This window comes from Glycomyces sp. L485, assembly GCF_022548875.1.
In the GTDB taxonomy this organism is placed as follows: domain Bacteria; phylum Actinomycetota; class Actinomycetes; order Mycobacteriales; family Micromonosporaceae; genus Glycomyces.
This window is the reverse complement of sequence record NZ_JAKZEW010000003.1, coordinates 1-57,671: the sequence shown is the minus strand read 5'-3', so window position 1 is coordinate 57,671 and position 57,671 is coordinate 1. Positions and strand designations below refer to the sequence as shown.

Sequence of the window (57,671 nt, the reverse complement as noted above, 5' to 3'; positions counted from 1 at the left end):
GCGCACCATCTCCGAGCCGCCGGCCAAGCCCGCCGAGGGCGAAGCGCCGAAGGCCGAGAAGGGCGCGAAGAAGCAGCCCGCCGAGAAGAAGGCGGCCCCGGCCGAGCCTTCGGGAACGCTGGCCACCGACGAGGCCCTCGCCGCACTGCGCGAGAAGCTCGCCGGAAGCTAGTCACTCCTTAAGCTGACAGACCACTACCCGTCCCAGGTTGTTCGCCTGGGGCGGGTAGTGTTTTACATGTGCTAAAAGTCGCATTGACCGGTGGCATCGGAGCCGGTAAGAGCACGGTCGCGGCAAAGCTGGCGCAGCTGGGCGCATACGTCATCGACGCAGACGCCCTCGCCAGGGAAGTGGTCGCACCCGACACCGACGGCCTCGCAGCCGTGGTCTCCCGTTTCGGCGCGGAGATCCTCGACGCCGAAGGCGCCCTCGACCGTGCCCGACTCGCCAAGCTCGTCTTCGACGACGCGCACGCCCGCGCCGAACTCGAAGCGATCATCCACCCGCGAGTCCGCCGAAGAGCCCGAGAGCTCACCGCCGCCCAAAGTGACGACGCGATCGTCGTCCAAGACATCCCTCTGCTGGCCGAGACCGGCCAAGCACCGAGTTTCCACCTCGCCATCGACGTGGAAGCGCCGCGACAGCTCCGGCTCGAACGGCTCGTAGAACGCGGCATGGACCGCGAAGACGCCGCCCGGCGCATCGACGCCCAAGCCAGCGACGCCGAACGGCGCGAAGCCTGCGACGTCGTGCTCCACAACCGCGACGGCATCACCGAGATCGAGCGCCGCGTCATGATGCTGTGGGACGAACGCATCGTCCCATTCGCCGAGAACGTCCGTCTCGGTCGCAAGGAACAGCGGCCTGAGAAACTCCAGTTCGTCGAATCCGACTCGGCCTGGCCCCGGCGCTTCGAACACCTCGCGGCGCGCCTGCGGCGCGTCATGGGACCCGGCGCCGTGCGCATCGACCACGTCGGCTCCTCGGCCGTCGCCGGCCTCCCCGCCAAGGACGTCATCGACATCCAGATCACGGTCGTCACCCTCAGAGCCGTGGACATGCTCGAGGACGCACTGGGCGAAGCCGGATTCTTCGGCCGCAGAGCCTTCGACGAACCCAAACCCGACCGGCCCGACGTCGCCGAATGGGAGAAGCGCCTCTACGGCTACGCCGACCCCGGCAACCTCGCGCAGCTGCACTTCCGCCCGATCGACAGCCCCGGCCAGCGTTTCGCGCTGCTGTTCCGCGACTGGCTGCGCTCCGACGCCCAGGCCAGAGCCGACTACGCCCAAGCCAAGGGCGAACTCGCCGCCAGAGTCGATTCGGCCACGGCCTACAGCGAAGCCAAGGAACCGTGGTTCCTGCGCGAAGGCTGGCCCCGCGCCAACAAATGGGCGGAGTCCACGAACTGGCGTCCCCCGGTCTGCTAGCGGAGGTGATGGATGATGGATCTGGCCGAACGGCCAGATCCATCGGTAATGCCCTCAACCGATCTTGTCGCTGATGGTCCACGGGATCGCGACCATCGGATAGTCCTCGTAGGCCAATTCCGCGCTCGCCGCCCCGAAGAACGTCATCATCTCGACCTCGCCGAGCCGTCCCCCGGTCAAGTGGTACCGGAACGCCGACTCGCCCGCCGCCGCGTTGGCGTCCCCGGTCACCGGGAACTCCACGACGTGCGTCGCCTCGCCGCCGGACTCCTCGACGCGCAGCAGCCTCGCCTCCTCAGCCACCCGCTCAGGGTCCTCCGCCTGCTCGGCGCTCATCTCCAACAGTCGATACGTCAACTTCTCGACCGGACCGAACTGCTCTGAGATCTCCTCGTCCGACAGCGCATGCGCCTCCCAGCCCTCGGCGGGCAGCGGCTGCGGAAGCTCGGCCGAATCCGTGCCGATGCTCGCCAGTCCCCCCGGTCGGGCCAGCAGCAGCCGAAAACCATCGGTGTCGGTGATGTTCAGGTACGCCGTCATCGTCCGCCAGTCGATGTATCCGTGTCCGCTCGCCACCTGGCCGTCCGCGATCGGTACCGACATCTCGACCGTCGCCGACCGCGCCCAGTTCGCCGACCGGGTCTCGGCGATCGTCTCGGCCAGATCCGCATCGACTTCGCTCGGTTCGATCGAAGGACCGCCGAGCAGGTCCACCGGTTGCAGCCCCGAGGCGTCGAAGTCGACATCGTGCAGGAAATCGACCGTGGCCAGCTCCGATCCGCCCGTGTTCACCTGGAACCGGCGGATGTCCCCGTCACGGTCCAGCGAGTACAGCGCCTCGGGACTCACCGCCGCCGGATCGCTCGACTCGACCATGATCGGCGCCTGGAACATGTCCACCGGCACGCCGTCGATGACGCCGTCCTCCCGCCACGTCGCATGCTCTGCCAGGAACGCCGCGTCATCGTCCCGCTCGGCCGTCAACGTGAACAGCGAGGAGACCACGATGTCGAACATCGTCTCCGCCGGCAGCGCGCCGCCGCCGAGCATCTGACGCGGCACCCAGTCCGAGGCAGGAGCCTTCACCTCCTCGAACTCCCTCTCGTAGTCGTGCGTCGCCACCAGGCCGGGGATGGCCTGGACCAGGCGGCGGGGGCCGTCGGCGCCCGCCGTGCGCGCATACAGCAGCGGGTTCTTCCAGTCGAGGTAGCCGTCGACGGTGACCTCCTCGCCCTCCACCTGGAATCTCATCCGCACGGCCACCGGAACCGAGGTGTGGTTGCGAAAGCGCAGCGCGGCCAGCCGCTCGGCCTCTTCATCGGTGACCGGGCGCTCGGCGCCGGCGCGGTCGGACCCGCAGGAGACGGCGAACCATCCGGCGGCGCCGATCGCGAGGATGACGGCGAGGGACCAGAGCAGGGCGGATTTCAAAGGCGTTGCAGTAGTGGTGCTCACGGAGGGTCCAACGAGCCAGTGCCTGAAAAGTCACCGGCGCGGCGGATCAATGTCGGTGGCCCGGGCTACCGTTGGCTCGTGGCATTCGATATTCCCCGCGCCGACGGGCGCTTTGAAGTCGTCAGCGAGTACGAGCCGGCCGGCGACCAGCCGACGGCGATCGCGGAACTGGCTGGGCGCATCGACCAGGGCGAGCGTGACGTGGTGCTGCTCGGCGCCACGGGCACCGGTAAGTCCGCCACATCCGCGTGGCTGATCGAGAAGCTCCAGCGGCCGGCGCTGGTCATGGCGCACAACAAGACCCTGGCGGCGCAGCTGGCCAAGGAGTTCCGCGAGCTGCTGCCGAACAACGCCGTCGAGTACTACGTCTCGTATTACGACTACTACCAGCCCGAAGCGTATGTGGCGCAGACGGACACGTACATCGAGAAGGACGCCTCGATCAATGAGGAGGTCGAGCGGCTGCGCCACCGCGCCACCTATTCGCTGCTGACGCGCCGCGACGTGGTGGTCGTCGCCACGGTCTCGGCGATCTACGGCCTGGCAACGCCCGCCGAGTACCTCGAGCAGGCCACCGAGGTCGCCGTCGGCCAGGAGTGGGATCGCGACAAGCTGCTGCGGCGTCTGGTCGACGTCCAATACTCGCGCAACGACATCGCGTTCACCCGCGGCACCTTCCGGGTGCGGGGCGACACGATCGAGATCATCCCGGCCTACGAGGAGCTGGCGATCCGCATCGAGATGTTCGGCGAGGAGATCGACCGGCTCTACTACCTGCACCCGATCACCGGCGAGGCCATCCGGGAGGTCGACCGGGTCCTCATCTTCCCCGGATCGCACTACGCCACCGGCGACGAACGCATGGCCCGCGCGATCCGCGACATCGAGGCAGAGCTCGAGGAGCGCCTGAATGAGCTGGAGTCCCAGGGCAAGCTGCTGGAGGCTCAGCGCCTGCGCATGCGCACGGTCTTCGATCTGGAGAACATGAAGCAGACCGGCACGTGCAACGGCATCGAGAACTACTCGCGGCACATCGACGGCCGCCCGGCCGGGTCGCCGCCGCACACGCTGCTCGACTATTTCCCGCCGGACTTCGTGACGATCCTCGACGAATCGCACCAGACCGTCCCGCAGATCGGCGCGATGTCCGAGGGTGACGCTTCGCGCAAGCGCAACCTGGTCGAGCACGGCTTCAGACTGCCCAGCGCCCAGGACAACCGGCCGCTGCGCTTCGACGAGTTCCGCGAGCGCGTCGGCCAGACGGTCTACCTGTCGGCCACTCCAGGCCCGTGGGAGCTGCGGCAGGCGGACGGCGAGTTCGTCGAGCAGGTCATCCGCCCGACCGGCCTGGTCGACCCGCATGTGGAGGTGCGGCCCACGAAGGGCCAGATCGACGACCTGATGCACGAGATCGGTGAGCGCGCCTCTAAGAACGAGCGGGTCCTGGTGACGACCTTGACGAAGAAGATGGCCGAGGACCTCACCGACTACTTCCTGGACAACGGCATCCGGGTGCAGTACCTGCACTCGGAGGTGGAGACGCTCCGGCGCGTGGAGCTGCTCGGCGAACTGCGGCGAGGGGACTTCGACGTCCTGGTGGGCATCAATCTGCTCCGGGAGGGCCTGGACCTGCCCGAGGTGTCGCTGGTGGCGATTCTGGACGCCGACAAGGAGGGCTTCCTCCGCTCGTCGACCTCGCTGATTCAGACGATCGGGCGCGCGGCCCGAAACGTGTCGGGAACGGTGCTCATGTACGCCGACAATCTGACCGATTCGATGAAGGCGGCCCTGGATGAGACGGACCGGCGCCGCGAGAAGCAGATCGCGTACAACACCGAGCGCGGGCTCGACCCGCAGCCGCTGCGCAAGCGCATAGCGGACATCATGGAAGACCTGTACGACACCGCGGCCGAGACGGAGGACTTCGTCAAGGAGGCCAGGCCCGAGCGCGGGAGGTCGAAGCGGGAGCAGGGGGTGGCGAAGGTCCGCTCGGAGATCGTTCAGCAGATCGACGAGCGCAACGAGCAGATGCTCGCCGCCGCGAGGGAGCTGCGCTTCGAGCTGGCAGCCGCTTACCGGGACGAGATCGCCGATCTCAAACGCGAGCTGCGCCAGATGGACGAGGCGGGCGCCTGAAGTCGTCCACAGGGCAGAACCTTTGTCCTGAGGTCATCGACCTCTTGTGGGACGCCGACCCGGTCTTGGCGTCACGAACAGAAATCAATCTCGAGTCGCCAATTCACGGCGCCGAGCCGCTACCGGACTTCGCTGAAGTGCTCGACGACCGGCGGCTTCGCGAAGTACGGGCCGATGGCTTCGCGCCACTTCGGGAAGCGGTCGGTCTCGCGGAAGCCCTGCTCGTGGGCCTCGACCGAGTCCCATTCGATGAGCAGTACGAATCGGCTCGGCGACTCCACGCCCTGGGTCATGCGCATCGAGCGCAGACCCGGGGAGACGGCGACGAGTTCCTTCGCGGCGCGGTACGCCTCGGCGAAAGCGGCTTCCTGGCCGGGGGCGATGCTGATTTCTGCGACTTCGAGTACCACGACCGGAGCCTCGCACAGGTGCCCGACCACCACGAGGTTCCGACAGGCGGTCGAGAGTCAAGTCACATACCCGACTGGTGACATGTCGGATTGCCGCAGGCATAATGGGGCTCGGCGAACCAGAATTGGTATATGGGGAGTATCCCGCAACGTTCAGCAGCGTTGTAAGCGTCGTCGTCAATGCACGAGACCGCAGTCGGTTTCCGGTGGCGCTGATCCTGGCGGATTGGGAGAGACCATGTGACCCTCCAGATTCAAGGAAGGCAACACATTGGAACTCCCAGCATGGGTCTGGGTCCTCACCATCGCGGCCCTGGCCGCTGTGGTGATCGTGGATCTGACGCTCGCGATCCGGAATCCCCACCGACCCGGCATGAAGGAAGCGGCCCTCTGGTCCAGCGTTTACATAGCCTCCGCGCTCGTCTTCGCGGGCGTCATGTTCTGGACTCAGGGGGCGGCGTTCGGCGGGCAGTTCCTCGCCGGATACCTGACCGAGAAGGCGCTGTCGGTAGACAACCTGTTCGTCTTCCTCCTCATCATCCAGGCGTTCCGCGTCCCCGATTCGCTCCAGTCCCGCGTGCTGCTGGTCGGTATCGTCTTGTCGATCGCGTTGCGCAGCATCTTCATCGCACTCGGATCGGTCCTCATCGAGCGGTTCAGCTGGGTGTTCCTCATCTTCGGCGCGATCCTCATCTGGACCGCCTGGGGCCTCCTGCGCGGCGGCGGGGAGGACGAGGAGTACGAACCCAATCGGTTCATGCGCTGGGCCCAGTCCAGACTCCGTGTCACGCCCGACTACCACGGCGGCCACCTGCTCACCAACGTCGACGGCCGTCGCTTCGCGACGCCGCTGCTGCTGGCGATGCTCGCCATCGGCTCCACCGACATCCTGTTCGCGCTCGACTCGATCCCGGCGATCTTCGGGCTCACGCAGGAGCCGTACCTGGTGTGGACAGCCACGATCTTCGCGCTGTTCGGCCTGCGCCAGCTCTACTTCCTTCTGGCGGCGCTGCTGCGCCACCTGCACTTCCTGGCCCTGGGCCTGGCCACCATCCTCGGCTGGATCGGCGTCAAACTCATCATCAACGGCCTGGCCGCGAACCAGCTGTCGTTCATCAACGGCGGCGAACCACTCCACATCCCGCACATCCCGACGTGGCTGTCGCTGGGCTTCATCGCCGCCGTCCTGACCGCGGTCGTGCTCGCCAACTGGGTCATCTTGCGCCGTCAGGGGCGCACGTGGGCCGAGCTGTTCGCCGAGTCGACGGCTACGCCCGCCGCCGCGACGGCAACCGCCGGCAAGCAGTGATCTGACCGAGTTCGGAGTCCTTGATGGCCTCGAGCACGACCTTGCCGTAGATCGGCGAGGAGAAGATCACCTCGGGAAGGCCGGTCTGCCCGCGATCGGCCACGATGGCGGGCAGCCGAGGATCGCCCCCGTGGTCGAGGAATATCAGGTCTCCGGGCATGACGTCCTCGAACTCGATCCGCTCACCGGTCTCGATGAGGCTCTCGTTGAATCGGGGTGTTTCGATACCCAACTGCCGGTAGACGATCCACACCAGCCCCGGGGCGTCGATACCGTAAGCGCTGACGCCGCCGTGCAGGTGCGGGGTCTCCAGCAGCTGCTGCGCGAGCTTCACCGCGTCCAGTCCGCCGGCGATCATCGTGGTGGCCGGCGGCTCGCCCGCGGCCCTGCGAACCGGCTCGGTGCTGAGGTCGCGCTGCGGCACCCAGCCGGGCTGCTGAGGTCCGGGCAGCGCCACCGGCACCCAACCGCGGTAGCCGGGACCCACGACGCGCAGAGGCGTCCCGAGTGTCACGCCCGGTACGGCGACGTCGCCGCCGGGCTCGTCCCGGATGGCGGTGGCCGTGGCGCAGACGAGGTACTCAGTGCCCTCCGCGTCGCTCTCCGCCGGATTGGTCAGCTGGTCGAGCGGCACCCACCCGGTGGTCTCCTGCGCCGGGCACCGCACCTCGGCCCATCGGTGCTCGACATCGAGGACTTCGACTTCGGTGCCCAGCAGGCACTGGGTGCGGACCCGCCCCTTGAGGCCGTGGGCGCGCATGCCACTGGTGAGTCGCGCGACCCACTCTCGGATGGCCGACGGGACACCCAGCGCCAGCCGGTCGTCGGGGTCGGGCGCCGAAGGCTGGGCCCAGAGGGTGGCGACTGCCACGGCGATCAAGGCCGGCTGTCCTGGTGCGATCGGCACGGTTGGTTCTCTCCGGAAGGTCGGGCGGTTCACGAATCAAGACGCGAGCAGGGATCTCCACCAGCCCGCCGCGTTCTCTGCAGCACCGACTACCCAATGTAGCAAGGGCATCCCGAGCCGGACGGTGCGGCCCAAGTGTGACCTGACCCGGCTATTTCACTCCCAGGCCGACGAAGTAACCGAAAAATCACCGCCGGCGCGGATGTGGCAGGATCTTGCCATGCCAGCAGTCACCGACGCCCTCGACCGCCTCTCCGCAGCCGCCGACGCCGGGCGCGCACCTGACGCCGCCGACCTCGAATCCGTCCTTGCGAGCACCGACGCAGAGCTCATGGACGTCGTGGCCGCCGCAGCGCGACTCCGCTTCCGCCACTTCGGGAACCGAGTCAAGCTCAACTACCTCGTGAACCTCAAGAGCGGACTGTGCCCCGAGGACTGCAACTACTGCTCCCAGCGGCTCGGGTCGAAGGCCGACGTCCTCAAGTACACCTGGTTGTCCCCCGAGGAGGCCGCCGACCAGGCCGCCGCCGGGGTCGCCGGGGGCGCCTCGCGCGTATGCCTCGTCGCGAGTGGGCGCGGACCGACCGACATGGACGTCGAGCGCGTCGGCAAGACCATCGCCGCGGTCAAGAACGCCAGCCCCGGCGTCGAGGTCTGCGCCTGCCTGGGCCTGCTGGGCGACGGCCAGGCGTCGCGCCTGGCCGATCTCGGCGCCGACGCCTACAACCACAACCTGAACACCTCCGAGGACGCCTACGCCGAGATCTGCTCGACGCACACCTTCGCCGACCGCGTCGACACGGTCGAGGCGGCGCGCGCGGCGGGGATGTCGCCTTGCTCGGGGCTCATCGCCGGCATGGGAGAAAGCGACGGCGATCTGGTCGCCGTGGCGTTGGGCCTGCGGGAGATCGGCTCCGACTCGATCCCGGTGAACTTCCTGCTGCCGTTCGAGGGGACGCCCCTCGAAGGCACCTGGGAACTCGACCCGCGCCGGTGCCTGAGGATCCTCGCCATGGTGCGGCTGGCCAATCCCGCCGCCGAGGTCCGGCTCGCCGCCGGCCGCGAGGTCCACCTCCGGCACATGCAGGGCGTGGCGCTGCAGATCGTCAACTCGATCTTCTTGGGCGACTACCTCACCAGTGAAGGCCAGGCGGCCAAGGACGACCTGGCGCTGATCGCCGACGCCGGCATGGTCCCGCTCGGCCTCGACGAGGCGCCCGAAACGGTGCGAGAGGCGGTCAAGGTGCGGCGCCGCGGCGCGGGCACCGACCAGTCCCCGAACGCCTAGGTTCTGCCGGGAGTCGCCGTGGACTCCCGGACCACCATCTCGGTGGCCAGCTCCAACCGCGGCGAGTCCACGGCGTTCCCGGCCGCCATGTCGAGCACCGTCCTCGCGGCCAGCGAGCCCATCTCCGACAGCGGCTGGCGCACCGTCGTCAGCGGTGGCGAGGTCCAGCGCGACTCGGGAAGGTCGTCGAAGCCGACGACGCTCACGTGCTCGGGGATCCGCAGCCCGCGCTGGCGGATCGCCTCGTAGGCGCCGAACGCCATCTGGTCGGAGGAGGCGAAGATCGCCGTGGGCGCGTCGTCCAGCCCGAGCAGCTCCTTCGCCGCGTCGAAACCGGACTGGTGGTAGAAGTCGCCGTCGCACACCAGCGCCGGGTCGAACGGAATCCCCGCGGCCTCCAGCGCCGCGCGGTAGCCGTCGAACCTGGCCCGTGAGCACAGGACCTGCTTGGGACCGTGGATGAACCCGATGCGGCGGTGCCCCAGCTCGATGAGGTGTTCGGTGGCGGTCAGGCCCCCCGCCCAGTTGGTGGCGCCGATCGTGGGAGCGTCCATGGTGGGCCCGCCCGCAGGGTCGAGCACGACCATGGGCACTCGCAGGTGCCGCAGCTGCTCGAGGATGGGGGAGGACAGCTGTGAGACCACCAGGATCACGCCGTCGGAGGCGCGGGTGCGGAGGTTGTCGAGCCACTGCTCGGTGGAGGCGCGCCGGCGGTGGACGGCCGAGACGACGGTGCCGACCCCCGCCGAGTGGGCCGCGTCCTCGACTCCGCGGAGGATCTCCACGGCCCAAGGGCTGTCGAGTTCGTTGAAGACGAGGTCGACCAGGCGCGCGTTGGGGCTCTGCGCCCGCGTGGAGCGGCGGCGCTGGTAGCCGCGTTCGGTCAGCAGCTCCTCGACGCGCTTGCGCGTCTCGGGCGCGACGTCCGAGCGGCCGTTGATGACCCGGGAGACCGTGGGCACGCTGACGCCGGCCTCGTCGGCAATGACGCGGATCGTGACACGCCCGTGTTCGGCTTCGGTCAAGGGTCCTCCATCGTTCGGTGGATTCCACGGTAGTCGCCGACATCCTATAGCGAGTGGCAGGCTGTCTCGGCGAGCGTCCGAAACTTTCGGCAACAGACTGATCGAATCGGTGTCAGATGGACGGATTTCGCCGAGTGTCGGATGCTGGAAGTGCCGAATAATCAATGTTATGGTGTGCAAACCTGTTTCGAAATCGATCAGAAAATTTTCAGAAACTATCGGCCCGGCGCGGTCTCCGAAGGTGGCGCCATGCGGGTCGTTGAGTGGAGTGGCATGGACACCGACACCTCCGCAGAGGCGGCCGAGCGCGCCGCCGGGCTGCTCAAGCGGATGACCCTTGAGGAGAAATGCGCGCAGCTGTCGAGCCTGTGGCGCGGCGTCCACGCCGACGCGGGGGACATGGCGCCGCACCAGAGCGAGCAGGCCACCGGAGTATCCGAAGAGGACGCCATGGCCCATGGACTGGGCCAGCTGACACGCCCCTTCGGATCGGCGCCGGTCGAGCCGACCGAGGGCGCGGCCCGACTCGCGGCACTGCAGCGGCTCCTCCGGAGCTCGAGCCGCTTCGGCATCGCCGCGCTCGTCCATGAGGAGTGCCTCACCGGGCTCATGGCCCACGGCGCCACCATCTTCCCCACGGCGCTGGCCTGGGGCGCCACGTTCGACCCCGACCTCGTCCGGGCGATGGCCCGCCAGATCGGCGCGACCATGCGCGGCGTCGGCGTCCACCAGGGGCTCGCGCCGGTCCTCGACGTCGTGGCCGACTCCCGCTGGGGACGCACCGAGGAGACCATCGGCGAGGACCCCTATCTCATCGGCACCGTTGGCACCGCCTACGTCAGCGGCCTCCAGGAGTCCGGCGTCCTGGCCACCCTCAAGCACTTCGCCGGCTACTCCGCCTCGCAGGCGGCCCGCAACTTCGGCCCGGTCTACATGGGCCCCAGACAGGTCGCCGAGACCTACCTGACGCCGTTCGAGATGGCGGTGCGCATCGGCCGCGCCGGGTCGGTCATGCAGTCCTACGCCGCCGTCGACGGTGTGCCCGCGGCGGCCGACCACCGGTTGCTCACCGGGGTCCTGCGCGACGAGTGGGGCTTCGAGGGCACCGTCGTCAGCGACTACTTCGGCGTCAACTTCCTCCAGTCGCAGCAGCACGTCGCCGCCGACCGTTCCGGCGCGGCGGCGCTCGCGCTCGCCGCGGGCGTCGACGTCGAACTGCCCAGCGTGGACTGCTACGGCGAGCCGCTGCTGAAGGCGGTGCGCTCCGGCGTGATCGAGGAGGACGTCGTCGACCGGGCAGCCGAGCGCGTCCTGACCCAGAAGATCGAATTGGGCCTGCTCGACGAGCTGCCCGAGCCTCCCGGAGAGGTAGACCTCGACCCGCCGGAGGGCCGAGCGCTCGCCGCCGAGGTCGCGCGGCGGTCGATCGTGCTGCTGGCCAACGACGGCGTCCTGCCGCTGCCGGTCCCGAAACGGATGGCCGTCGTGGGGCCGGCGGCAGACGACAAGGCCGTCATGCTCGGGTGCTACGCCTTCCCGAACCATCACGGCCGCAACGACGCCGAGTCCCAAGACCCCGACGACCGGTACCCGCACGTCGACATGGGCGTGCCGATCCCGACGCTCGTCGAACGGCTCGCCTCCGACCTGTCAGGCGCCGAGATCGAGCACATCGCCGCAGGCACCGTCCTGGACGCCGAAGACGCCGACATCGAGGCCGCGGCGCACGCCGCCGCCCGCGCCGAAGTCGCGGTCGTCGCAGTCGGCGACCGCTCGGGCCTGTTCGGGCGCGGCACCTCCGGCGAGGGCTGCGACGCACCCACGCACGCGCTGCCGGGCCGCCAGGCGGAGCTGCTCGACGCGGTCGTCGCCACCGGCACGCCGACCGTGATCGTGGTGATCTCCGGTCGCCCTTACGCGCTCGGCGCCGCTGGGGATCGGGCTGCGGCGATCGTGCAGGCGTTCCTGCCCGGCCAGGAGGGAGCCGTCGCCATCAGCGACGTGCTCACCGGTGCGGCCGAGCCCGAGGGCCGGCTCCCGGTAGGCGTCCCCGCGCGGGCGGACTCGCCGCCCGCGACGTACCTGGGCCCGGAGTTGGCACGCCGCAGCCAGGTCTCCACGGTCGACCCGACGCCGAGGTTCCATTTCGGGCACGGCCTGTCCTACACCGAGTTCGCGTGGGGCGCCCCTAGGCTGCTCTCGGACGATGTCGTCGCCCCCGAGAGCGTCGTCGAGGTCGCCGTCGAAGTGCGCAACGCGGGCGATCGCGCCGGGGTCGAAGTGGTGCAGCTGTACCTCCACGACCCGGTGGCCTCCACTGTCAGGCCCGTGCAGCGGCTGGTGGGGTTCGCGAAGCTCCGGCTCGACGCCGGGGAGGCCGCCGAGGCGCGGTTCGCGATGCCGGTCGATCTCGCCGCGTTCGTCGGCGTCGACGGCGAGTGGATCGTCGAGTCCGGGACGCTGGAACTGCGGCTCGGCCGCTCCGCGGCCGACATAGCCGGGGCCGTCTCGGTCGAGGTCACCGAGCCTCGGCGCCTGGAGCCCGGGACCCGCCGTCTGGAGACTGGGACCATCGTCGGTTAGTATTCAGTGAAACGGAAAGAAAACGCTTACACGAGTTTCTCAGAGGAGCCCCCCTGTGTCCTCCACCTACCGCCTCGCCGTCGTCGGCACCGGTGGCATCGCCCACCTCCACGCTCAGAGCCTCCAGTCGAACCTCGCCGGTCGCATCGAAGTGGTCGCCGCCGTCGACCCCGACGCCGAGCGCCTCGAAGCGTTCAAGGCAGCCTTCGGCGTCGAACGCGGTTACGCGTCCCAAGAGGAGCTGCTCGCGGCGGAGGAGCTCGACCTGGTCGACCTGTGCACCCCGCCCGGCGTCCACGCCGACGGCGCGGTGGCCGCGCTGGAGGCCGGAGTCGGCGTCGTCTGCGAGAAGCCCCCGGCCTTGAGTCTGTCCGAGTTCGACCGGATCGCCGCCGCCTCGGCCGCCTCCAGCGCCGACTTCTCCGTGATCTCCCAGCACCGGTTCGGATCGGCCGCCCAGCGCGTGCGCAACATGATGGCCTCCGGCGTGCTCGGATCCCTCGCCGTCGCCAAATGCGACACCCTCTGGTACCGCCCCGAGGAGTACTTCGCGGTCGAATGGCGAGGCCGGTGGGAGACCGAGGGCGGCGGCCCGACGATGGGCCACGGCATCCACCAGATCGACACGCTCCTGTCGATGGTCGGCCCCTGGACCGAGGTCGTAGCCACCGCGCACCGGCACCGCCGCGCCACCAACACCGAGGACGTCTCGCACGCCATCGTCACACTCGCGAACGGCGCGAGCGTCGCGATCACCAACTCGCTGCTGAGTCCCCGCGAGACCTCGCAGATCCGCCTCGACTTCGACTGCGCCACGGTCGAACTCGACCACCTCTACGGCTACGGCGAGGAGAACTGGACCGTCACACCGCTCGAAGCGCACGTCGAGGAGGTCATGCAGGCCTGGTACTCGAAGCCGCGCGGCCAGGCCTCCGGCCACGGCGCCCAGTTCGCAGCGGTCGCCGACGCGCTCGACAAGGGCACCGCGCCGCCGGTCACCGCGGCAGACGCCCGCCACACCCTCGAACTCATCACCGCGATCTACGCCTCCGCGTTCTCCGGCAAGCCCGTTCGAGCCGGGGACGTCGACCCGACCTCGCCCTACTATCTACGCATGGACGGCGCCGGCACCCCCTGGCCGGACCGCAAATGACGACCCCGAGCTTCCGAACAACAGACCAACCGGAGTAAACGCCGATGACGCTGAAACTCAATGACGTCCAGGACAGGGAACTCACGATCACCCACGGTGATCTGGAACTCCTGCGCTACGTCTACCGCCCGGACAACGACCAGTTCGAGTCCCCCCGGCCGTACTTCGAGCCGATCCGCGACCTCGCCGGCCACCAGGTGAGCCTCTATCGGCCGCACGACCACGTGTGGCACAAGGGCATCGCGCTCTCACTGCCGAACGCCGGACCCGAGAACTTCTGGGGCGGGCGCACCTACAGGCGCGGCAAGGGCTACGTCCACGAGAACAACGACGGCTCGATGGAGCACCGCGCCTTCACCCGGTGCGAGGCGGGCGAAGACGGCGTTCGCGTCGCCGAGGACCTCGAATGGGTCACGGAGGACGGCCGCCACTTCTTCACCGAGAAGCGCGCCTTCGCCGTCGCCGTCCTGTCCGACGACACGTGGGTCCTGTCGTTCTCGACCTCGTTCACCAACGACACCGACGATGTGGTCGTCATGGGCAGCCCCACCACCGAGGGCCGAGAGAACGCCGGCTACGGCGGCTTCTTCTGGCGGGGCCCCCGCTCCTTCACCGAGGGTCGCGTCTACACTTCGGCGGGTGAGGGCGGAGACGAGCTCATGGGCGTCAGGGGCGACTGGATGGCCTTCCGAGGCAAGCACGACTCCAACGACGCGGTCTCCACGCTGGTCTTCACCGACCATCCCGAGAACCCCGGCGCGCCCGTCAAGTGGTTCGTCCGCTCGACGCCGTTCGCCGCGGTCTGCCCCGCCCCGTTCTTCGACACCGAACTGCCGATGCGGCCGGGCCAGACCGTGACACTGCGTCACGCCGTCGCCGTCTGCAACGGAGACATCGGTGTCGAGGGCGCCGCGAAGGCCGCCGAGGCGGCGAGCACCGAACTCAACGAACTGGAGCAGAAATGAGTGGATTCCCAGGCGGCACCGCCGTCTCCATCGTCACCGTCTACGACTGGCCGACCATCGACGACCAGGCCGGCGGCTCCCCGCACCTCCACACCGCCTCCACCGAGGGCTACGTGGTCACGCGCGGCACCGGCGCGGTCGAGACGCTGTCGGGCGACGGCTTCGAACGCCGCGAGCTCGCCCGCGGCACCGTCCTGTGGTTCACTCCCGGGACCGTCCACCGGCTCATCAACGGCTCCGGCGACCTCGAACTCACCGTCGTCATGCAGAACGCCGGCATCCCCGAGGCCGGGGACGCCGTCCTCACCTACCCGTTCGCGACACTGAACGACCCCGAGGCGTACGCCGCGGTCACCGCCGCGCCCGCCGCCCCCGGGCTCAGCGAGGACGAACGCGGCGAAGCCGCCCGCAGGCGGCGCGACCTCGCCGTCGAGGGCTACCTGGAGCTGCGCGAACGCGTCGAGGCCGAAGGCGCGAAGGCGATGGAGCCCCTGTGGTCGGCCGCCGCCTCCCTCGTCTCCGAACGCGTCGACACTTGGCGGAAGCTCTGGGAGAACGGCCCCAAGGCCCAGGTCGAGACGACCGGCGGCCACCTGACCGCACTCGCCCAGGCCGACCCCGCGCACCTGTGCGACGCGCACGTCTCCGACGCGGGCAATCCGGCCCACCGCTGGGGCATGTGCGGACGACTGGAGGCATGGGACCTGCGCCCGTGAGCAACCTCGGTGTCCGGCGGCGGCTACCATCGTCGCTGGACACCGAAGGAGCGCAGTTGGCCGACTACAACCCAGCCGAGACCGGCGTCATGATCGACGCCGAGACCACCGTCGACCGCGACGACGCCATCTGGATCGAGCCCGGGGACGACGGGTACGACGTCTGGGTGCACATCGCCCGCGTCGCCGACCACGTCCCCATCGGACACCGCTCCGACCTCGAAGCGCGCGAACGCGTCCACACTCGCTACCGGCCCGAACGCACCAGGCGCATGCTGCCCCGGCCCGTGGAAGAGCGCGCCTCCCTCGAAGAGGGCCGCGTCAATGAGACCTTCGCCGTCCACCTCCGCGTCGACTCCGAGGGCCGCGTCCGCCACGCCGACCTCGGACCCGGTCGCCTCACCCGTTCCTGGGCCATGACCCACGGCGAGGCCGCCGAAGCCGCCGCCGACCCGGCCCACCCGCTCCACGCCACCCTCGCGCTGGCGCTGCGCTTCGCGCAGACGGCGCTGGCCGCCCGACGCGCCACCGGAGCCCTCGCCTTCTACGACCTCCTCAGCGGCTTCGCCACCGACGAGGAAGGCCACATCGTGCGCCTCGAGAACGCCGAACGCAACTCCGGGTACATCATCGTCCAGGAGTTCATGGTCGCCGCGAACGCGCAGATCGCCGCCTGGGCGGCCGGACGGGACCTGCCGATCCTGTTCCGCAACCACCGGCTCGCCGCGGTCGCCGGCGACCCCGCCGAACTCCGCGCCGAACTCGACACCGTCGCCGCCACCGGCGACACCGGGGCGTTCGAGATGCTCCGGGCACGCATGCGCATGGTCGCCCGCTCGGCCACCTACGGCCCCACCGTCCACGGCCACCACGGCCTCCAGCTGCCGGTCTACACGCACGCGACCAGCCCGATCCGGCGCTATCCCGACCTGGTCACCCAGAGGATCCTCATGGCCGCAGTCGCCGGCGGGCCCAGCCCTTACGCGGCCGAGGAACTCGCCGCGCTCGGCGAGGAGATCAACACCCGCATAGCCGAGGAACGCGAACGCACCGCCGAGCACTTCCGCAAACGCGCCAAGGAGGTCGCCGAGCGCCGCCTCGAAAAGGCCGACTTCACCGCCCTGGCCTACCCGGAGTTCGCGAAGGTCCTGCGCGTCGCGGTCGAACGCGGCGAGGTCCCCGCCGGGCTCGCCGAGGACGCCGAGCGCCGCCTCGACGCAGAGGAACTCCAACTGCGCGAATTCGGCGAGCTCTACTTCTACGGCAAGACCCCCGCGTTCGCCGCGCTGCGCGACCGGCTCAACCGGCGGATCGCCCAACGGCCGCACGAAGCGGTCTCACTGGTCAACAAGTATCTTCAGGACCGCCTCGGCGGCCCCATCGGCCCCGAGGACGTGCTCTGGGAGCTGGACTCGGCCGGCGACAGCGGCGCCCCGGCCTTCACCGCCAGCCTGGAGATCCGCTTCGACGGTGAGCGACGCCGCTCCCCGGGGCGCACGCAGCGCACCAAGAAGGACGCCCGCAACCACGCCGCCCTCGCGCTGGCCGCAGCGCTCGCCGACCTGCCCGACCTGTCCGGCGACGAGGCCCCGGACCCGGCCCCACCCGAGCCGCCGAAGACGGACCTCGTAGACGCCGGCCTCAATCCCGTCGAGGCCGTCCAGATCTATGCCGCTCGCGGCGTCATCCGCCACCTCGAATGGGGGTTCGAGGCCGAAGGCCCCTCGCACGAACGGGTCTTCACCTGCAAGGCCTCCGCGAATCTCGACACCAGCCACGTCAGCGTCGACGCCGAGGGCGCCGGCCCCAACAAGCAGGCCGCCAAGAACGCCGCCGCCGAAGTCATGCGCGTCCATATCGAAGCCGCAGTCCGGCTGCGGGAGGCCGCCGACGGCGCCGACTCCGAGCCGAGCGTCTAGAAAAGCGTTTCACCCGCTAAGGCACAATGGGACCGTGCATATTCTCGACGACCTGGCCTGGCGCGGCCTCATCCAAGACTCGACCGACCTCGACGCCCTGCGCGGGCACCTCGACGCGGGACAGGTCACGTTCTACGTCGGGTTCGACCCCACGGCCGTGAGCCTGCACGTCGGCCACCTCATGCAGGTGCTGACCGCCCGCCGCCTCCAGCTGGCCGGGCTGCGCCCGCTGCTGCTCGTCGGCGGCGCCACCGGCCAGATCGGCGACCCCAAGGAAGCCGGTGAGCGGGCTCTCAACCCGCCCGAGGTCGTCGCCGGCTGGGTCGACGAGATCCGAGGTCAGCTGGCCCCCTTCGTCACCTACGACGGCGACAACGCCGCCGTCGCGGTCAACAACCTCGACTGGACCAGCGAGATGGGGGTCGTGGAGTTCCTGCGCGACGTCGGCAAGCACTTCCCGGTCTCCAAGATGCTCGCCCGCGAGGTCGTCAAGGCCCGCCTGGAGTCCGGCATCTCGTTCACCGAGTTCTCCTACCAACTGCTCCAGTCCAACGACTTCTTCGAACTCAACCGCCGCCACGGCTGCACCCTGCAGTTCGGAGGCTCTGACCAGTGGGGCAACATAACCGCCGGGGTCGACTTCATCCGCCGTCGCGCGGGCGAGAGCGTCCACGCCTTCGTCACCCCGCTGGTCACCAAGGCCGACGGCACCAAGTTCGGCAAGACCGAAGGCGGCGCCGTCTGGCTCGACGCCGAGCTGACCAGCCCGTACGCGTTCTACCAGTTCTGGTTCAACTCCAGTGACGCCGACGTCGGGCGCTACCTCAAGTACTTCTCGTTCAAGACCCACGAGGAGATCGCCGAACTCGAGCGCGCCACCGAAGAGAGGCCCGCCGCGCGACTGGCCCAGAAGGCTTTGGCCGAGGAGCTCACGACGCTGCTGCACGGCGCAGACGAGACCGCCCACGTCATCGCCGCCTCACAGGCACTCTTCGGCCGAGGCGAGCTCAGCGATCTCCCCGAGCCGACGCTGCGTGCCGCGCTGGTCGAGGCCGGCCTGGCCGAGATCCACAAGCCTGAGGTCACCGTCGCCGAAGCGATGAAGGAGTCCGGCGTCGTCGCGAGCCTCGGGGAGGCCCGCCGCGCGGCGAAGGAGGGCGGCGCGTACGTGAACAACGTCCGCGTCACCGACCCTGCGGTGGCACTCGACCCCGCTGACCTGCTGCACGGCCGTTACGCAGTGATCCGGCGCGGAAAAAAGACCGTCGCCGGAGTGGAGCTTTTCACCTGAGGCATACACTTGATTGGTTTTGCCAGGTGAACACAGGGGGAGGACGACGTGGCTGACGATGGCCGCGCCCACAGGGGCGGAGACGACCGACGAGGTGGCCGCGGTGGCTACGGACGCCGCGAGGGCGGCGACCGAGACCGCGACCGGCAGGGTCGTGGCGGCGAGCGTCGGCATGACGACCGCGACGGCCGCGGCCACGGCCGCGACGACCGCCCCCGAGGCGGCGACGGCAGGGACCGCGACGACCGTCCCAGGCGCTTCGAAGGCCGGGATGACCGTCCGCGCCGTGACGATCGCGGTGGCCGTGGCGGGCACCGTGACGACCGTCCTCGCAGGGATGAGGACCGTCCGCGCCGGTTCGAGAACCGCGATGACCGTCCGCGCCGTGACGACCGCGGCGACCGGCGTCAGTCCGACCGCCGCGACGACCGCCCGAGGCGTTACGAGGGTCGGGACGACCGGCCGCATCGCGACCGCGACGACCGTCCCAGGCGCTTCGAGAACCGCGACGACCGTCCCCGCCGTGACGACCGCGGTGGCCGTGGCGGGCACCGTGACGACCGTCCTCGCAGGGACGAGGACCGTCCGCGCCGGTTCGAGAACCGCGACGACCGTCCGCGCCGTGACGACCGCGGCGACCGCCGCCAGTCCGACCGCCGCGACGACCGCCGACCCACTCGCGACGACGACCGCTTCGGCCGAGACGGCAAACCCAAGCGGGGCCGCGACGGCCTGCGCCCGCTCGAAGAGCGCGAGGCCGGACACGAGGGTCCGATCCGCATGGGCGAGTCCGACCAGGCCCCCGACCTCCCCGAAGGCCTCGAGTACGGCTTCGACCAGCTCGACAAGGAGACCAAGGCCGGGCTCCGCAGCCTGAACAAGCAGCTCGCCGAGGCCGTCGGCAACCGGCTCATCGCCGCCGCCGCGCTCCTGGCCGAGGACGACATCGAAGGCGCCCTCGAACAAGCCCGCTATGCCCGCCGCAAGGCCTCCCGCGTCGCCATCGTCCGCGAGGTCACCGGCGTGGCCGCCTACGGCGCCGGCGAATGGCAGCTGGCCATGAACGAGCTCCGCGCCGCCCAGAGGCTCGGCGGCACGCGCGACCACGTCGCGATGATCGCCGACTGCGAGCGCGCCGCCGGCCATCCCGAGCGCGCCATCGACCTCTACCGCGAATACGGCGACGACGAGGGCATCGACCCGGAGGTTCGCGTCGAACTGCTCATCGTCGCCTCCGGCGCCCGCCGCGACATGGACATGGGCGAGGCCGCCACGGCGATGCTCAAGGTCGCCGCCCTCAACTCGCCGAAGACCGAACCGTGGGTCGCGCGCCTGCGCTACGCCTACGCAGAAGGCCTCCTGGCCGACGGGCGCGAAGGCGAGGCCCGCGAATGGCTCTCCAAGGCCGTCGCCGCCGACGTCGCCGGCGAGACCGGCGCGGCCGAGCGACTGCTCGAACTCGAAGGCGTCGACTTCGACGAGCTCGAAGACGAACTCGACGACGAGTTCGACGAGGAGTACGACAGCGACCTCGACGAAGACGACGAGGACGAAGAAGCGAACGAGGGGGACCGGACCCCCACCCCAGAGGAGACCGATGACGCGACTCAACGCCGCGACTGAGGCGCTCGCCGCCGCATACGACCTGGCGCTGCTCGATCTCGACGGCGTCGTCTACCTGCTCCAGCAGCCGATCCCGGAGGCCGCCGCAACCGTAGGCGCGCTCCCGGGCCTGGCCTGCGAACCGGTGTTCGTCACCAACAACGCCTCCCGCAGCCCCGAAGCCGTCGCCGAAGCCCTGCGCGGCATGGACATCCCCGCCCGGGCCGACGAGGTGCTCACCTCGGCGCAAGTGGTCGCATCGGGCATCGTCCAGCACATCGGCGAAGGCGGCACGGTCCTGTCGACCGGATCGAAGGCGCTGCGCGAGGCCATCGAGGCCGAAGGGCTCCTCCTGACCGACGAGCCCAGGGAGGCCGAGGCGGTGGCGTTCGGGTACACGCCCGACACCAACTGGCGCGACCTCGCCGCGGTCACGATCGCCGCGCGCCAGGGTGCGTTCTGGGCCGTCGCCAACCTCGACGCCACCCTGCCCACGCCCGACGGCCCGCTGCCGGGCATGGGCGCCCTCGCCGAGGCCGTCGCGATCGCGCTGAACCGCGGTCCGGACCTCGTCGCGGGCAAGCCGCAGCAGCCGATCTACCAGTCCGCGCTGGCCCGCAAGCCCGGTGGCCGCGCGATCATGGTCGGCGACCGCCCGGACTCGGACATCGAAGGCGCCAACCGCGCCGGGATCGACTCGCTGCTGGTGTTCACCGGCGTCGTGTCGCCCCGCGGCGCGCTCGTCCTGCCGCCCGAGCAGCGGCCCACCTACCTCGGCTGGAGCCTCGCCGCACTGACCGAGACCCATCCCGAGCCGAAATGGAACGAGGCGGTCGACGCGGTCGAATGCGGCGGTTGGACCGCCTCGCTCGACGGCGACGGCGTCCTGCTCGCCGGCGAAGGCGCCGACCTGGACGGTTGGCGGGCGCTCTGCGAGCTGACCTGGGCCGCGGCCGACATGCGCCGGTGTGATCCGACCAGGCCGCCGAAGCCGGTCGGCGGGGCCGCCGAGAAGCTCCTGGCATAGCGGAGAGCCCGGACCGCGTAGCGGTCCGGGCTCGTGCGCTTTGTTCCGACTAGTCGACCTTGAGGGCCTTGCGGAGCTTGGCGAGGTCCTTGACGCTCGCCTTGACCTTGATCTTGCCGGTCAGGAACGCCTTGGCCGGCTTGAGCTCCTTCTTGGACAGGGCGACGAGGTCGTCCGAGGCGACCGAGACGCGGACCTCGGCGTCCGCGTTGTCGCCGTCCATGAGGTTGGCCAGCTTGCCTTCGGAGATCGACGCGTTGAACGAGGTGTCGAGGTCGGTGATGTCGCAGGCCAGCGTGCGTTCGAACCCGTCAAGTCCGTCGAAGTCGCCCGACTTCTTGGCGACTTTGCCCGCCAGCTTCTCCAGTACGTTGCGGCATTCGTCAACAGTGGCCATACGGTCCTCCCGAATTAGATCATCTATAGCACGAAGAGCTCGGCTGGCCAGAAGATTACAACGTCACCTGAATGCCTTTGCGGCCGACCAGGAGTCCACATGACGACGACGGACGGTGACGACCGGGCGGGGCCTCGCGGACCGAGCCGGGCGCCACCCGGCGCGCCGGCTCGGACAGTGCCGCTAGAGGACGCCGCGCAGCTTCATCAGGTCCATCATGTTCGCCTTGATCTTCACGCGCCCGGCGGTGAACGCCTTCATGAAGTCGAGATCGCCGTCGACGAGCTCCAGCAGGTCGTCGGAGGAGACGATCATCCGGATCTCAGCGTCCGGCTCGTCGCCGTCGGTGATGCCGACGAGCTTGCCCCCGTCGAACCTCCCGTGGAACGACACGTTCAAGTCGGTGATGTCGCACGCCAGGGTTCGCTGGAACCCGGTGAGCTTGCGTACGGACTTCGGGTTCGCGGCGAGGTTCGCGGCGAACTGCTCCAGAGCGGTCCGGCATTCGTCGACGGTGGCCATGGTGCCCTCCTGTTCGATCGGCGGGGACGCGGCAGTGCGCCCGACCAAAAGGTTACCGGCAAGTACGAAATGGTGGCGGCGACCCGCCCCCGGTAGGTTGGCAGTACCGTTGAGAGTGCCACGAGCCGACGCCCCACCTAGCCGATCAGGAAGGAGCGGCGCCATGTCAGACTCCACCCGCGCCAACTTCGACAACGTCTTCAGCATGGCCGGCGACTCCGGCCAGCGCGCCCGCGACCTCGCAGGGAAGGTCCGCGAGGACCTCAGGTCCGGCGCCGACCGCCTCCGCTCGGGCACAGAGCAGTTCCGCAGTCAGGGGTCGCGGACGATCACCGACATCGGGCGGCTCGTCCGAGCCGAGGTCGACGCCGGCCTCACCCGCATCGGCGTCGCCACTCAGGCCGACATCGACGACCTCAACCTCCGCCTCGAACACTCCGAGGAGGAGATCAGGGAGCTGCGCATGCGCCTGGCCGAAGCCGAGTCCCGCGCCGCTCGCAAGCCCGAGCCCTTGGAGGCCGACCCGGCGGAGACCGCCGTCGCGGACGCCGACGAACTGGGCGGCGAAGGGTAGCCATGAGCGAGGCACCGACGCCGGGCAGCCTGGCGCACCGCTTGAGCGGCGGCGACGCCGAAGAGGTCGAGGCCGAGGTCGAGGCTGCCCTCGGGCAGCTCGAAGCGCTGCCCGATCTGGCCGTCACCGACCACGTCGCCGTCTTCGAGGGCGTCCAGCTGCGCCTGTCCGAGATCCTCAGCAACGTCGACGACTCCTGACGCCCGAGACTAGAGAGACCGCAGCCGCCGCATGCCCGCACGCAATCGACTCGACGTCGAACTCGTCCGCCGCAAGATCGCCCGCTCGCGCGAGCACGCCCGCGAACTCATCGCTGCCGGGCGCATTCACTTGCGCGGCATCGCGGCGACGAAGGCCGCGACCGGCGTCACCGGTGGCGATTCGATCCGGCTCGTCGGCGAGGTGGACGACTACGTCTCGCGCGGTGCCCACAAGCTCGTGGGCGCCCTCGACGCCTTCGGGGTCGACCCGGCCCGGATGCGCTGCCTCGACGCCGGAGCCTCGACCGGGGGCTTCACGGATGTCCTGCTGCGGCGCGACGCCGCCGAGGTCCTCGCGGTCGATGTGGGCTACGGGCAGCTCGCCTGGAAACTCCAGACCGACGACCGCGTTGTCGTCCACGACCGCACGAACGTGCGGCATCTGACGCCCGAACTGCTAGGCGGCCCGGTGGACCTGACGGTCGGCGACCTGTCGTTCATCTCACTGGAGCTGGTGCTGCCGGCGTTGGCGGCGTGCACGAAGGCGACCGGGACGATGCTGCCGATGGTCAAGCCGCAGTTCGAGGTCGGCAAGGGGCAGGTCGGCGCGGGTGGCGTCGTCGGCGATCCGTCGCAGCGCGCCGACGCGGTCTGGGGCGTGGTGAAGGCGGCCGAGCAGCTCGGCTGGACCACGACCGGGGTGGTCGCGAGCCCGCTGCCCGGCCCTAAGGGCAACGTGGAGTTCTTCTGCCGGATGGTCCGGGAGGGCGAGGCCGTCGCCCGCGAGGGCGTCGAGGCGGCCTGCGGCGTCTAGTCCACGTCGGCGGCGATGATCTCCTCCAGGTTCCGTTCGGCGAGCGCGGTGATCGTCACCAGAGGGTTGACGCCGATGGAGCCGGGGATGAGGGACGAGTCGGTGGCGTAGAGGCGTTCGTACCCGTTCACGCGACCGTAGCCGTCGGTGGCCTCGCCTATGGGGCAGCCGCCGAGCGGGTGGTAGCAGAAGTCGTCCGCGAAGGCCTTGTCGTCGCCGAACAGGTCGTGGCGGTAGGCGGTGCCGTGTTCGGCGTTGATGCGGTCGAACATGGATTTCGCGGCGGCCACCGACGGTCCGTTCTGGTCGGTGCTCCATTGGAGTCTGGCGCTGTCCGAGTCCGCGTCGTAGGTGAAGTGGCCCCGTTCGGGGTTGTCGGTGATGGCGAGGTAGAGGCTGATCCAGGTCTCGATGCCGGCGGGGAGCGGTGCGATCTCGGCGAAGACGCGGGCGCCTGGGTTGTCCCAGTCGTCGATGCCCATGACAGGGATCGTGGACTGCTTGACGCCTGTGGGCGCCCAGACGTGGTTGCCGCGGGCGGTCATGACGTTGCCGTTGGGGCCCCATCGGCTGCCGACCGCGTCGCCGAGGTCGGGGAGGGTGCCGGTCTCGCGGGCGCGCAGCAGCAGTTCGGTGGTGCCGAGGCTGCCTGCGCCGAGGAAGAGATACCGGCACCCGATCTGCTTGGTCTCGACGGTCTGGCCGGTCTCGTCGATGCGGTCGACGGCGACGATGTAGTTCCCGTCGGAGTCGCGTTCGATCTGCCGCACCTGGTGAAGGGATTCGACGGTGACGTTGCCGGTGCCGAGGGCGGCGGCCAGGTAGGTGCGGTCGAGGCTCTGTTTGCCGTGGTTGTTGCCGTACATGACTTCGGCGGCGAGCGCTGAGGGCTCTTCGAGTCCGGCTTCTTCGCGCTCCATGTAGTCGAAGTCGTAGACGCCGGGGACGAACCTGGTGGCGAAGCCGGCGGCTTCGGCGTGTTCGGCGCCGATTCGGCTGAAGCGGTAGTAGTCGCTGGCGGCGTGGTAGGCGGGGCCGACGGTGTTGGCGCCGAGCTCGGCCTGCGCGAGCGGGAAGTACCGGTCGTACATCTGGTCGGCGTCGATGCCGGGGAGGATCTCGGCGAAGTACTCGCGGCGGGGCACGACGGCCATTCCGGCGTTGACGAGGGAGCCGCCGCCGACGCCGCGGCCGACGTAGACGTCCATGTCGCCGTGGTCGACGCGGTCGAGGACGCCGGGATAGGGGTCGATGTCGCGGTCGACCACGTCGAGCCAGAGGAAGCTCGACAGGGGCGCTTCGGTGCGGGTGCGGAACCACATGCTGCGCCGGTCGGGGTCGGTGATCGCGCAGAAGACCTTGCCGTCGTCGGCGGGTTCGCTCCAGAGGCGTCCCATTTCGAGGACGGTCGTGCGGACTCCGGCCTCGCCGAGGCGGAGTGCGGAGACGGCTGCGCCGTAGCCGGAACCGATGACGAGGGCCGGGGTGAACGAGCCCGTTGCGGCTGCCGCGGGTCCGACGGTGGTGAGCCCTGCCGCCGCGGCGGCGGAGAGGGCTGTGAATCCGAGTACATGGCGGCGTGTGGGCATGTGCGCTCCTTTGCGTGTCGTGCGGTGGAACTTCAGTGTCTCCCGGGGAAGTGCGTCGTTGTGTCCGTCAATCTAGGACCGTGGCGAGTCGAGCGCACGCGCATGAAAGCGCTTTCTAGAGTGAGCTCGTCGCCACTGGCGGTGAATCTCGTTGAGGTAGGGTTTCGTTGCCGTGTCAATGGGCGTACAGAGTATTTCGGAGTGGAACCGTAGAAGGAGCGCGCGTGAGCCGGTCGCAGCAGAAGCCGAGTCGGGTCCTGGTGGTGACGCACCCGCTCCGGCAGGACGTGGCCGAACTCGCCGAGAAGATCGCCGCCGCCCTCCGCGAGGCCGGCGTCGCCGCGCGGATCCTCTCCGGCGAGGTCCGCTCCCTGACGCACCCCGACGCGCTCCTGGTCGCCGATGAGGTCTCCACCGCCACCGCCGACATAGTCCTCGCCCTCGGCGGCGACGGCACCGTCCTGCGCTCGGCGAAGATGGCCGCCGAGGCCGACGTCCCGCTGCTCGGCGTCAACTTCGGCAAAGTCGGCTTCCTCGCCGAGGCCGAGACCGGCGAGCTCGAGACGGTCGTCTCGCGCCTCCTCGCCGGCGACTACTTCGTCGAGGAGCGAACCACCATAGCCGTCGAGGCCGTCGACGCCAGGGGCGAGAAGACCGACTCGTGGGCGTTCAACGACATCGCCGTCGAAAAGGCCGAGCCCGCCCGCATGCTGGAGCTGTACATCGAGATCGACGGCTCCCGGATCTCGCGCTACGGCAGCGACGGCGTCCTGTGCGCCACCCCGACCGGCTCCACCGCGCACGCCCTCTCCGCAGGCGGTCCGGTCGTCTGGCCCGATGTGGACGCCCTCGTAGTCGTGCCGATGAACGCGCACGCCCTGTTCGCCAAGCCGATGGTGATCAATTCCTCCTCGGTGATCCGGATCGGTGTCGAATCGGTCGGCACGGCCGGAGCGCTCATCGCCGACGGCAAACAGGTCGCGCAGCTGACCGCCGGCTCGACGGTGACGATCCGCCGCTCGGACCGCCCGGTGAAGCTCGTGCGCATGTCCGAGCGCTCATTCCCCTCGCGATTGGTCTCGAAACTCTCTCTGCCAGTTGACGGTTGGCGCCACGGCCGTATGTAGACAGGTGGTTGTCGCAGCGACCGGATAGGCTCGGGTACGTGTTGGACGAGCTTCGGATCCAGAACCTGGGCGTGATCGCCGACGCCACCCTTCCGCTCGCCCCCGGTCTCACCTGCATCACCGGCGAGACCGGCGCTGGGAAGACCATGGTCGTCGCCGGTCTCGGCCTCCTCTTCGGCGGCAGGGCCTCCCGGGCGCCTCTCGGCAAGGACAAGGCCCTTGTGGAGGGCCGCTTCATGGTCGGTGAGGGAGCCCTCGAACTGCGTGAGCGAGCCATCGAGGCCGGTGCCGAACTGGAGGACGGCGAACTGCTGCTCTCCCGCTCGGTGTCGGCCGAGGGCCGGTCGCGGGCCTGGGTCGGCGGCCGGGCCGCGCCCGTCGGGGTCCTGTCCGAACTGGGCGAGCTGGCGATCTCCGTCCACGGCCAGTCCGACCAGATGCGATTGCTCCAGCCCGCCGAGCAGCGCGCCGCGCTCGACCGCTTCGCCGGCGCCGACCACGGCAAGATCCTCGAGGCCTACCGCGCCGCCTACCTCGAATTGGGCGCATGCACCGCCGAGCTGTCCCGCCTGCGCACCAGTGCCCGCGAGATGGCCCGCGAGGCCGACATGCTGCGCCTGGGCCTCGACGAGATCAACGCCGTCGAGCCTCGGGAAGGCGAGGACGCCGAGCTGGCCGAGGAGGCCAGGCGCCTCCAGAACGCCGAGTCGCTGCGCCTGGCCGCCGCCACCGCCCACACCGCGCTGAACGGCGACCCGACCACGGGGGACGGGGGAGCGGCCGACACGGTCGGCGTCGCGGCCCGCGCCCTCGAGCACGACGCCGCCGACGACCCCAAGCTCGCCGAGTTCGCCGAGCGGCTCTCCGAGGCCGGAGCGCTCCTGTCCGAGGCCGCCGTCGACCTGTCCCGCTACCTCGACGAGCTTGAGGCCGATCCGACCCGGCTCGAAGAGATCTACGGCCGCCAGGCGGCGCTGAAGTCCCTGTACCGCAAGTACGCCGAAGACCTGCCCGGCGTCCTGGCCTGGGCCGAGAACGCCGGAAAACGCCTCGGCGAGCTCGACGTCTCCGACGAGCGCGTCAGCGAGCTGGAGACCCGGTGCACCGAGTTGTCGGCCCGCGCCGGCGAACTCGCCGCGCAGCTGCGCGCCTCCCGACTGGCCGCCGCCGAGCGCTTCTCCGAAGCCGTCTCGTCCGAGCTCAAGGGACTGGCGATGCCGCACGCCGCCGTCACCGCCTCCGTGGTGCCTCGCCCCGCCGGCCGCGGCGGCGTCGACCTCGTAGTCGAGACCGGGGTCTCCGGTGCCTCCGAGGACGGTGCCGACGAGGTCGAGCTGCTGCTCCGGCCGCACCCCGGCGCGGCCCCGGCCGGGCTGCACAAGGGCGCCTCCGGGGGCGAGCTGTCCCGCGTCATGCTCGCCATCGAAGTGGTCTTCGCTGAGATCGGCGGCCCGCCGGTGCTGGTCTTCGACGAGGTCGACGCGGGGGTCGGCGGCCGGGCCGCCGTCGAGATCGGCCGCTGCCTGGCCAAGCTCGCCCGCCGCTACCAGGTCCTCGTCGTCACCCACCTGCCCCAGGTCGCGGCGTTCGCCGACCGCCACCTGGTCGTCAGCAAGGACACCTCGGGGGCCGTCACCGTCTCCGGCGTGCGCGTCGTCGACGACGCCGAGCGGGCACGTGAGCTTGCTCGCATGCTCGCAGGCATGCCCGACTCGCACCTCGGGGTGGCCCACGCTGAAGAACTCCTGGCAGAGGCTGCCAAGATGAAGGCCTAGCGTCCCGCAGACCGATGCGGCGCGCCGCTGCCCCGCTGTTGAGGACGAGTGGCATGATGATGCACGATGCGTGTACCTAGCTTGCGTTTGCCCGGCCGTAGCCCGGAGTCGCCCTCCGGAGACGACCGGCTGGTCGGCACCGCCCGACTCGACCGCCGGACGAAGCGGCTGTGCGGCCGCCTCGAACCCGGCGACGTCGCCATAATCGACCACGTCGACCTCGACCGGGTCGCCGCCGACGCCCTCGTCGGCACCGGCGTCGCCGTCGTCGTCAACGCCGCCAAGTCGATCTCCGGCCGCTACCCGAACCTCGGCCCGGAGGTCCTCGTCAAAGGCGGCGTCGTGCTCATCGACGGTGTCGGCGACGAGATCTTCGACAAGGTCCGCGAAGGCAAGTCGGTAACCGTGGACGGCAACCGGATCTTCTTGGGAGACGAGGAGATCGGCGCGGGCGCGCTCCAGAGCGAGAAGAGCGTCGCCACGGACATGGAGGCCGCCCGCGAAGGCCTGTCCGTCCAGTTGGAGGCCTTCGCCGCCAACACCATGGAATACCTCAAGCGCGAGCGGGACCTGCTGCTCGACGGCGTCGGCGTTCCCGACGTCGCCACCGACTTCAACGGTCGCCACGCGCTCATCGTCATCCGCGGCTACAACTACAAGGAGGACATCGACGTCCTCCGGCCCTACATCCGCGAGTTCAAGCCCGTGCTGGTCGGCGTCGACGGCGGCGCGGACGCGCTCCTTGAGGCCGGCTACACGCCCGACATGATCGTCGGCGACATGGACTCGGTCTCCGACGACGCGCTCCGCTGCGGCGCCGAGATCGTCGTCCACGCCTACGCAGACGGGCGCGCGCCCGGCATGGAGCGCATGGACAAGCTCGGCGTCCCCGCGATCCCCTTCCCGGCCGCCGCCACCTCCGAGGACATCGCCATGCTCATGGCCGACGAGAAGGGCGCCTCGCTCATCTGCGCCGTCGGAACCCACGTCACCATGGTCGAGTTCCTCGACAAGGGCCGCGGCGGCATGGCCTCGACGTTCCTCACTCGCCTGCGCGTCGGCGGCAAACTCGTCGACGCCAAGGGCGTCTCGCGGCTCTACCGGCAGGACATGTCGATCTCCGCGCTCCTGCTGCTCATCGTCTCCGCCCTCGCCGCCATGGCGACCGCCATCGCCATCTCCACCGTCGGGCGCTCGTTCGTCGACGTCATCGCCGACTGGTGGGACGGCCTGCTCTTCCAAATCCAAAGGCTCTTCTCGTGATCAACTTCCGTTACCATCTCGTCAGCCTCACCGCGGTCTTCCTGGCGCTCACCGTGGGCCTCATCCTCGGCACCGCCGCCCTCAACGGACCCGCGATGGAGGCGCTCGAGGCGACCAGTCAGAGCCTGCGCGACAACAACAACGCGCTCCGCGAGGAGATCACCGCGCTCCAGGACGAACTCGAAGACGACCAGTCCTTCGCCTCCGAGATCGCCCCCTCCTACCTCGCCGAGAAGCTCACCGGCCAGAACGTGCTGGTGGTGGCCCTGCCCGGCGTCGAGACCGACGTCGCCGAGAGCGTCGAGGAGATGCTCGGCCACGCCGACGCCACCAGCGCCGGACGCATCACCCTCCTCGACGACTACTTCGACCCGGCCAACAACGACGAGCTCGCCAACCTCGTCGACGGCGTCACCCCCGACACCATCGAAGCGCCCGTGACCTACAACGGCGCCGAGGCCATGAGCTCAATCCTCGCCGCCGTCACCACCAGCAGCTTCGAAGGCGATCCCGTTGAGATCACCGCCGGCGACATCACCACCGCCACCACCGGTCTCGAAGAGTTCGGCATGCTCGCCGTCGAGGACGAGCCCACCGGTGCGGCCACCGGCGTCATCGTCATCGGCTCCTCGGCCGCGACCGACTCCGACGCCGAGGCCCGCAACGCCGCGATCGTGACCCTGGCCAACGCGTTCGCCGTGGACGCCCCGACCGTCTACGCCACGACCTCCTCCGCGGGCGACGGCAACCCGCTCGCCACCTTGCGGTCCGAGGAGAACGAGGCCACCATCTCGACGATCGACAACGCCTCGACGCAGGGCCAGATCGCCGCGCTCGTCTCGCTCACCGACCTGATCAGCGACGGCACCGTCCACCACCTCGGCACCGGGGAGGGCGCTGAAGGCCTGCTCCCCGACGCGGCCTAGGATTCCGCCCATGAGCCAGCTATCTCGCACAGCTGGGCGGGCGTTCCTCGGCGGCCTCGCCGCCGGCGGGACCATCGCCGCGATCAGCGCCGTCCGCCGTTCCAAGTGGTCGACCGATCTCGACCGCGTCAATCACCGAGGCGACACCGTGAGCCTGGCCGAAGGGCCCGGCGTCACCGTCGGAGCGACAGTCGCGGCCGTCGCCGGCTCCACATCACCGGCCTACGCGGCCGCCGCGGCCACAGCCGGGCTCACCGCCGGAGGCCTCGGGCTCTACGACGACATGGCGGACACCAAGGGCGAGAAGGCCAAGGGCTTCAAAGGCCACGTCTCGGCGCTGCTCAAGGGCCGCGTCTCGGCCGGGCTCGTGAAGGTCGTCGGCATCAGCTCCGCCGGGCTGGCCAGCGCCGCGCTCGTCGACGCCGTCAGCGAGAAGCGCCCGGCACACTGGGCCGCCAGGCTCTGGAACATCGGCGTCAGCGGCGGCGTCATCGCCGGAACCGCCAACCTCATCAACCTGTTCGACCTGCGCCCCGGCCGGGCGCTCAAGGTCGTCACCGTGCTCTCCGCGCCGCTGTCGCGCCCGCCGGGACCGAAAGCCCGCTCTACGGCCGCCAGCGGCGCCAACACCGCCCTGGCGGTCTCGGCCTCCGCCGCCGCGGCCATGAGCGACGACCTCGAAGGCAAGACCATGCTCGGCGACTGCGGCGCGAACGCGCTCGGCGCCCTGCTCGGCCTGTCGTTCATCGCCCGCACCGGTCCGGTGGGCCGCCACATCGCCCTCGCGGCCCTCGCCACGCTCATCGGCACCAGCGAACGCGTCAGTTTCACCAAGGTCATCGCCGATACACCGGTGCTCCGCGAACTGGACGAACTGGGCCGGAATTCGGCGTGACCGACACCCGACGCGAAGTCGGTCGTGCCGCCACCCTCATCGGTGCGATCACCGTAGGTTCACGTCTGGCCGGATTCGGCCGGATGCTGGTGTTCACCTGGGCGGTCGGCTACCTCAGCCTCGGTTCCGCCTACCAGAGCGCCAACACCATCCCCAACCTGATCTTCGAACTCGTCGCCGGGGGAGCGCTCGCAGCGCTCGCGGTTCCGCTGCTGTCGGCCCCGCTCGCCCGCCACGACCCCGCGCAGGTCGACCGGATCGCCTCGGCCCTGATCACCTGGGCCCTGACCGCGCTCATCCCGATCGCCTTCTGCGTCGCCCTCTTCGCGCGCCCCCTGGTCGAACTCGTCGGCGGCGACGAACTCGACGCTGCCACGATCGACACCGGCACCGAGATGCTCGTGCTGTTCGCCCCGCAGTTGCCGCTGTACGGCATCGCGGTCGTCCTCACCGGCGTCCTCCAGGCCCACCGCAGGTTCGCCTGGCCTGCGCTGGCGCCACTGCTCTCGAGCCTGACGATGATCGTCGTGTACGTGGTCTACGGGATGCTCTCCGGCAAGGAAGTGGAGGTCACGCGGGTCACTCAGAACGAACTGCTGCTCCTCGCTCTCGGCACCACCGTCGGTGTCGCCGTCCTCGCCGGATGCCTGTTCATCCCGCTGAGCCGCCTCGGCCTGCACCTGCGTCCGACCTGGCGATTCGACGCCCACCTCACCAAGAGCGTCAAGGCGCTCGCCATCGCGGGCATCATCACGCTCGGCGCGCAGCAGCTGTGCCAGTTCGTGCTGCTGCGTTTCGCGAACAACGCCGGTCCCGGCCCCGTGGTCGTCTTCACCGTCGCTCAGACGTTCTTCCTGCTGCCGTGGGCGGTCCTCGCCGTGCCGTTCGCGACCGCCGCCTACCCGAACCTGGCCGAGGCGCACGCCCTCGGCCGGCCCAGCGTCTACCAGCGCACCATCGCCGCCACCGGCAGGGTCGTCCTGGTGCTCGCCGGCCTCGGCGTGACCGCTCTGGCGGGCCTGGCCGAGCCCATCGCGACCGTCCTCGAAGGCGTCCAGGACACCGCCCCGAAGGGCGCCATCAGCGCCACGCTCGCCGGGCTCGCCTTCGGCCTGTTCGGCTACTCGATGTTCGCGGTCTACTCGCGCGGCCTGTACGCCGTCGACCGCGCCTACGCCGCCGCCGGAGCGACGGCCGCAGGATGGGGCTCGGCCGCGGTCAGCGCCATCGTCCTCTCGCTCGTGATGCCCGTGGAGCACCGTACACTCGCGCTCGCGATCGGCTGGTCGATCGGCATGACCGTCACGGGAATCGCCCTCACGGTCGCCGTCGGCGTCAACACCGGCGCCGCCAGTCTCAAGGGTCTGGGGCGCGCGCTCGCCGCCGCGGTGTGCGCGACCGCCGCCGCCGTCGCCGCCGCCCGGGCCCTCCTCGCCTGGTGGGGACACGCGGGCTCGATCGCCGCGGCCGTCGCCGAGGGCCTCGCGGCCGGCGCCGTCGCCGCGCTGGTCTACGTTGGAGTTGCGGCGGCCGTCGATCGCCGCGACATCCTCCGGGTGGTCCGGCGCGGGACTGGCAGAATACGACCGACCGAAGAACCAGACAAGAGCGGAGAAGACCAGTGAGCCACCGACGCATCGCACTGGTGCTGGGCCCCTCCACCGGCGGCATCGGCACCCATGTCGCCTCCCTGGCCGCCGGCCTGGTCGAGCGCGGCGACGCCGTCCTCGTCGTCGGCCCGCCGGAGACCGAGGAACGCTTCGGCTTCCGCTCCAGGGGCGCCCGCTTCGCGCCCGCCCCGATCACCGCCAGGCCATCGCCCGAGCTTCCGCTCGCCTGGTGGGCCGCGCGCCTCGCCCTGCGCGGGGCGACCGGCCGCGGCGTCGACGTGGTCCACGCCCACGGGCTCACCGCCGGGCTCACCGCGATGGCCGCGCGCCCGCGGCAGGCCGCGCTCGTCACCACCTGGCACAACCAGCTCATCACCTCCGGGCTCAAGCGCAAGGTCTCCGACCGGATCGAGAGGCGTCTGGCCCGCGGCGTCGACGTCGCCCTCGCCGCCTCCTCCGACCTCCACGAGCACCTCGTGTCGCTCGGGGCGGGCGACGCGCGCCTCGCTCCCGTCGCCGCCCCGCCCCGCCGGGCCGCCGGGGAGGCCAAGGCCGTCCGCGACGAGCTCGACCTCGGCGACCGGCCCCTGATCGTGTCGGTCGGGCGCCTCCACGTCCAGAAGGACTACGACACGCTCATCGCCGCCGCGAAGCGCTGGAGGGCGCTCGAGCCCGCGCCGGTGGTCGCCGTCGCCGGCGATGGCCCCGAACGCGAACGCCTCCAAGACCTCATCGACGAGACGGGCGCCGATGTGCGCCTCCTGGGCCACCGCACCGACGTCGCCGACCTCCTCGCCGCCGCCGACCTCGCCGTCGTCACCAGCCGGTGGGAGGCCCGCCAGCTGTTCGCACAGGAGGTCCTCCAGTCCGGGGTCCCGCTCGTCGCCACCCGCACCGGCGGCATCCCCGAACTCGTCGGCGACGCCGCCGTCCTGTTCGAAGTCGGCGATGTCGACGCGCTCGACGACGCCGTCCGCGGTCTCCTGGCCGACCCCGCCCGTTTGGACCGCCTCACCGAAGCCGGCCGCGCCAAGGCCGCTACCTGGCCCGACGAGGCGCAGATGCTCGACTCGCTCGACGCGCTCTACCTGGAACTGACGGGGAGATAACCGACCCGTGCTGGAAAAGTTCGAAATAGGGCGACTGGTCCGCCGCCTGCGCCGGTCGGCGGCGCACCACCGTGCCACAGTGGCCGCCTGGGCGGCCGTGGCCCTCCTCGCGGGGATCGCCGCCTGGCAGATCCTGCCGCCGCCGACCGAGGAACGCGTCCCCGACTCCGTGGAGTCCGTGACCCTCCTCGGCGTCGGCGGCCTGACCTGGACCGACATCGACACCGAGAACACTCCGAACCTGAGCGCCCTGGCCGAGGGCGGCTCGCTCGCCGAGCTCAACACCAACTCGGCCCGCAACTTCACCTGCACGCTCGACGGCTGGCTCACCCTCTCGGCAGGTGCTCCCGCCGTCAGCACCGCCTTCGGTGACACCGCCGACTGCGGTCCCGTCGACGCGGACCAGGTCACCGTCGACGGCGACGGCGCCGCCGTCAGCGGCCTCACCGACCTCGTCGCGCTCAACCGCGAGCTCGACCAGGGCACCGAACTGGGCATGCTCGCAGCCGGCACCTCCTGCGCCACCGCCATCGGCCCCGCCGCAGCCTACGCCGCCGCGAACTCGGTCGGCAACGTCTCCGAGTACGCCTCGACCGTCCCAAGCGGCGACGAGCTCGCCGGGGCCCTCGCCGAGTGCCCGCTCACCGTCGTCGACGGCGGTGTCCTGCCCTCCGGTGAGGCCGAACGGGCCGCCGCCCTGGCTTCGATCGACTCGACCGTCGGCGAACTCCGACAAGCCCGCGGCGAGGGCTCGGCGATCATCGTCACCGGCATCAGCCAGACCCGCGAGCCGAACCGGCTGCTCGCCACCATCGCGAACTTCGGCGGCGAGGGCGACCACAACCTGCTCGACCTTCCCACCGAGCGGCCCGGCTACCTCCGCCTCACCGACCTGAGCGCGACCATCCTGGCGCTGCTGGACGCCCCGTTGCCCGAGAACGTCACCGGTTCTTCCGCCGGGGCCGTCTCCGACATGCTGTCCTATGAGGAGCGCCAAGCGGTCTTCGACGACACCGACACGCGGCTCATCGCCGCCGACGTCGCCGCGCCGGCCACCCAATGGCTGCAAGTGCTGCTGTTCCTCGCCCTGACCATCGTCGCCTGGCCCCTGCTGCACCTGCTGCGCCGTGCCGGCCAGCCGGGCGTCAAACCACCGCCGCTGTGGCTCATGCGCGCCAACATCGTCATCGCGCTCGTGTGCGCCCTGTTCTTCGGCGCCGGCATCCTCGCCGACTTCTTCGGCTGGTGGAACACCTCGCAGCCCGGCATCATCGGCCCAGCGGCCGCGCTGGCGATCAGCGCCGTGTGCGCCGTCGCAGCGATCATCCTGCCGAGGCGCCACAGTCCCGCCGGACTCATGGTCACCGTCTCGGCCTTCGGCCTGCTCGTCACCGTCCTGGCCATGCTCTTCCACACCTCCGCCCCGCTTGGCACGCTCCTCGGCGACTACACGGTCGCCGACTCGTCCTCGAACGAGCTCGGACCGGTCGCCACCGGTATGTTCATCGCGTCCCTGTGGCTGCTCGCCGCCGCAGCGGCCTGGGGGCTGCCGCGCCGCTTCCGTGCGCCGATGATGGCCGGGATCGGCGCGCTGGGCGTCCTGGTCGTCTCGGTCGGGTTCCTCGGCGACTCCATCCCGGCGGCGGTCGCCATCACCGTCGGGACCTGCCTCGCCGCCGCCATCGCCACCGGCGGCTGGGTGTCGTTCTCCCGTCTGGCCTGGTCGGGCCTCGCCGGCGTCGCCGTCCTGCTCGGCCTGTCCTGGATCGACTACCAGCGGCCCGAACCCGAACGCGGCGCGCTCGGATCCTTCCTGGCCGACCTCACGGGCGAGACCAGCGGCGTCATCGCCACCGGCGTCGGCTCCAACATCGTCGCCGTCTTCACCTCGCCGCTGAGCCTGCTCACCGTAGTCGCCGGTCTGTACTGCTGGCTCGTGCTCCTGCGCCCCGGCGGCGGACTGCGGCGGGCCTTCGGCCTCTACCCGCCGCTGAGGGCCGCGTTCTCCGCCGCCGTCGTCGGTTCGGCGATCGCGGGTCTGCTGCAGGGCAAGGGACTCATGAGCCTCGGATCGGCGCTGGCGGTCATGGTGCCGCTGGCGATCATCGTCAGCCACCGTGTGCTCGCGCGCGCCCATGTCAAGGACGGCGAGTACTCGGACATGATCGTCGACGCACCGTCTTGGGTCGACGAGGAGAAGAACCGGGAAAGTGTTAGTGTGGAATCCCGTGGATAGGTTGATCCACCGGCGGTGAGAGCCGCATGATCGACACTCTGAATACCACGGGAGTTCGCTTTGGCCAGCGCCGCTAACGGTCAGGTTCGTGCAACGAAACACCTCTTCGTCACCGGCGGGGTCACCTCCGCCCTCGGGAAGGGCATGACCGCAGCCAGTCTTGGAAATCTGCTGACCGCGCGTGGGCTCTACGTGGTGATGCAGAAGATCGACCCTTACATCAACGTCGACCCCGGCACGATGAACCCGTACGAGCACGGGGAGGTGTTCGTCACCGACGACGGCGGCGAGACCGACCTCGACATCGGCAACTACGAGCGGTTCCTCGACCGGGATCTGTCCAAGCACGCGAACGTCACCACCGGACAGGTGTACTCGGACGTCATCGCCAAGGAGCGCCGCGGCGACTACCTCGGCGCCACCGTGCAGGTCATCCCGCACATCACCAACGAGATCAAGGCGCGATTGGCGGCGATGGCCGATCCCGACCCGGAGACCGGCCGTGTGCCCGACGTGGTCATCACCGAGGTCGGCGGCACCGTCGGCGACATCGAATCGCTGCCGTTCCTGGAGGCGATCCGCCAGTACCGGCACGACATCGGCCGCGACAACTGCTTCTTCCTGCACGTCTCGCTGGTGCCCTATCTGGCCGCGTCCTCGGAGATGAAGACCAAGCCCACCCAGCACTCGGTGGTGCAGCTGCGCAGCATCGGCATCCAGCCCGACGCGATCGTCTGCCGCTCCGACCGGCCCGTGCCAGAGGGCCTGAAGCAGAAGATCGCCGGGTTCTGCGACGTGGACGACGCCGCCGTGGTGTCGGCGCCGGACTCGAAGTCGATCTACGACATCCCCAAGACGCTCCACTCCGAAGGCCTGGACGCCTATGTGGTGCGCAAGCTCGACCTGCCGTTCAAGGACGTCGACTGGACCGCCTGGGACGACCTGCTCGACCGGGTACACAACCCGGCCTCGACCATCGAGGTCGCGATCGTCGGCAAGTATGTGGAACTGCCCGACGCCTACAAGTCCGTCGTCGAGGCACTGCACGCGGCAGGGTTCGCCCACCGCGCCAAGGTCGACGTCCGCTGGGTGAGCTCCGACACCTGCCATAGTCGCGAGTCGACCGCGGAGGCCCTGGAGGGGGTCGACGCCGTGCTCATTCCCGGCGGCTTCGGCCACCGCGGCGTGGCCGGGAAGATCCGTGCGATCACCCACGCCCGCACCCACCGGATCCCGACCCTGGGCCTGTGCCTGGGGCTGCACTGCATGGCCATCGAGGGGATGCGCGAGATCTCCGGCCTGGTCGGCGCCGACTCCGAGGAGTTCGACGGCAAGGCCGAGCACCTGGTCATCTCGACGATGGCCGACCAGACCGACATCGTCGCCGGCAAGGGCGACATGGGCGGGACGATGCGGCTGGGCGCCTACCCGGCGAAGCTCACCGAAGGTTCGCTCGTCGCGGAGGTCTACGGGGCGAGCGAGGTCTCCGAGCGCCACCGGCACCGCTACGAGGTCAACAACGCCTACCGCGAGCAGATGATGAAGGCCGGGTTCGTGATCTCGGGGCTGTCCCCGGACGGGCGCCTCGTCGAGTTCATCGAGCTCGACCGCGAGATCCACCCGTACTTCGTGGCGACGCAGGCCCACCCGGAGCTGAAGTCGCGCCCGACCCGCCCGCACCCGCTGTTCGCCGGGCTCGTCGCAGCCGCGCTCCGGCGCGCCGAATCCGACCAGCTCGACCTGGACGTGGCCTAGAACGGCGACGGGGCCGAGCGGCATTCTCGCTGCTCGGCCCCGTCTCGTCACTTCTCGCGAAGCGCGCGGCCGACGGCGACCAGCGCCACGACCACCAGGACCGCGCCGATGGCCGAGGTCGCCCTGAGCCCGTCGGTGAACGCCGTCCTGGCCGCGACCATGAGCGCCTCACCGGCCTCCGGCGGCAGCGAGGCGGCCACGTGGACGGCCTCCCCGAGCGTCTCCCTCGCCGCGCCGGGCGCACCCTCCAACTCGGAGCGGTAGATACCCGCGGCAATGCTCCCGAGCACCGCCACGCCCATCGCACCGCCCAGTTCGTAGGCGGTCTCGGAGATCGCGGCGGCGGCGCCGGCCCTGTCGGCCGGGGCGACGGCGATGATCGCGTCGTTCGTGACCGTCTGGACCAGTCCCGATCCGATGCCGATGATCGCGAACGCCGCGACCACGATGGCCGCGCCGGAGTCGACGCCGATGAATCCCAGCGAGGCGAAGCCCGCGATGACGAACGTCAGGCCCGCGACGATGATCCGCACCAGCCCGAACCGCTCCGACATGCGCACCGCGACGAGCCCGGCGACGACCGCGACGGCCATGCCCGGCAGCAGCAGCAGGCCGGCCCGCATGGGGGAGTAGCCCAGGACCAGCTGGAGGTACTGCGTCAGCAGGAACAGCGCCGAGATCAGCGCGAACACGATGGTGAAGTTCGTGGCGATCGAGGCGCTGAACCGGCGCAGCCGGAACAGGTCCACGTCGATCAGCGGGTGCTCCAGTCGCCGCTGGCGGCGGATGAACAGCCATCCGGCGAGCGCGCCGAAGCCGATCGAGCCCACTGCGGCCGCGGACACGCCGCTCTCGGCGATGCTCTTGACGCCGTACACGAACGGGAGGATCGCCAGGAACGACAGCGCCACCCCGCCCCAGTCGATCGGGCCCGGCCGGCCGTTGCGCGACTCGGGCAGCAGCAGCGGCGCGGCGATGAGCACCGCGATCGAGACCGGCGCGGCCATGAGGAACACCGAGCCCCACCAGAAGTGCTCCAGCAGCCAGCCGCCCAGGACCGGGCCGGCCGCCGATCCCGCGGAGAAGCCCGTTCCCCAGATCGCGATCGCGAACAGGCGCTGGCGGTCGTCGGTGAAGAGGTTCCGCATGAGCGCCAGCGTCGTCGGCATGAGGGTGGCGCCGGCGACGCCCAGGAGCGCCCGCGCGGCGATGAGCGCCTCGGCGTTCGGGGCGTAGGCGGCGGCCACGGAGGCGGCGGCGAACGCGGCCGAGCCGATGACGAGGAGCCTGCGCCGCCCGATGCGGTCGGCGATCGAGCCCATGGTGACGAGCAGCCCGGCCAGGACGAAGCCGTAGACGTCGACGATCCACAGCAGCTGCGCGCTCGTGGGTGCCAAGTCCTCGGAGAGGAACGGCACCGCGAAGCCGAGTACCGTCATGTCGATCGAGATGAGCAGCACCGGGAGCACGAGGACCGCCAGGGCCGCCCACTGGCGGCCGGTGAAACGGGCGCGGCGTGGCGCGGCAGGGCGCAGCGTCGTCGTCATGGGCGCCTCCGATCTCGGTGAAGCCCGCGAGTCGCGTACGAACCCGGCGGGAGCGTTACTGTACCGTCCAGACGGTATAGTAGCAATGGAGGAGCGCCATGACGCAACCGGAAATCACCACCCGTGATCGAATTCTCAACGCACTGCAACGCATCCTCGTGGACGAGGGAAGCTCCGGCGTGACCCTGGAGAAGGTCGCCGCTGAGGCGGGCGTCTCCAAGGGCGGCCTGCTCTACCACTTCAAGTCGAAGACCGACCTCTACGACGGCCTCGCCCGCCGGCACCGCATCGAAGAGGAGCGCCGCATCGTCGAGGCCAGGCGCACCGGAGTCGTCGAGGCGTTCGTGCGCGCCTCCGAGATAGATTCCGCCGAGTCCGCGGCCGGCCTGTGGGCCCTGTTCACCGCCCTGCGCGGCACCGAAGAGCTGTCCGAGACCGCCAAAGAGGACGTGCTGTTCATCTTCAACGGCTGGTCCGAGGCGATCCACGACCAGCTCGACGACCCGGTCACCGCCGAGATCGTCCGCCTCGTCGGCGACGGCCTGTTCCTCTCTGCCATCTCGGGCGCGCCCCTCCCCGGCAAAGAGGTCGTCGACCGCATCCTCGAGCGCCTCAAGGCCGCCGCCGGAGAGGGTTAGTGTTGTCGCCGTGCATGATTATCGAGTCCTGGAGACCGAGCGGATCCACCGCGGCTGGTGCTACGACCTGAACGTCCAGACCGTCGCGATGCCCGGCGGCGGCACCGCCAGCCGCGAATTCCTCGACCACTGCGGAGCCGTCGTCGCCGTCCCCATCGACGAGGTCGGCCGCGTCGGCCTCATCCGCCAGTACCGGGTTCCCGCAAAGGAAGCCATGTGGGAGTTCCCCGCGGGACTGCGCGACATCGAAGGGGAGGACCCGGCCGTGTGCGCCGCCCGCGAACTCGCCGAAGAGGTCGACCTGCGCGCCGAGCACTGGAGTGAACTCGGAGCTTTCTACACAACCCCCGGCATCTCGAACGAGATGATCCACTACTACCTCGCCTCCGGGCTCACCCCCGTCCCCGAGGCCGACCGCCACGAGCGCACCGACGAGGAGGCCCACATCGAACTCGTGTGGTGGGACCTCGACAAAGCACTCGCCGCCGTCACCGACGGCGAGATCCGCAACGGCGTGTGCGCGCTCGCCTTGAACCTCACCAGACTTCACCTCGAGGCTTCGAAGTAAAGGTTCCACTTGAAAACGGCGTCGGAGTCATAGCCGAACGGGCCAGCGCGCCGTTACGATCGTTGGCGAAGGCGCCGAAGCCCGACACGGTGAAACCCGCGGTTTCGGGTTCGGAGCGTCATAGACTGCCTGTATGAGCCGCAATCCGGCTGGTGCACCGGCTCAACGCTTGGAAGGAACCGTGCCGTGAAAGTCGCCGTCCCCCGCGAGATCAAGAACAACGAGTACCGCGTCGCCCTCACGCCCGCGGGCGTCCACGAACTGGTGGCCGCCGGCCACGACGTCGCCGTCGAGACCGGCGCCGGACTCGGATCGGCAATCGCCGACGACGACTACCGCGGCGCCGGGGCCCTCATCTGCCCCGACGCCGACACCACTTGGGGCGCAGGCGACCTCGTCCTCAAAGTGAAGGAACCTATTCAGGACGAGCACCACCGCATGCGGCCGGGCCAGACCCTGTTCACCTACCTCCACCTCGCCGCCGGCGCCGAATGCGCCGACGCGCTCCTCGAACGCCACATCACCGGCATCGCCTACGAGACCGTCCAGACCGCCGACGGACGCCTGCCGCTGCTCGCGCCCATGAGCGAGGTCGCCGGGCGCCTCGCCGTCCAGGCCGGCGCCTACCACCTCCAGCGCCCCGAGGGCGGCCGCGGCACCCTCATGGGCGGAGTCCCCGGGACACCGCCCGCCAAGGTCGTCGTCATCGGCGCCGGAGTCTCGGGCATGAACGCCGCCGCCATCGCCGTCGGCATGCGGGCCGACGTCGAACTGCTCGACCTCAACATCGACAAGCTCCACGCCGCCGACGACCTCTACCAGGGCCGCCTGCGCACCATCGTCTCCAACCGCTTCGAAGTCCGGCGCGCCTGCCGCGAAGCCGACCTCGTCATCGGCGCCGTCCTCGTCCCGGGAGCCAAGGCCCCCACCGTAGTCGACGACGAGGTCCTCGCCGACATGAAGGACGGAGCGGTCCTCGTCGACATCGCGATCGACCAGGGCGGCTGCTTCGCCCACTCGCGACCGACCACCCACTCGGACCCGACCTTCACCCACGAGGGCAAGGTCTTCTACTGCGTCGCCAACATGCCGGGCGCCGTTCCGAACACCTCCACGTACGCGCTCACCAACGCCACGCTCCCGTACGTCATGAAGCTCGCCAACCTCGGCTGGAAGGAGGCCCTCGCCTCCGACGCGGCGCTGGCCCGCGGCCTGAACACCTACGCCGGCAACGTCACCAACGAACCCGTGGCCATCACCCACCACCTCCCGCTCATGCCGGTGGACCAGGTCCTCGCCGAGCGCTGACTCCGCCTGCCGCCGAACCCGAATCGAATCCGCTCCGACAGCGGGCGATCTCACGCCGGGTGCCTCGGAGTCTCCCAAGCCGTCGACAGCCTCGATACACTGACGTACAGTCGCAATAACGAGCAATCGGTGAGACGCCCGGCACCCGGTGCCGTCCTTGCGCCCGGAGGGGTGAAGAAATGAGCAGTGTGGACAGCAATGACAAGTGGGAGGCCCTGCGCTCCGCGCAAGTGCCGCCCGCTGACTCCGACGGTGACCTCACCTCGGCCGACCCCGAGAGCTATACGGGCAAGCGCGACATCCCCCAGCCTCAGCCGCTGGAGCGCCACGGCCCCGCTCGGGTCATCGCCATGGCCAACCAGAAAGGCGGCGTCGGAAAGACGACGACGACGATCAACCTGGGCGCCGCGCTGGCCGAGTACGGCCGCAAGGTCCTCCTTGTGGACTTCGACCCCCAAGGGGCGCTGTCGGTCGGCTTCGGCACCAACCCGCACACGCTCGACCTCACCGTCTACAACCTCCTGATGCAAGAGGACGTCGACATCGACGACGTCATGATGAAGACGAACGTCGCGGGCCTGCGGCTCCTGCCCGCCAACATCGACCTGTCGGCGGCGGAGATCCAGCTGGTCAACGAGGTCGCCCGTGAGCAGACCCTCGCCAGGGTCCTGCGCCCGGTCATCCCCGACTTCGACTTCGTCCTCATCGACTGCCAGCCGTCCCTGGGGCTCCTGACGGTCAACGCGCTCACCGCCGCCCACTCCGTCCTCGTCCCGCTTGAATGCGAGTTCTTCTCGTTGCGTGGTGTGGCGCTGCTGCTCGACACCGTCGACAAGGTCCGCGAGCGGCTCAACTACGACCTCGAACTCGACGGCATCCTCGCCACCATGTACGACTCGCGCACCACCCATTCCCGGCAGGTGCTCCAGCGTGTCGCGGAGGCCTTCGGAGACAAGGTCTTCTCCACCGTCATCACCCGCACCGTGCGGTTCCCCGAGACCACCGTCGCCGGCGAGCCGATCACCACATGGGCCCCGGCCTCGTCGGGCGCCCGCGCCTACCGCCAGCTCGCCAGAGAACTCATCGCCGCCACCGAGAAGTGATGGGACGGACCGGACGACGGCGCACCGAACCGCCCGAAACCCGGAGTTCACACTTGGGTGCTCCGAGCGCCCGTCTAAGCTTGCGTGCGTGACCGACCAGCAGCGACCCGTCGCACCCGCGCCGCGGGACGCCGAGACGGAGGAGACCGAGACCGGTTTCCACGTCCGCCTCGACAATTTCGAGGGGCCGTTCGACCTGCTGCTGCAACTCATCGGCAAGCACAAGCTCGACGTCACCGAACTGGCCCTACACCAGATCGCCTCCGAGTTCATCGCCTACGTCACCGCGCTCGACGAGGCCTGGAACCTCGAAGAGACCAGCGAATTCCTCCTCGTGGCCGCCACCCTCCTCGACCTCAAGACCGCCCGGCTGCTGCCGAACACCGCCGTCGACGACGAGGAGGACCTCGCTCTGCTGGAAGCGCGCGACCTCCTGTTCGCCCGCCTCCTCCAGTACAAGGCCTACAAGGAGGCCGCCGGCCACCTCGCCGCTCTCGCCGAGACCGCCTCGGCCCGCGTGGCGCGGTCGACAGGACTCGAGGAGCGCTATCGCGGCCTGCTCCCCGAACTCGTCCTCGACCTCAGCCCGGAGCAGCTGGCCTCCTTGGCGGGCAAGGCGATGCGGCCCAAACCGGTGCCTCAGGTCGGCACCGACCACGTCCACCAGCAGCGCGTCTCGGTTCGCGAGCACGCCGTGATCCTGTCGCGCCGCCTCCAGCGCGTCCAGACCGCCACGTTCCGGGCACTGGTCTCCGACTGCGAGAACCACCTGGAGGTCGTCGCCCGATTCCTGGCGCTCCTGGAGCTCTACCGGGAGGCGCTGGTCGGCTTCGAGCAGATGCAGGCCCTCGGCGAGCTGACCGTGCGCTGGCTCGGCGGCAGCGTGACCGAGATCGAAGTCGACGAGTACGCGGGCACACCGCAGACGGGGGAGGAACCGGCAGATGAGTGAGCAGCCGGAGTCACTGGAGTCCGAGGTCGCCGAATGGCGCCCGCCGTGGCAGCGCGACGAGGGCGCGCCCGCCCGGCCCGACACCCCCGCGGACGAGCCGGCCGATGAACGGGACGAGTACGCCCAAGCCGTCACCGCCGTCCCCGCCCAGGTCCAGGCCGAACCGAAGCCCGAGCCCGCCCCGGCGCCCGTCCCCGACGACGTCGACCTCGGCGCCGTGCTGGAGGCGATCCTCATGATCGCCGAGGAGCCTCTTTCGGAGGAATTCCTGTCCTCGGTATTGGAGCGGCCACTTTCGAAGGTCCGCGAGACCCTCGGCCGATTGAGCGCGGAATACACTGGCGACGGACGCGGTTTCGACCTGCGTCGCCAAGCCGGCGGCTGGCGGTTCTACACACGGACCGACTACGCCCGCTATGTCGAGCGGTTCGTCACCGACGGCGCCTCCGCCCGTCTCACCAAGGCGGCCCTGGAGACGCTCGCCGTCGTCGCCTACCGGCAGCCGGTCACCAGGGGTCGCATCTCGGCGATCCGGGGGGTCAACTGCGACGGGGTCATCCGCACGCTGCTGGCGCGCGGAATGGTCGAGGAGTGCGGCTCCGACCCCGACTCGACGGCGACGCTGTACCGCACCACCACCCTGTTCTTGGAGAAACTAGGCCTGGACTCGGTCGACCAGCTGCCAGAGCTGGCCCCGTTCCTGCCGAACGACGTGACGGATATCGAGGATGATGAACAAAGCTGACGCAGAAGGCGTTCGCCTGCAGAAGGTGCTGTCCCAGGCCGGGATCGCCTCCCGCCGGGCGGCCGAAGACCTGATCGCCCGCGGCAAGGTGAAGGTCAACGGCGAGCCCGCGCGACTCGGTCAGCGCGTGGACCCCGCCGAGGACACGATCCACGTCTCGGGCAAGCGCGTGATCACCGACGTCGAAACCGTCTACTACGCGATCAACAAGCCTCGCGGGATCGTCTCGACGATGGACGACGAAGAGGGACGCCCGTCCCTGGCCGAGATCGCCAAGGGCATCGACCAGCGGGTCTTCCACGTCGGGCGGCTCGACACCGACTCAGAGGGTCTGCTGCTGCTCACCAACGACGGGGAGCTGGCCAACCGGATCATGCACCCCTCGCACGGCCTGCCGAAGGTCTACCGGGCGCAGGTCGCCGGGATCCTCGACAAGCCCACCTGGAAGCGCCTGCTCACCGGCGTCGAACTCGACGATGGGACGGCGAAGGCCGAGAAGCTCAAGATCATCGACGAGCACGCCGGGCAGTCGTTGATCGAGATCACGATCCACGAGGGGCGCAAGCATATTGTGAGGCGGCTCATGGACGAGGTCGGGCACCGGGTCTCGCGACTGGTCCGCACCGAGATCGGGCCCGTGAAGCTGCGCAACCTCAAACCCGGGACGATCCGCAGGCTCACCCCGGACGAGGTGGGGGAGCTCTACCGCGAGGCAGGGCTCTAGCCAGCTGTACCGACAGCATAGGCAAGGGCCGGTTAGGCTTTCGGCGTGTCAACCATTCTGAACGTCATCTGGTTCGTGCTCGCCGGTCTGTGGCTCGCCCTCGGATACTTCTTCACGGGGCTCCTGTTCTGCATCTTCATCGTCACGATCCCGTTCGGGATCGCGAACATGCGGCTGGCGGGGTACGTGCTGTGGCCGTTCGGGCGGACCGTCGTTCGCGATCCGTCGGCCGGGTGCCTCTCGCTGGTCGGCAACATCCTCTGGCTGATCCTGTTCGGCTGGGAACTGGCGCTGGCGCACCTGTTCACCGGTCTGATACTCGCGGTCACGATCATCGGAATCCCTCTGGCGGTGGCGAACTGGAAGATGATCCCGCTGGCGCTGTGGCCGCTCGGCGCCCGCGTCGTCGACAGGCCATGACCCCGCAGCCACGGTCGTCGATACCCCGCGACACGCGCCCAGAGCGGCATGCCACCCTGGTCGAAACCACACCTCCATCGCCGCATCCAGGCATGATGTAGGTTTGCGTGGTTTGCTGTAGTAGAACGGAGCGAGACAGTGCCTGAGCACACGAAGAGCGCACCGGTCGTCGCAATCGACGGCCCGTCCGGGGCGGGCAAATCCACCGTCTCCAAGACACTCGCGACCGCTATTGACGCCGCCTACCTCGACACCGGTGCGATGTACCGCGCCGCCACGCTCGCGGTGCTCAAAGCCGGCGTCGACCCCTCGCAGACCGCGCAGGTCACCAAGGCGGTCAAGGACGCCAAGCTCGAATTCGGGACCGCCCCCGAGGACCCGTACACCCGCCTCGACGGCGAGGACGCGAGCCTCGAGATCCGAACCGATGACGTGACGAAGGCGGTCTCGGCGGTGGCCGGAAACAAGGCCGTCCGCAAGCACCTCATCGCCGAGCAGCAGCGCATCATCTCCGAGGCGAAGAAGGGCATCGTCGTCGAGGGCCGCGACATCATCGAGGTCGTCGCACCCGAGGCCAACGTGAAGGTCTACCTCACCGCCGATCCCGAGGCCCGCGCGAAGCGCCGCGCGCTGGAGGTCGGGGCTGACGAGTCGGCCACTAAGGCTGACATCGCGCGCCGCGACGGGGCAGACTCGAAGACGACGAAACCGCTGGAAGCGCCGAAGGGCGCCACGGTCATCGACTCTACGGAGCTGCCGATCGTGGAGGTCGTCGCGAAGATCTTGGCTTTGCTCAACAACAGGGACATCAATGACTGACGAAGCGACCTGGGCCGAACTCGACACTCTCGAGAGAGCCCCGGTCCCGACGGTTGCCGTCGTAGGCCGCCCCAACGTGGGCAAGTCGACGCTGGTCAACCGCATACTCGGCCGCCGCGCGGCCGTGGTCCAAGACGAGCCGGGCGTCACGCGCGACCGGATCGCCTACGACGCCGAATGGGCCGGCCGGGACTTCAGCCTGGTCGACACCGGCGGGTGGGACCCCGACGCCGAGGGCATGGCCGCGGCGATCGCGGCGCAGGCCGAACTGGCGATCAAGACCGCGGACGTGGTGGTGTTCGTCGTCGACTCGCGCGTCGGCGCGACCGACGCCGATGAGGCCGCCGCGCGCATCCTGCACCGTGCGAAGAAGCAGGTGATCCTCGTCGCGAACAAGGTCGACTCCGAGCGCCAGTCGGCCGACGTGGCCGACCTGTGGCGCCTCGGCCTGGGCGAGCCGCACCCGATCTCGGCCCTGCACGGCAGGGGATCGGGCGACCTGCTCGACCAGATCGTGTGGGCCTTCCCCGAGCAGCCGACGGGAGCGCTCAAGGAGCGCGGCCCGAGGCGCGTGGCCCTGGTGGGACGCCCGAACGTGGGCAAGTCGAGCCTGTTGAACCGGATCGCCGGTGAAGACCGGGCTGTGGTCGACAACGTCGCCGGCACCACCGTCGACCCGGTCGACTCGATCGTGGAGATCGACGGCGAGGACTGGGTCCTGGTCGACACCGCCGGGCTGCGCAAGCGCGTCAAGTTCGCCTCGGGCACCGAGTACTACGCCTCGCTGCGCACCGAGCACGCGGTGGAGGCCGCCGAAGTGGCGGTGGTGCTCCTGGACGCCTCGGAACCGATCTCGGAGCAGGACCAGCGGGTCCTGACCCAGGTGGTCGAGTCGGGTCGCGCCCTGGTGCTGGCCTTCAATAAGTGGGACCTGGTGGACGACGACCGCCGCTACTTCCTGGAGAAGGAGATCGACCGGGAGCTCCTCCAGGTGTCGTGGGCACCCCGGGTGAACGTCTCGGCTCTGACCGGCCGCGCCGTCGGCAAGCTCGCGCCCGCGCTGCGCGAGGCCCTCGCGGGCTGGGGGCAGCGGATCTCCACCGGCGAGCTGAACCAGTGGATCAGCGCCCTCCAGGGGGCCCATCCGCACCCCGTCAGGGCGAACAAGGCCCCGAAGATCCTCTTCGCGACCCAGGCCGGCACCGAGCCGCCGCGTTTCGTCCTGTTCACCACGGCGAAGCTCGACAAGCAGTACCTGAAGTACATCCAGCGCCGCCTGCGCGAGGACTTCGGCTTCCCCGGTACGCCGATCGAACTGGCCGTCAAACCGCGCGAGCCCCGCAGGAAGGACAAGCGCAAATAGGCCCCGACCAGGCCCATCTCACACCAGGGACCTCGCCGCGGGCGGCCCTGAGGCGATAGGCTAAAGTTGTCTCCGCTGCCGACGAGGCAGTGAAACGGGCTGTGGCGCAGCTTGGTAGCGCACTTGACTGGGGGTCAAGGGGTCGCAGGTTCAAGTCCTGTCAGCCCGACAATAGAACGCTCGTTTGAACATCGGGCACTTAGCGAAGAGCCGTGACGTGAGTCGCGGCTCTTTCGCTGTCCGGCGGCCCGGCTGGTGGAGTGCTGGCCGAGGTAGGCCCGGAGCGGCGCGTACGCGGCAGTGTGTTCGGTACGGGTGATGGCCGGGCTATCTGGATCCGTGGCGTCAACATAGAGCTTGTCGAAGCACAGGTCGTTGAAGGCGCGGCGGTGGTCGTCCGGGAGCGACCGGTAGAGCGTCCGGGGATCGTTCAGAAGCTCAAGCAGACCCGCAATCCGCTGCTCGGCGGTAGCCAAGTCGGCGGTGTCGGCCTCGGCCAGCCGCTGGTCGATCTGGTCGCGTTCGAGCCGAATCTCCTGGATCTTCTTGGTCAGCTTTTCGGTGGGCCAGGCCGGGTCGCCGACCAGGTCGAGGTAGGCGTCTTCGCGGCGGTCGAGGCGGGTCAGTTCGGCCCGGAGCTGCCGCCGCAACTCCTTGGCAGTGGTTTGCTGGGCTTGGAGCATTTCGGCTAGGGCGGTGCGGATCTCGGTCTGCTCGGTCTCGGTGATGGCGATGGTGGAGTAGTGGTCGGCCACGGCCGCCTCGATCACCGCGAGTCGGAACCTGGGTAGGTCGCCTTGGCGGCCTTGGCGGTTGATGCACCGGTAGTAGAAGTGGTGGCGGCCGTCGCGTGAGCGGGCGGGTTCGAAGACCAGGCGCGAGCCGCAGCGGGCGCACCACAGCAGGCCCTTGAGGTAGTGCCTCCACACCGATTCACGCGTGCCGCGGGAGCGCCGGGCGAGGACCTCTTGGACTTGGGCGAAGAGCTCGGGTTCAACGAGGGGTTGGTGGCGACCGGGGTGTTCTTGGCCTTTCCAGATGACGTAGCCGAGGTAGGTGCGGTCGCGCAGGATCTTCTCTAGCTGGCTCGGTGAGACTTCGGTTCCGGCCGGGTGGGCGCGGGTGGGGCGGTTTCGCAGCCCGGCGGCCGTCAGCGCGTCGCGCAGGTCGCGGAGGGAGTATTTGCCGGTGGCGACCAGTTCGAAGGCTGTGTGGATGAACGGGGCCCGTTCGGGGTCGGTCGCGATGGTGGCGACCGTGCGTCCGTCGATCTCCTCATGCGTGTTTCGGTAGCCGAGTTTGGCGCGGCCGGGGGTGCCACCGCGCGCGGCTTTGCCCGCCATCTTCCGGCGGATGTCGTTGCCTTGGGCACGGGACTGGTAGGCGTTGATGCTGTCCAGGACCGAGGCGACCAGCTGGCCTTCGGCGGTCTCGTCGGTGTAGTCGTGCGCCGAGATCAGCCGCACCCCGTGATCCTTCAGTTCGCGGCCGGTGATGGCGGCGTCCCACTCGTCGCGGAAGGCGCGGGAGCGGCGGTAGATGATGACCGCCGCGATGTCGCCGACCTCGTTCACGCGCTTGAGCAGTCTTTGGAAGACCGGCCGATCCGGAGCGATTCCGTTTGATTCCTTCAGGAGCGAAGTGATGCCGACGCAGGAGGATCGCCATATCTTTGGGCGCATCGTCCGCTCGCTCCGTGAGCGCGCCGGACGCGAGCGCCCCGAGTTCGCCCAGGCTTGCCACACCTCAGAGCCTCATCTGCGGAACATCGAGAACGGCCACAAGTCACCGGGGCCTGCGCTCATGCGTGACCTCGAGCAACAGCTTGGGACGCATGGGCTTCTAGCTGACCTTGCGACCTGTGGAGAGAGCGGCGTGCGCCGAAGAATCGTCCTGCAATCCCTCGCGCTGATGGGCGCACTCATCCCTGACTCCGACACCGCCGGAGGCCGGGTGGGTACGCCGCAGCTCGAGATCGTCCAGTCCATGACCGCGACACTCCGCTCGCTCGACAGCCATCACGGCGGTACCCACGCGACGCACTCGATCGTTGCCTACCTCCAGCAGGTTGCCATGCCGATGCTCGCCGGACCGATCGCGCCGACGATCCGCAACCAGCTCGTGTCCTCGGTCGCGGAGCTGGCGCTGCTCGCCGGCTGGTCGGCGTTCGACGCCGGAGTCCAGGGCTCGGCGAGGGTGTATTTCGCCCAGGCGCTCGAGCTAGCGGAGGAGGCCGACGATGCGTCGTTGGCGTGCGAGACCATCATTGCCACCTCGAACCAAGCCGCGATCGTGGGCGACGGGGACGAAGCTGCGAATGCCGGGCAGGCCGCCCTCGACGCCGCCGAGACCATCGGGGACCCGGCCCTCGTCGGTGAGGCGCGCATGGCGCTCGCCCACGGGCACGCCCTGCTCGGCGACAGCCCCGAGGTCGCGCGGCTCATCACCAGGTCGCAGCGGGACATGGACCGGGCTGACCGGCCCGGCGGCCCCGAGTGGATCTCCCACGTCGGCGGCGCATGGCTCGACGGTCGTATAGCCCAATGCCTCCACCTCGTCGACGACCGGGCAGCCGCGGTCGAGGCCGCCGAGCGGACCGCGACCACTGCCCGGCCGCTCCCGCGCGGACAGGTGCTCAACTTCGGCCACACCGCGCTCGTCCATTTCGCGGCCGACGAGCCCGAACTCGGCAGCAGCTACGCCCAGCAGGCCCTGGACGCTGCGGCGACGGTACAGTCAGCCAGGGTCGAGGACTACCTGCGCCGCCTCGAGGTCGCCGCCGCCCGATACGACTCGGTACCGGAAGCGGCCGAGCTCCAAACGGCGCTTGCATCGAGATAGGAGCACCCTTGCGGATCGGCATCACCGGACACATGAACCTCACCGCCGCGACGGTCGACCTGGTCGCGGCGGCGCTGAAGCACGAGCTGTCCCGGTACGACCCGGCCGAGCTGGTCGGCGTCTCCTGCCTTGCCGAGGGCGCCGACGCGATCTTCGCCCAGACCGTCCTCGATGCTGGAGGCCGCCTCGAAGCGCTGCTGCCTGCACCCGACTACCGCGACACCCGCGTCTCCCAGGCCCACCTGCCGGTGTTCGACACGCTGGTGGCACAGGCGCATACGACCAGGTACGTCGCCGAAGCATCCTCGATGCAGGCATACGACCAGGCCAATGCCGCGATGCTCGACAGCGTCGACCGCATGCTCGCGGTCTGGGACGGTCAGCCCTCGCCATCCTGGAAGACCGGGGGCACGGCCGACGCGGTCACCGCCGCACGAAGCCGAGGCGTACCCATAACGGTCATCTGGCCCGAAGGTGCCGAGCGGGGCTGAGACAACGAGCTGTCGACGATCCGACAGGCCCCTACCGCCCAGGAACGATCCCTCATAGTCTCCGGAGCATCCCTACCCGAGGAGCACCGTGTCATCCGTCGAAGAGGTCCACGCCGCCGCAACGGGTGCCGAACAGCCACTTGACGAGGCCCATCGGCTACATGGAGGTAGGGAGCGATCGTTCACGAGCTTGTCGATACTCCTATCGATGAATAGTGTCGACCTTGACTCGACATAGGATCGGGACCTGTCGGAGCAAGCGTGACGCGTTCAGCGGCCGTCAGGGGAATTACACGCCAGACTCGCTCACATATCGATCGTTGATGTGAGGATCGGTTGCATGTGCTCAGGGCGGTAGCCTGAGTCGAGGGAGATCGAGAGGGAGGACCATGGGCGAGTTCACCGATCGGACGGGCGGACTGGGTCCCGCTGAAGCGTTCCTGTGGTCTGCTCCCACTGGCCCCCTCCCGGCGCCGCCGGTCGACACTAAGGGCCAGGTGTTGCCCATCGGTGATCTTGCCTGGTCCGACGCCGAACGCCTGTTTCTCCGACTGCTTCACACGATCCGTCCGGTCCAATATGCCAAGCTCTTTGGCACGCCCGGCCAAGCGCAAGCCGGGATTGACGCCTACGCGCGACTACCGCTCGACCTGACCCGTGGCGAGTCTGAAGGCCGCGACTACATCACCCTGCAATCCCGACGAATCATGAATCTGACCGCAGCCAAGATCAAGAAAGCGGTCGACGACCTGCTAAAAGGCGAGTGGGCCGACAAGACGGCAGCGTTCTACTTCGCCACCTCATTTGACTTGCAGGACACCAAGCTTGACGCCGCGATCCGGGAGCAAACCGAGCGGCTAGAGAGACTCCAGATCACCTTCGTACCGTGGGGTGTACAGGAGGTCTCTAGCCTGCTAAAAGACCATCCACGCATCGTCGACGACTTCTTCGGCCGACCATGGGTCGAGCGCTTCTGCGGCCCAGAGGCTGCCCGTGCACTGTCGGATAACCTGCCACACCAAGACAGCAGAGAACTGCGTGCGGGGCTACGCGACCTCTATGGTGCAGTTTTCTCTGCCCAAGGCGGGGTTCACCCGGTTGAAAACCCAGGCTCAGGCGCCCCGTTCATCATCCTCGATGTCGACCCCAACTGCCAGAGGGTTGACCATGTCGACACCGAAGAACCCGAGCCGGTCGTCGAAGAGCCACATCCCACTGAGGGCACGCTCGACGCCGACAACTCGGCCGCTTCGTGGTTGGGTAGCATCCGGCAGTCCTTGAGATCCGCTGGTCACCTTCTCAAGCGCAAGAGCTTGGCCGCGCCAGTTACCGCAGGAACTATCGCAGCGGATGAATGGTTGGCTAGCGGCAAGTATCGACTGCTCATCGGGCGACCGGGAGCAGGGAAGTCCAGCCTCCTGAGGTTCATCGCAACGGACTTGCTCTCGACCCAACCGCAGTCGATCGAGCTACAGCGGGAACACGCCGACAACCTGCCGATCTGGCTACCGTTCGGGTTTCTCTGCCGTCACCTCGAGGAGTCGACCGAGAAGTCGCTCATCTCCGCAGCCGAAGCCTGGCTGAGCGCGCAGAGTACCGCACATCTTTGGCCATTGGTTGAGCGCGCACTGCGGGACGACCGCCTGCTGCTCCTCGTCGATGGCGTAGACGAGTGGAGCAGTGTCCGTGGCGCCGAGCGAGCATTGGCGGCCCTTGAGGGTTTCCTTGGCCATTCTCAGGCGTCAGCAATCCTCTCTACGCGTCCGTACGCGGTCGGTCGGCTGAACTGGAGTCTCCGTTGGGAGCAAGCTGAACTGACACCATTGACCGATCGGCAGCGACGGGCAATCACGGCCGAAATCCTACGGCCAGCCACACCTCCAGAAGCCGAAACAGGCGTCATGCCGCCATGGAGTGCCAGCGTCGAGTCCTTCCTCGACCAGGTTGAGGCCACTCGGGAGCTCTCCGAACTCTCCAGAATCCCTCTGTTTCTGACACTGTTGGCCACCAAATGGCAGGGTGAGCCTCTGCCGCGGCAACGGTTCAAGATATACACCCGGCTTGTCGAACTGTTGGTCGAAAAGCATCCGCAGATGCGACAACGTGCCTCGTATGCGAAAGAACCTGTGCTAGACGCCTCCAACGCCGCCATTCTGTTCGCCGCTGTCGCCTACAGGCTCCGCGTCGGGGATCCCTCCGGCACCGTCACCAAAGCGAGAATGCGCAAGCTCATAGTCGAGTCGATGATCGACGACGAAGTCCTCGGCTATCCGGAGGCCGAGGCCCGCAGTATCGCCGATGACGTCCTCGCAATGGCCTCCGACGAGTTTGGACTGATCGTGTCCCACGGCGCCGGAACGTTTGGGTTCCTGCACCGCGTGGTGCTCGACCACCTGGCTGGCCAGTACCTCGCCACACAGCCCACGAGTCGGCAGGTCGAAGCAATACAGGAACTCGTGCATGATCCGACCTGGCGCGACGTGATCTTGGCGCTGCTGAGCGCGCAAGTCAATCCCCACGACACCGAACGGTTGCTCTCCGAGGCGCTCGACGAGAGTGGCCAGGAATGGGCCGATATCGATGGCTTCGAGCTGCTCGCCGAATCGCTCGCCGCAGGCGTTAGGCTCATGCCGAAGTCGCAGGCCAGTTACGTCGGTCGGCTTGTCAACCGGGTCGAGCGCCATCCGTCGCTACGTCATCGAGCGAACCTTCTAACGGCGCTGACCGCCACGCTCGCTAATCAGATGGTGCGCGGCGAACTCCTGCCGGTCATGAAACGTTGGCTCACGGCACCTCGCCCCAACCCGGCACCATCCATGTGGGCGCTGCGTGATCTCGCCATCCCCGATAATGTCGCGGCCGAGCGGCTGTTTTGGGGCCTGCGACATCCCGAAGACGAGGTGAAGATCAACGCGGCGGTAGCCATCGGCCGCCGATTCGGCGGTCAATCTCAGATGATGGACCGACTCGTAGCGTTGACCGAAAGCGGGCCATCCTCGGGAACTCAGGCCGCTGCGATCCTCGCCCTCGGCGAGGGTTGGTCTGATGCCTCTGAAACTGCGCGACTGATCGACTGGGCGCGCCGCCAGCCTTCGAAGACGCTTCGGCTAGCGAGCCTTCATGTGCTGCAGACGAGCAGTGCACCGGGGAACGCGGGGTCGTACCGGCAGGAAGAACGCGAATGGCTCTTGACGCTGCTGCACCGAGAGGATATTGGGACTGGGGCATGGCCTGTCGCCGCGCTTGTCAACCTCGCTGCCGCGGGCGATGCAGCGGTTGCGGACTTTGCCCTTGAGACCTTGGAGACGAACGGACAGGACGGCGGTGATCGCGCTCTCGCATGGTATCTGGCCTGCAACGCCTTTGAGGCAGACGGCCGTTTCAAGTCGTGGACCGCCGCAAAACTCGCGAACCCGGAGGATCGTGGTCTTATTCTGTACGACATCGGATTGATTCCCCAGCGGTGGCGGGATGATCCGGCGTTCGCCGAGGCACTCCGCCTGACCATCGAGGCTGGACTCGGAGGGCTTTCAGTCTCTGGGGCAGCCGACCTCGCCATTGCACTGCCCTCCGGCGACGCAAAGGCTGTCCTGCTGGACAGTCTGGACAAGCCACGCCCCTACGCGGCTGCCCGCCGTCTCGTCGAGCACTACCTCGATGATGCACAGGTTCGCGCCGCGCTTGCCGACCGGCTTCATGGAGACTTCGCGACTGCCGCGCCGATGGCGGGCGTCGCCATCGACGTCCTGGGCCCGCAGGAGGGCTTCGCCGTACTGGTGTCGTTGCTGCGCCACATCGATGAGAACGACTCGCGTGAAGGCCGTGTCGTTGTGGCCGAATCCGCAGCTGTTGCCTGGAAGCGATTCCTGGGCATCGCAGCCGAACAAGGTCCCCCATCCGTCGCCGCGCAGGAAGTGCTTGCCAGCTATGACGCATCGGAGCTGGCGGTCTTGTGCACGAGCGTCGATCCTTCCTTCTTGATGTGGCACGTTCCGGCCGTTATCAGCGCATGGCCCGAGCAGCCAGCGGTCCAGGAGTTCGCCGGCAAGACCCTCAGCGACACCAGGCCCATCAGTTCAGGGATTCCCGACACCATCCCGTCCGCCATCCTCAGGACATACTGCGGCAGGACCGATCCGTCTTCGCAGCGCATCCTCGATCAGACCCTCGATCTGCTTGCACATCTCGAACCAGAACTGCGCGAGGTCTTGACGTTCGAACTTGCACGCAGCTCGCTGACCGCAGCTGACCTGGTCGATCTGCTCGCGGATTGGAAGAACGAACCTGACCCAGAGGTTCGCCGCACCGCCCTCGTCGGGCTTGTCCAAGCGATCAAGAGCGATCAACAGGCCCACAACAACCTCACTGGCCCAGACACCTTCACACCCCAGATGGAATGGCTACACCATGAGATCAAGGACCAGCTGTGCGCCTATGGTCCTGAACTCGAAGAACGCCGACGACTGGCATGGATCGGCATGCTCATCCTCGGAGACCTCACCCTGATTGACGGTATCAAGGAAACCATTGGCGCCCCAGATGCACCCGGGGTCCAGCTCGACGCAGAAGATTATGGTCCTGTTGACCGGATCCTCGTAGAACTCATCGCCGAGAACTGGGCCCGACTGTCAGAACACTTCAGCGAACAGGTTTTCGATAGGCTGAATGGGAAGCTTGGTAACCGAAACCAAACAGCCAATGATAAGCGACGCAACGTCATGTCAGCGCTTGCAATAGTCGCGTCCCGCTACCCAGACATCGCCGATATGATTCGCCGTGAGGCCGACAACGATGATTCGCTCCGCAAAGATCGCCGCTTTCTCTTGTGGGCCAAACACGAGAACAACGGAAGCGAAGAAGTCCTTCGCGCGCTCGCATCAAGACTTGGCATCATGGGGCACCACTGGTCGAACCAAGCCCTCGACTCGATCCTGGATCGCGACAGCTGGAACGTGCCCGACGACCTGTTCAAGGCCATCCTCACAGAGGGCAACAGGTCCATAGGACTGAGGGGGCACTATTACGCAGACGAGCAACTAGCCGCCTATACCCAGTTGTTTCCAACCGATCCCGTGTCCGTCGTGGCTATCCAACAGCTGGAAGAATGGTTCCAAACAGATCCTTCTAACCGCGAGCATCGCGGTTGGGGAGACACACTGGCCATCGCTCTTGGTGCCGCTGGACCGGACGACCTGCCCGCCATTGCGACTCGCGCTGACGCTCGAATCCGTATGGGCCTCTCCGACTTGTATCTGCCCATGTTCACCAGACCGCTAACGCGACGACTGAGAGTGGACCTGGACGCCGTTGAAGCGTTCAAAGCTGCCCTCAGCGATCCAATGGGCATCCGTGAGGGGAGTCCCATATTCGCGAGCCCTTGGGACCCGGTGGCACAGGCAAACCCGGAATCGCGACTGTTGCAACGCATGTACCTATTCGCCGTGGCGCTGCGGCACGTCGGCGCGCTACCTCAAGCCGAGTCGGCACAGGTCACCCGCATCCTTGAATCGGCATCACCGGATACGGTCGTATACAACCCGTTCACCAACCATGAGGGTCCACTACGTCTTGCTGCACTCGACCTTCGGAGCACGTCTCTCTAGTGGTGATCATGATTGAGCACGGGATCGGGGTCATGGCTCACCACTGCACCCTCAAAGAGGTTGATCCTCGTTACTTCGAAGACTGACTGTGAGCGCTATTCGTTGTTGGGGTGCGGGTTTGCGCCTGCATTACGAGCCGCGCGGACCAACCGCTTGACGCTGCGGATGCTGATGCCGTAGTCGGCGGCGAGGTCTTTTTGCTTGGCGCCGGAGGCGAAGGCGGCGACCAGCGCGGCTCGCTGGTCGAGCGAGAGGCGTCGATGGAGGGGGCGGGGAATCCGCCCGGAGGCGTCCTCGGCGGTGTATCCGTCAGTTGAGCTGGAGTTCGAGGAGGGGCCCGAAATGCCGTTCTTGCCGGAGTCGGGGCCTGAGAGCTGTTCCAGCAGGCCGTATACCTGCGGTGGTGTGTTCAAAGTAGCGATGGTTAGCTCGACGTTTTCGCAGGTCAGAGGCTCAGCCTCTGACCTGTTTTTCTTTTCCAGAGCATTTTGTCGGTTTCAAGCTATTAAGGCGGAACTGCAAAGTTGGGCATTCGAGTAA

Annotated in this window: 49 protein-coding genes and 1 tRNA gene (1 of these 50 running past the window's edge); 40 read left to right on the top strand and 10 right to left on the bottom strand. The window is 68.8% G+C overall.

Annotated elements, in window-relative coordinates; genetic code table 11:
- Positions 1-172: the final stretch of a 30S ribosomal protein S1 gene (gene rpsA / locus L0U85_RS02765; RefSeq protein WP_241376145.1), read on the top strand. The gene continues 1,325 nt to the left of window position 1, outside the view; only the last 172 of its 1,497 coding nucleotides appear in the window; its start codon lies beyond the left edge, outside the window; the stop codon is at positions 170-172.
- Between the two features lie 68 nt (positions 173-240).
- On the top strand, positions 241-1,431 hold the full coding sequence (coaE, locus tag L0U85_RS02760) for a dephospho-CoA kinase (RefSeq protein WP_241376144.1): 1,191 nt from the start codon (positions 241-243) through the stop codon (positions 1,429-1,431).
- A 54-nt stretch (positions 1,432-1,485) separates the two neighbouring features.
- Here the strand turns inward: coaE and L0U85_RS02755 are convergent, their stop codons facing one another.
- Positions 1,486-2,886, bottom strand: a complete 1,401-nt coding sequence (locus tag L0U85_RS02755; RefSeq protein WP_241376143.1) for a hypothetical protein — start codon at positions 2,884-2,886, stop codon at positions 1,486-1,488.
- Between the two features lie 78 nt (positions 2,887-2,964).
- Between L0U85_RS02755 and uvrB the strand changes: the two genes are divergently transcribed.
- Entirely contained in the window at positions 2,965-5,022 is a 2,058-nt protein-coding gene (gene uvrB, locus L0U85_RS02750; protein WP_241376141.1) for an excinuclease ABC subunit UvrB, read from the top strand.
- Positions 5,023-5,141: 119 nt separating this feature from the next.
- On the opposite strand, the gene L0U85_RS02745 is transcribed toward uvrB, so the two are convergent.
- Positions 5,142-5,432, bottom strand: a complete 291-nt coding sequence (locus L0U85_RS02745) for an antibiotic biosynthesis monooxygenase (RefSeq protein ID WP_241376140.1) — start codon at positions 5,430-5,432, stop codon at positions 5,142-5,144.
- Positions 5,433-5,703: 271 nt separating this feature from the next.
- Between L0U85_RS02745 and L0U85_RS02740 the strand changes: the two genes are divergently transcribed.
- Positions 5,704-6,741 carry a TerC/Alx family metal homeostasis membrane protein gene (locus L0U85_RS02740; RefSeq protein WP_241376139.1) on the top strand — a complete coding sequence of 346 codons (1,038 nt, stop codon included), beginning with the start codon at positions 5,704-5,706 and terminating at the stop codon, positions 6,739-6,741.
- Here the strand turns inward: L0U85_RS02740 and L0U85_RS02735 are convergent.
- The gene (locus L0U85_RS02735; RefSeq protein WP_241376138.1) at positions 6,701-7,648 is read right to left on the bottom strand and encodes an NlpC/P60 family protein; all 948 of its coding nucleotides are present in this window, start codon (positions 7,646-7,648) and stop codon (positions 6,701-6,703) included. The two genes, L0U85_RS02740 and L0U85_RS02735, sit on opposite strands and share 41 nt — an antisense overlap.
- Before the next feature lie 220 nt (positions 7,649-7,868).
- Here L0U85_RS02735 and bioB point away from each other — a divergent pair, with 220 nt between their 5' ends.
- On the top strand, positions 7,869-8,936 hold the full coding sequence (gene bioB, locus L0U85_RS02730) for a biotin synthase BioB (protein ID WP_241376137.1): 1,068 nt from the start codon (positions 7,869-7,871) through the stop codon (positions 8,934-8,936).
- Here bioB and L0U85_RS02725 read toward each other — a convergent pair.
- Entirely contained in the window at positions 8,933-9,961 is a 1,029-nt protein-coding gene (locus tag L0U85_RS02725) for a LacI family DNA-binding transcriptional regulator (RefSeq protein WP_241376136.1), read from the bottom strand. The genes bioB and L0U85_RS02725 overlap by 4 nt on opposite strands.
- 249 nt (positions 9,962-10,210) lie before the next feature.
- Between L0U85_RS02725 and L0U85_RS02720 the strand changes: the two genes are divergently transcribed.
- From L0U85_RS02720 to L0U85_RS02680, 9 genes are read left to right on the top strand one after another with little or no spacing between them, the layout of a single operon-like run.
- The gene (locus L0U85_RS02720; protein ID WP_241376135.1) at positions 10,211-12,544 is read left to right on the top strand and encodes a glycoside hydrolase family 3 N-terminal domain-containing protein; all 2,334 of its coding nucleotides are present in this window, start codon (positions 10,211-10,213) and stop codon (positions 12,542-12,544) included.
- Between the two features lie 55 nt (positions 12,545-12,599).
- Complete coding sequence (locus L0U85_RS21055) at positions 12,600-13,697, top strand: Gfo/Idh/MocA family oxidoreductase (protein WP_241376134.1); 1,098 nt, start codon at positions 12,600-12,602, stop codon at positions 13,695-13,697.
- A 44-nt stretch (positions 13,698-13,741) separates the two neighbouring features.
- The gene (locus L0U85_RS02710; RefSeq protein ID WP_241376132.1) at positions 13,742-14,662 is read left to right on the top strand and encodes a PmoA family protein; all 921 of its coding nucleotides are present in this window, start codon (positions 13,742-13,744) and stop codon (positions 14,660-14,662) included.
- Positions 14,659-15,378 (top strand): cupin domain-containing protein, encoded by a 720-nt coding sequence (locus L0U85_RS02705; RefSeq protein WP_241376131.1) that lies wholly within the window; start codon positions 14,659-14,661, stop codon positions 15,376-15,378. The genes L0U85_RS02710 and L0U85_RS02705 overlap by 4 nt, the downstream gene beginning before the upstream one ends.
- A 56-nt stretch (positions 15,379-15,434) precedes the next feature.
- On the top strand, positions 15,435-17,297 hold the full coding sequence (locus L0U85_RS02700) for an RNB domain-containing ribonuclease (protein WP_241376130.1): 1,863 nt from the start codon (positions 15,435-15,437) through the stop codon (positions 17,295-17,297).
- Between the two features lie 34 nt (positions 17,298-17,331).
- Positions 17,332-18,588, top strand: coding sequence for a tyrosine--tRNA ligase (gene tyrS / locus L0U85_RS02695; protein WP_241376129.1), 1,257 nt, complete (start codon positions 17,332-17,334; stop codon positions 18,586-18,588).
- Between the two features lie 58 nt (positions 18,589-18,646).
- A complete protein-coding gene (locus L0U85_RS02690) occupies positions 18,647-19,465 on the top strand; it encodes a hypothetical protein (protein WP_241376128.1) in 819 nt (272 codons plus the stop codon).
- Entirely contained in the window at positions 19,369-20,211 is an 843-nt protein-coding gene (locus L0U85_RS02685) for a hypothetical protein (protein ID WP_241376127.1), read from the top strand. The genes L0U85_RS02690 and L0U85_RS02685 overlap by 97 nt, the downstream gene beginning before the upstream one ends.
- Positions 20,186-21,217, top strand: coding sequence for an HAD-IIA family hydrolase (locus L0U85_RS02680; protein WP_241376126.1), 1,032 nt, complete (start codon positions 20,186-20,188; stop codon positions 21,215-21,217). The genes L0U85_RS02685 and L0U85_RS02680 overlap by 26 nt, the downstream gene beginning before the upstream one ends.
- A 49-nt stretch (positions 21,218-21,266) precedes the next feature.
- Here the strand turns inward: L0U85_RS02680 and L0U85_RS02675 are convergent, their stop codons facing one another.
- The gene (locus tag L0U85_RS02675; RefSeq protein WP_241376125.1) at positions 21,267-21,614 is read right to left on the bottom strand and encodes an SCP2 sterol-binding domain-containing protein; all 348 of its coding nucleotides are present in this window, start codon (positions 21,612-21,614) and stop codon (positions 21,267-21,269) included.
- 183 nt (positions 21,615-21,797) lie between these two features.
- Positions 21,798-22,136 carry an SCP2 sterol-binding domain-containing protein gene (locus L0U85_RS02670; protein WP_241376124.1) on the bottom strand — a complete coding sequence of 113 codons (339 nt, stop codon included), beginning with the start codon at positions 22,134-22,136 and terminating at the stop codon, positions 21,798-21,800.
- Positions 22,137-22,299: 163 nt separating this feature from the next.
- Between L0U85_RS02670 and L0U85_RS02665 the strand changes: the two genes are divergently transcribed.
- Genes L0U85_RS02665 through L0U85_RS02655 form a run of 3 tightly spaced genes read left to right on the top strand, consistent with a single transcriptional unit; the run spans position 22,300 to position 23,724 of the window.
- The gene (locus L0U85_RS02665) at positions 22,300-22,710 is read left to right on the top strand and encodes a phasin family protein (protein ID WP_241376122.1); all 411 of its coding nucleotides are present in this window, start codon (positions 22,300-22,302) and stop codon (positions 22,708-22,710) included.
- Positions 22,711-22,712: 2 nt separating this feature from the next.
- A complete protein-coding gene (locus L0U85_RS02660; RefSeq protein WP_241376121.1) occupies positions 22,713-22,910 on the top strand; it encodes a hypothetical protein in 198 nt (65 codons plus the stop codon).
- Positions 22,911-22,941: 31 nt separating this feature from the next.
- Entirely contained in the window at positions 22,942-23,724 is a 783-nt protein-coding gene (locus L0U85_RS02655) for a TlyA family RNA methyltransferase (RefSeq protein WP_241376119.1), read from the top strand.
- On the opposite strand, the gene L0U85_RS02650 is transcribed toward L0U85_RS02655, so the two are convergent.
- The gene (locus tag L0U85_RS02650) at positions 23,721-25,313 is read right to left on the bottom strand and encodes a GMC oxidoreductase (RefSeq protein WP_241376118.1); all 1,593 of its coding nucleotides are present in this window, start codon (positions 25,311-25,313) and stop codon (positions 23,721-23,723) included. The genes L0U85_RS02655 and L0U85_RS02650 overlap by 4 nt on opposite strands.
- Before the next feature lie 224 nt (positions 25,314-25,537).
- Here L0U85_RS02650 and L0U85_RS02645 point away from each other — a divergent pair, with 224 nt between their 5' ends.
- From L0U85_RS02645 to L0U85_RS02605, 9 genes are all read left to right on the top strand, one after another.
- Entirely contained in the window at positions 25,538-26,440 is a 903-nt protein-coding gene (locus tag L0U85_RS02645) for an NAD kinase (RefSeq protein WP_241376117.1), read from the top strand.
- A 38-nt stretch (positions 26,441-26,478) separates the two neighbouring features.
- Positions 26,479-28,215 (top strand): DNA repair protein RecN, encoded by a 1,737-nt coding sequence (gene recN / locus L0U85_RS02640; RefSeq protein ID WP_241376116.1) that lies wholly within the window; start codon positions 26,479-26,481, stop codon positions 28,213-28,215.
- Between the two features lie 66 nt (positions 28,216-28,281).
- Positions 28,282-29,478 carry a putative cytokinetic ring protein SteA gene (gene steA / locus L0U85_RS02635; protein WP_241376115.1) on the top strand — a complete coding sequence of 399 codons (1,197 nt, stop codon included), beginning with the start codon at positions 28,282-28,284 and terminating at the stop codon, positions 29,476-29,478.
- Complete coding sequence (locus tag L0U85_RS02630) at positions 29,475-30,404, top strand: copper transporter (protein ID WP_241376114.1); 930 nt, start codon at positions 29,475-29,477, stop codon at positions 30,402-30,404. Before steA ends, L0U85_RS02630 begins: the two co-directional genes overlap by 4 nt.
- Before the next feature lie 10 nt (positions 30,405-30,414).
- A complete protein-coding gene (locus L0U85_RS02625; RefSeq protein WP_241376113.1) occupies positions 30,415-31,299 on the top strand; it encodes a hypothetical protein in 885 nt (294 codons plus the stop codon).
- Positions 31,296-32,924 carry a lipid II flippase MurJ gene (locus L0U85_RS02620; RefSeq protein ID WP_241376111.1) on the top strand — a complete coding sequence of 543 codons (1,629 nt, stop codon included), beginning with the start codon at positions 31,296-31,298 and terminating at the stop codon, positions 32,922-32,924. The genes L0U85_RS02625 and L0U85_RS02620 overlap by 4 nt, the downstream gene beginning before the upstream one ends.
- The gene (locus tag L0U85_RS02615) at positions 32,921-34,018 is read left to right on the top strand and encodes a glycosyltransferase family 4 protein (RefSeq protein WP_241376110.1); all 1,098 of its coding nucleotides are present in this window, start codon (positions 32,921-32,923) and stop codon (positions 34,016-34,018) included. Before L0U85_RS02620 ends, L0U85_RS02615 begins: the two co-directional genes overlap by 4 nt.
- Before the next feature lie 7 nt (positions 34,019-34,025).
- Positions 34,026-36,254 carry a hypothetical protein gene (locus L0U85_RS02610; RefSeq protein WP_241376109.1) on the top strand — a complete coding sequence of 743 codons (2,229 nt, stop codon included), beginning with the start codon at positions 34,026-34,028 and terminating at the stop codon, positions 36,252-36,254.
- Between the two features lie 60 nt (positions 36,255-36,314).
- Positions 36,315-38,009, top strand: a complete 1,695-nt coding sequence (locus L0U85_RS02605; RefSeq protein WP_277605297.1) for a CTP synthase — start codon at positions 36,315-36,317, stop codon at positions 38,007-38,009.
- 47 nt (positions 38,010-38,056) lie between these two features.
- Here the strand turns inward: L0U85_RS02605 and L0U85_RS02600 are convergent, their stop codons facing one another.
- Entirely contained in the window at positions 38,057-39,556 is a 1,500-nt protein-coding gene (locus L0U85_RS02600) for an MFS transporter (RefSeq protein ID WP_241376107.1), read from the bottom strand.
- Positions 39,557-39,654: 98 nt separating this feature from the next.
- Between L0U85_RS02600 and L0U85_RS02595 the strand changes: the two genes are divergently transcribed.
- From L0U85_RS02595 to L0U85_RS02545, 11 genes are all read left to right on the top strand, one after another.
- Complete coding sequence (locus L0U85_RS02595; protein ID WP_241376106.1) at positions 39,655-40,194, top strand: TetR/AcrR family transcriptional regulator; 540 nt, start codon at positions 39,655-39,657, stop codon at positions 40,192-40,194.
- 10 nt (positions 40,195-40,204) lie between these two features.
- Positions 40,205-40,762, top strand: a complete 558-nt coding sequence (locus tag L0U85_RS02590; RefSeq protein WP_241376105.1) for an NUDIX hydrolase — start codon at positions 40,205-40,207, stop codon at positions 40,760-40,762.
- Between the two features lie 186 nt (positions 40,763-40,948).
- Positions 40,949-42,070, top strand: coding sequence for an alanine dehydrogenase (gene ald / locus L0U85_RS02585; protein WP_241376104.1), 1,122 nt, complete (start codon positions 40,949-40,951; stop codon positions 42,068-42,070).
- Between the two features lie 179 nt (positions 42,071-42,249).
- Positions 42,250-43,173: a ParA family protein gene (locus tag L0U85_RS02580; RefSeq protein WP_347177334.1), complete on the top strand. Its 924-nt coding sequence runs from the start codon at positions 42,250-42,252 to the stop codon at positions 43,171-43,173.
- Positions 43,174-43,261: 88 nt separating this feature from the next.
- Positions 43,262-44,125, top strand: a complete 864-nt coding sequence (locus L0U85_RS02575; protein ID WP_241376103.1) for a ScpA family protein — start codon at positions 43,262-43,264, stop codon at positions 44,123-44,125.
- Positions 44,118-44,870, top strand: coding sequence for an SMC-Scp complex subunit ScpB (gene scpB, locus L0U85_RS02570; protein WP_241376101.1), 753 nt, complete (start codon positions 44,118-44,120; stop codon positions 44,868-44,870). The genes L0U85_RS02575 and scpB overlap by 8 nt, the downstream gene beginning before the upstream one ends.
- Complete coding sequence (locus tag L0U85_RS02565; protein ID WP_241376100.1) at positions 44,854-45,594, top strand: pseudouridine synthase; 741 nt, start codon at positions 44,854-44,856, stop codon at positions 45,592-45,594. The genes scpB and L0U85_RS02565 overlap by 17 nt, the downstream gene beginning before the upstream one ends.
- Positions 45,595-45,639: 45 nt before the next feature.
- On the top strand, positions 45,640-46,014 hold the full coding sequence (locus L0U85_RS02560; RefSeq protein ID WP_241376098.1) for a YccF domain-containing protein: 375 nt from the start codon (positions 45,640-45,642) through the stop codon (positions 46,012-46,014).
- A gap of 138 nt (positions 46,015-46,152) precedes the next feature.
- Entirely contained in the window at positions 46,153-46,833 is a 681-nt protein-coding gene (cmk, locus tag L0U85_RS02555; protein WP_241376097.1) for a (d)CMP kinase, read from the top strand.
- Positions 46,826-48,196: a ribosome biogenesis GTPase Der gene (der, locus tag L0U85_RS02550; RefSeq protein WP_241376095.1), complete on the top strand. Its 1,371-nt coding sequence runs from the start codon at positions 46,826-46,828 to the stop codon at positions 48,194-48,196. The genes cmk and der overlap by 8 nt, the downstream gene beginning before the upstream one ends.
- A 95-nt stretch (positions 48,197-48,291) precedes the next feature.
- Positions 48,292-48,365, top strand: a tRNA-Pro gene (locus L0U85_RS02545).
- Here the strand turns inward: L0U85_RS02545 and L0U85_RS02540 are convergent.
- The gene (locus L0U85_RS02540) at positions 48,331-49,878 is read right to left on the bottom strand and encodes a recombinase family protein (RefSeq protein WP_241376093.1); all 1,548 of its coding nucleotides are present in this window, start codon (positions 49,876-49,878) and stop codon (positions 48,331-48,333) included. The two genes, L0U85_RS02545 and L0U85_RS02540, sit on opposite strands and share 35 nt — an antisense overlap.
- 193 nt (positions 49,879-50,071) lie before the next feature.
- On the opposite strand from L0U85_RS02540, the gene L0U85_RS02535 reads away from it, so the two are divergent.
- The 3 genes from L0U85_RS02535 to L0U85_RS02525 all read left to right on the top strand — a co-directional run bounded on the left by L0U85_RS02535 (position 50,072) and on the right by L0U85_RS02525 (position 57,131).
- Positions 50,072-51,037, top strand: coding sequence for a hypothetical protein (locus tag L0U85_RS02535; protein WP_241376092.1), 966 nt, complete (start codon positions 50,072-50,074; stop codon positions 51,035-51,037).
- A gap of 8 nt (positions 51,038-51,045) precedes the next feature.
- The gene (locus L0U85_RS02530) at positions 51,046-51,528 is read left to right on the top strand and encodes a hypothetical protein (protein ID WP_241376091.1); all 483 of its coding nucleotides are present in this window, start codon (positions 51,046-51,048) and stop codon (positions 51,526-51,528) included.
- Positions 51,529-52,025: 497 nt separating this feature from the next.
- Positions 52,026-57,131 carry an NACHT domain-containing protein gene (locus L0U85_RS02525; RefSeq protein ID WP_241376090.1) on the top strand — a complete coding sequence of 1,702 codons (5,106 nt, stop codon included), beginning with the start codon at positions 52,026-52,028 and terminating at the stop codon, positions 57,129-57,131.
- A gap of 95 nt (positions 57,132-57,226) precedes the next feature.
- Here L0U85_RS02525 and L0U85_RS02520 read toward each other — a convergent pair whose 3' ends face one another.
- Complete coding sequence (locus tag L0U85_RS02520) at positions 57,227-57,544, bottom strand: helix-turn-helix domain-containing protein (RefSeq protein WP_241376089.1); 318 nt, start codon at positions 57,542-57,544, stop codon at positions 57,227-57,229.
- Positions 57,545-57,671: the final 127 nt, after the last annotated feature.

Excerpts from the sequence above, each read along its gene's own strand:
- bioB (WP_241376137.1), top strand. The coding sequence starts at position 7,869 with ATGCCAGCAGTCACCGACGCCCTCGACCGCCTCTCCGCAGCCGCCGAC.
- L0U85_RS02720 (WP_241376135.1), top strand. The coding sequence starts at position 10,211 with ATGCGGGTCGTTGAGTGGAGTGGCATGGACACCGACACCTCCGCAGAG.
- L0U85_RS02710 (WP_241376132.1), top strand. The coding sequence starts at position 13,742 with ATGACGCTGAAACTCAATGACGTCCAGGACAGGGAACTCACGATCACC.
- L0U85_RS02705 (WP_241376131.1), top strand. The coding sequence starts at position 14,659 with ATGAGTGGATTCCCAGGCGGCACCGCCGTCTCCATCGTCACCGTCTAC.
- L0U85_RS02690 (WP_241376128.1), top strand. The coding sequence starts at position 18,647 with ATGGCCGCGCCCACAGGGGCGGAGACGACCGACGAGGTGGCCGCGGTG.
- L0U85_RS02685 (WP_241376127.1), top strand. The coding sequence starts at position 19,369 with ATGGGCGAGTCCGACCAGGCCCCCGACCTCCCCGAAGGCCTCGAGTAC.
- L0U85_RS02680 (WP_241376126.1), top strand. The coding sequence starts at position 20,186 with ATGACGCGACTCAACGCCGCGACTGAGGCGCTCGCCGCCGCATACGAC.
- L0U85_RS02675 (WP_241376125.1), bottom strand. The coding sequence starts at position 21,614 with ATGGCCACTGTTGACGAATGCCGCAACGTACTGGAGAAGCTGGCGGGC.
- L0U85_RS02670 (WP_241376124.1), bottom strand. The coding sequence starts at position 22,136 with ATGGCCACCGTCGACGAATGCCGGACCGCTCTGGAGCAGTTCGCCGCG.
- L0U85_RS02665 (WP_241376122.1), top strand. The coding sequence starts at position 22,300 with ATGTCAGACTCCACCCGCGCCAACTTCGACAACGTCTTCAGCATGGCC.
- L0U85_RS02660 (WP_241376121.1), top strand. The coding sequence starts at position 22,713 with ATGAGCGAGGCACCGACGCCGGGCAGCCTGGCGCACCGCTTGAGCGGC.
- L0U85_RS02655 (WP_241376119.1), top strand. The coding sequence starts at position 22,942 with ATGCCCGCACGCAATCGACTCGACGTCGAACTCGTCCGCCGCAAGATC.
- L0U85_RS02650 (WP_241376118.1), bottom strand. The coding sequence starts at position 25,313 with ATGCCCACACGCCGCCATGTACTCGGATTCACAGCCCTCTCCGCCGCC.
- steA (WP_241376115.1), top strand. The coding sequence starts at position 28,282 with ATGCGTGTACCTAGCTTGCGTTTGCCCGGCCGTAGCCCGGAGTCGCCC.
- L0U85_RS02625 (WP_241376113.1), top strand. The coding sequence starts at position 30,415 with ATGAGCCAGCTATCTCGCACAGCTGGGCGGGCGTTCCTCGGCGGCCTC.
- L0U85_RS02600 (WP_241376107.1), bottom strand. The coding sequence starts at position 39,556 with ATGACGACGACGCTGCGCCCTGCCGCGCCACGCCGCGCCCGTTTCACC.
- L0U85_RS02595 (WP_241376106.1), top strand. The coding sequence starts at position 39,655 with ATGACGCAACCGGAAATCACCACCCGTGATCGAATTCTCAACGCACTG.
- L0U85_RS02580 (WP_347177334.1), top strand. The coding sequence starts at position 42,250 with ATGAGCAGTGTGGACAGCAATGACAAGTGGGAGGCCCTGCGCTCCGCG.
- scpB (WP_241376101.1), top strand. The coding sequence starts at position 44,118 with ATGAGTGAGCAGCCGGAGTCACTGGAGTCCGAGGTCGCCGAATGGCGC.
- L0U85_RS02565 (WP_241376100.1), top strand. The coding sequence starts at position 44,854 with ATGATGAACAAAGCTGACGCAGAAGGCGTTCGCCTGCAGAAGGTGCTG.
- der (WP_241376095.1), top strand. The coding sequence starts at position 46,826 with ATGACTGACGAAGCGACCTGGGCCGAACTCGACACTCTCGAGAGAGCC.
- L0U85_RS02540 (WP_241376093.1), bottom strand. The coding sequence starts at position 49,878 with ATGCGCCCAAAGATATGGCGATCCTCCTGCGTCGGCATCACTTCGCTC.